The following is a 57,671-nucleotide window of genomic DNA, read 5'->3' as shown; positions in this document are numbered from 1 at the left end:
AGGAAAAGATTCATGGGGCATAAAGATATAAAAAAATATATTTTGCACTGCAGTATATTTATGATGGTATGCTTTCTATGCCTCTTTGGATATATTGTTTACTTGCAGGTTGTAGCGGCCCCGTCTCTGGCGGCAAATCCCATGAACCGTCGGGGAAATGCGGCACTGGATATAGTCCGGGGTGCTATTCTGGACATAAATGGCAAGGAGCTGGCAACAAGCTCGGCACCGGGGGAACGAAGCTATCCCTATGGTGATATTATGGCCCCGGTAACAGGATATCTGGGGGAGGCCATCGGCAGTGATGGCATTGAGTCTGTGGAGGGCAATGACCTTACGGGGCAATCACAGCAGTTACAGATGCTGGGGCCAATTGGCCAGGCCATGCAGACTGCCCAGGGGAATAATGTAAAGCTGACGGTGGATGCAGATATTCAGGAGCTGGCCTACAATGCCATGGGAAATAACCGTGGTGCCGTGGTGGTTATGAATGCGGAAACCGGAGCTATTATAGCCATGGTAAGCAAGCCGGCCATCGACCCTACGGATGTGGAGGCCAATTGGAAGAGCCTTACAGACAGGGAGGACAGCCCGCTTTTAAACAGGGCCACCCAGGGGCTATATCCGCCAGGCTCCACCATAAAGGTGTTGATAGCTGATGCGGCCCTTGATGAAAAGGTTACTGACTTAAATGAGAAGTTCAACTGCAGCGGCAAGCTGCAGGTTGGCAATGAATATATTGGTGAAAGCCACGGGGCAGTTCATGGGGATAATCTTACCCTGAAGGATGCTTTGACAGAATCCTGTAATGTTACCTTTGGTACATTGGCCATGCGGATGCACGGCAAGGGTTTGGAAAATGCCTTTGAAAGGTTTGGCTTCACTACTCCTATAAACAGTGAATTCAATGAAAGCAAGTGTCATCTTCCCCGGTTTTCTGAGCTGGGGGATGGGGATACTGCCCAGGTTGGCATAGGCCAGGGTGAAACTTTGGTAACACCTCTCCGCATGGCTATGCTGGCCAGCGCCTATGTAAATCAGGGCAGGATAATGACCCCATATCTGGTGGAGGAAGTGATTTCTCCGGTAGGACTGGTTATCAGAAAGGCCTCTCCATCAAAGTGGCTGGAGGTTACCTCCGACAAGCGGGCCAACATAATTGGCGGCTTTATGGAGAATGTTGTAAATAACGGTACTGGTGGGGCAGCGGCAGTTTCCGGTGTCCGGGTTATTGGCAAGACCGGTACTGCAGAAAATTCCCAGGGGAAGGACCACGGCTGGTTTATTGGTGCAGCTGAGCTTCCAAGGGGAAAGATAGCCTTTTGCATTATAGTTGAAAATAGTGGTGGCGGTGGAACTGTAGCAGCTCCTATCGCCCGTCAGATAATTACAGCTTTAAGAGACAGGTAGGAGGATATGGCATGATAGAACGCGTTTTAGCAAGACGTTATGAAATTCAGGAACATATCGGTGGCGGCGGCATGGCTGATGTATATCGGGCCCATGATAAACTGCTGGATCGTTCTGTTGCTGTAAAGATCCTTCATGCACAGTTTGCCAACGATGCGGAATTTATTGAGAAATTCCATCGTGAAGCCAAGGGTGCGGCCAAATTGACCCATCAGAATATTGTTAATATATATGATGTAGGCGAGGACGAGGGCAGTCACTTTATCGTTATGGAATACGTGGCTGGCCATACTCTGAAGGAATATATTCAGGAAAATGGTTGTCTGGAGCCGGTGGAGGCTGCCCGCATTGCCAGGGAGCTGGCCTGTGCTCTGGAGGCTGCCCACAAGAACAATCTTGTGCATTGTGATATCAAGCCTCATAATATACTGATTATGGATGATGGCCATATTAAGGTTACTGATTTTGGTATTGCCAGAGCGGTTTCCTCATCCACCATGACCTATGGGGGCAACGTAATGGGCTCCGTTCATTACTTTTCCCCGGAGCAGGCCAAGGGTACGGCCATTACCACCAAGTCCGATGTTTACTCCCTTGGTGTGGTACTCTACGAGATGCTGACGGGTACCCTGCCGTATAACGGTGAGACCTCTGTCAGCATTGCCTTGAAGCATCTGCAGGAGGAGCCTGTTCCTATTCGTCAGATAAAGCCATCTGTGCCGGCCGTATTGGAGGCCATTGTTCAGAAGGCCATGAACAAGGACCCTATGCTGCGTCCAACCAGTACTGATATGTATGTGGATTTGGACCAGGCATTGGCCATGATGCAGGGGAAATCCGGCAGTGTAGCAGTGAGCACTCCTGCTGCAGCGGATGATCCGTTTGCTACACAGGTTATTCCGCGGGTTACTCCGGAGATGCTGCAACAGAATCAGTCGGCACAGTCATATGGCGGTGCGGATTATGATTATGGATATGATGATGGCTACGACGAGGATTTGGAGGATGACGAGGGTTCACTGAAGAAGCTCATCAAAACCAAGAAATTTATCCTTGGTCTGGTGGCTATCCTGATTTTGGGCTTCTTTGCCGGCTCCTTCCTGTCCTTTGGTAACTTCTGGAGCTCCGTTGAGGTGGAGGTGCCTGATGTTGTAGGCCGTCAGGTGGAAATAGCCCGTGACATGCTGGAGGAAAAGAATCTGCGTGTTAAGGTTGCTGAGGCCTACGATGCCAATGTGCCGGCAGGACAGGTGGTGTCCCAGTATCCTGAGGCGGGTATCATGGTCAAGGAGCAGCGCCAGGTTACCATCTATATCAGCAAGGGCGGCGAGGAGCTGACCATGCCGGATTTGAAGGGCATGTCCCGTTCCAATGCGGAAGCCAAGCTGAATAAGATGGGACTGAAAATCGGGGCGGTTTATGAGGAAGAATCCAATGAGCCGGCCGGAACGGTGCTGAAACAGGATCCTGGCAACGGTTCCAAGGTGCACAAGGGACAGACCGTTGATTTCACCGTCAGCAAGGGACCAAAGAAAACAGGTGTGACCATTCCGGATTATTCCGGCATGTCTGTGGACAGCGTTAAGTCCAATCTGGCAGCCAATAAATTGACCTTGGGCACAGTAAAGGAACAGACCAGCTCACAGCCAAAGGGCACTGTCATCGGACAGTCTCCGGCAGCAGGCTCTGAGGTCAAGGAGGGCGGCGCTGTGAACATCATTGTTTCCAGCGGTCAGGCTGCCCAGGCTCCGGCCAAGCCAACTGACACGGGGAAGAAAGCACAGAAAACCTCCCCTGATGAAGTCGTAAAGCCGTAATAGTGAATTTGTAAAGGAAAAATACATGCCAACAGGTCAGGTTATAAAAACATATAATGGATTTTATTACGTGCTGGAGGAGGGACAGCTGCTGTCCCGGGACCCGGAGCTGTTGTCCTGCCGTTTGCGGGGGCGTATCAAGCGCATCAAGGGCTCGGTGGTAACCGGCGACAGGGTGGAGTACGAGCTATTGGGTGATGGCACCGGCGTTATTGAAAAGCGACTGCCGAGAAAGACCCTGCTTCACCGTCCTTCCGTGGCCAATATTGACCAGGTGATTATTACCTTTGCAGTCAGAGAGCCGGATATGAACAGCCTGCTGTTAAACCGTTTTTTGGTGCTGGCCGAATGGTCGGATATTCCGGAAATTGTAATCTGTCTTAACAAGACTGATTTATTGCCGGAGCAGGCGGATGAATTTATTAAGCCTTATGTGGATGCGGGCTACAAGGTAATTTTTGCCTCAGCCCGGGAACAGCAGGGGATAGAGGAGCTGAGAGAGCTTCTGAAGGGGAAGGTTACCGCTTTTGCGGGCCCATCCGGCGTGGGAAAGTCCTCTCTCTTGAATGCCATTGACAGCAATTTGTCACTGACCACAGGGGTTATCAGTGAAAAGATAAAGCGGGGCAAGCATACAACCCGGGCAGCCTGTCTGCTGCCAGTAGCCAGCGGCGGTATCGTGGTGGATACCCCGGGCTTTAGTGCGGCAGAGCTGGAGCATTTGGACAAGCAGTTGCTGGGCAACTACTTCCCGGAATTCAGACCCCTTATGGAAAAATGTTATTATAATACCTGTACCCATAGCCATGAGCCAAACTGCGGAATAAAGCAGGCACTGGCCGAGGGGCTTATAAGTCAGGAGCGCTACGATGCGTATTTGAATATATTGCAGAGTATATTGGAAAGAAAGAAGGCATATTAATGACTAAGGTTGCGCCATCAATTTTATCGGCGGATTTTGCCCATCTGGGGCAGGAGGTCGACAAGGTAATTACAGCAGGCGCTGACTATGTACATATAGATGTAATGGACGGTACCTTTGTTCCGGAGATTACTTTGGGAGCCTTGATAGTAAAGGCTATCCGCCCGGTTACCAAGGCGGTTTTCGATGTACACCTCATGGTGGAGCATCCGGAAACCCAGATTGAGTCCTTTGCCAAGGCGGGGGCAGATATCATCACCTTTCATGTGGAAGCAGCCAAGCATCCTCATCGGGTGCTGCAGGCCATCAAGGCAGCGGGCTGCAGGGCGGGTATCTGTCTTAATCCTGGTACTCCCCTTTCCATGGTGGAGGAGCTGCTGGATGATTTGGACATGGTGGTTATTATGTCCGTAAATCCGGGCTACGGCGGCCAGAAGTTTATTCCAAATTCCTTGGATAAAATTGCCCGTCTAAAGGCCATGCTGGTGAAGGCCGGCAGTAAAGCTGAGATTGAGGTGGACGGCGGTGTAACCGTGGATAACTGCAGGGCACTGGCAGAAGCCGGGGCTGATGTATTGGTGGCCGGTTCAGCGGTCTATAAGGCACAGGATATTCCTGAGGCCATTCGTAAGCTGCATTGCGTCGGGTAAGGAGGGCGTTGCATAATGGAAAAAGCAGTTGTTTTATTGTCTGGTGGTCTTGATTCCACAGTTTGTATGGCAGTGGCCAAGTCAAAGGGCATGGAGGTATATCCTATCAGCTTCAACTATCACCAGCGTCATAATATTGAGCTTGAGGGTGCCAAAAAGGTGGCCGAATTCTACGGCGTCAAGACGCACCTTATTATAGAAACAAATATGGAAGGAATTGGCGGTTCAGCCCTGACGGATGATAATATCGAGGTTCCGGATGGTGATTTTGAGCATGGGGCAGAGGATATTCCAATCACCTATGTTCCGGCCCGCAATATGATTTTCCTCAGCTATGCCATGGCTTATGCTGAGGTTATAGGGGCAGACCATGTATTTATCGGTGTGAATGCAGTTGATTATTCCGGCTATCCGGACTGCCGTCCGGAATTTATCGGCAGCTTCCAGAAAACAGCCAACCTTGCCACCAAGGCCGGCACTGCCGATGGACGCAATATTAAGATAGAAACCCCGTTGCAGGACCTTTCCAAGAAGGACATTGTTCAGCTGGGCAGCAAGCTGGGAGCTCCATTGCAGTTTACCCACAGCTGCTACAAGGGTGGCGAAAAGGCCTGTGGTGTGTGCGACAGCTGCAAGCTGCGCCTGCGGGGCTTCGAGGAAGCCGGTGTGGTTGACCCGGTTGAATATGAAAATATGTAAACAGGTGTATTTATGAAGGATGTACAAAATAGTTCCGACAACCGTGGCATAGCCATTCAGAAGGTAGGCATAAGGGATGCCCATCTTCCGTTGCTGATTAAAACCAAGGATGGAGACTATCAGCAGGTGCTGGCCAATATCAGCTTTACGGTTTCCCTGCCAATGGAATACAAGGGAACCCACATGAGCCGGTTTCAGGAAATCCTCAACAAGTGGACCAGCAAGCCTATTGCTGAGCCGGAAATGGCGGATATCTTAAAGGAAGCCATGGACAAGCTTCAGGCAGAGACGGCGGCTATCCGCATTGAATTTAAATATTTTGTGGACCGCTTTGCTCCTGTGAGCGGGCGTAAATCCGTGCTGGATGTGGACTGCTTCTTTGATGGGTTCATGGAACGGGAAAAGCCACTGCAGTTTACCCTTGGGGTTAAGGTTCCGTACACTTCCCTCTGTCCGTGCAGCAAGGAAATTTCCGAATACGGTGCCCATAACCAGCGTGGTGTTATGGATGTCAGGGTTGCCTTTGATGATGAGCATGAATGTATTCTCATTGAGGATTTGGTGGCCCTCATGGAGCAGCAGGCCTCCTGCCAGGTTTATCCTCTGCTAAAGAGAGAGGATGAGAAATACGTTACCGAAAAAGCCTACGATAATCCAAAATTCGTTGAGGATATTTTAAGAGACGGGGTTATTGCCCTGCGTCAGCTGAATGGTATCAAGTGGTTTGCCCTGGACTGTGACAATTTCGAGAGCATCCATAACCATAGTGCCTATGCCAGCCATGAGGAGTATGTGGATTAAAGGCTGAATATTGGCATGAAAGACAGCATTTATTTGTTGTGATATAATATAGCTGATTTCTTTTTAAGGAGTTGCTGAATGAATAAGGTTTATGGGCGTATATTATGCTTATTCCTATTGGTTCTGGTAATATCCAGTGCGGTAATTTACTTTACGGTGGATATAAACACTATAACCAATTTATATATGTTTCAGCCCTGGTCCGTGGGGATGGCCATTTTGGCCATGGCCATTGGTCTTGTGCTGGATGGAACCAGATTAATGCACATGGTGAAGATCTCCGGGGAAAATATTACCTTGAAACAGGCCGTGCAGGTGGTGTTTGGTAATTATTTTCTGGCCATGCTGGGGCCGGGAGCGGCGGCCGGGGCCATTGCCCAGGTCATGTTTTTGCGCCGTGCCGGGGTTCCAGGGGGGAAGGCTGCAGTGTTGGCCCTGGTCCGCACTGTGGTATCCATCTTTTTCCTGGCCTGCTGTCTGCCATTTATCTTTTTGCATGATGAAGGCATACTGCCGGGGGTTTCCAATGCCGTCATGGTTTATGTGGCCGGAACGGCAACGCTGCTGATGCTGATAGCAGCCTATGGCATTCGCAGAAATGCCTTTGATTATCTGGCTGTCAGGATAACCCGGAAGCTGCCGCGGAAATGGAGCCGGAAATTTATCGATATGTATCGGGACAGCAAGTCCGCAATTGTCCTGCTGGCTTCTTCCCCGAAATCCATGATTCGGGTGTTCTTTGAATCCGGTCTGAGCCTGATTTTTATTTATATGGTGGTTCCGTTCCTCATGCTGGGGCTGGGAGCCACGGTGGACTGGCTTACCGTCATGGGACGCATGATGTTCCTGAACATTTTGCTGTATTTTTCCCCGACACCGGGAGGCTCCGGCATTGCCGAGGGTGGCTTTGTCTATCTCTTCAGTGAAAGCGTGCCATCGGGTACTGTAGGCATTCTGGCGGTATCCTGGCGCTTTATAGCAGAATATCTGCCGTTCTTCGTGGGCTTGTATTATACCCTCACTGTATTTGGCAAGACAGTTCTGGACAAGGACTTGGATGAAGACGAGCCGAACTCCATTAATGTTATGGATAAATAATAAACCAGTCTATGACCATGTTATAGGCTGATTTATTTTTGAGGTGTGAAATATATGACAGGTTTAATCAACTTCACACTGATTTTGATAAATATAATGGTAGTTACCATTATGTGGCAGAAGGCCGGCGTTCCCTTTAATGGGGCATACACGGCAGTGGTGCTGAGCTCTCTGGTGGGCACACTGGTGGCAGCCTACTATCGGCTGGCGGTGGCAGTGGCGCCGGGCATAGTCATTAACAGTTATTTGTGCTATGATCTGGTCATCTGTCAGGGCTTCACCTGGCAGGAGGCCATGGCAGTGCCAATGGTGGCCGGCCTGCTGGTATTGCTGCTACGCCATAGAAATTGCTGCCAAAAAATATTGGAGGCTCTGCCCCCGTATCTTGGTGCAATTATTCCAGCCTCCATGGGAATCTTCCTTATATATAATGGACTTATAATGGGGCGGCTGGTCATTGGGGATCCCTTTCATGTAACCGGCATGGGAAGTCTTTATGACCCGCTGGTTATCATTACCCTGGTGAGCTTTTTGGCAGTGATGCTTTTTTTGAGTCACCATAAGGAGAAGGGGATGGCCGTAGGATTGCTGGTGGCAGTGGCCATGGCCCTGATAAATGGTCTGGTGACCCTTCCGGAATATCTTTTTTCTGTGCCGGAGGGCTTTACAGATACCGCATTTCAGTTGAATTTTTCCGGAATTTTTGAACTGATATGCTCTGTGGCAGTGGTATTTCTCATTTTAGTATTCGATGGACTGGCGGTGGCCGGGGCCATGAAGGAAAATGAAGGAAGACTGCTGGCTGCCAATGGCCTTGGTTCCCTTGTGGGGGGACTGCTGGCCGGGGGAGCCATGAGCGTGGCTGAGGTATCGGCTGCCTGTGGCAGTGGAAACAGGAATCCGGCCAAATCAGCAGGTGTTACCGCCATATTGTTGTTTTTACTGCTGTTTTGTGGCCCCATGATGATGGAGCTTAAGGATTATCCGGTTATTTTTGCCGCCTCGGTGATAGGAGCCGGGTGCAGTTTGCTGTTGGATTTGAAATTTTTGCCAATTAATGATAATATATCTGTCTTGGCAGGAGTTTTTACTTTGATGCTGGTTCCCCTGTGGGGGAGCTTGACGGCGGGAATAGGCTTTGGCCTGCTTTTATATGGGCTTCTGAAGCTGGTGAACCGCTGTTTTAAAAGGTAAGTTTTAGCTTATAAGCATTGGGAGGTCTGTTGGGGTGCTATTTAATAAGAAAAGTTTACGATTTTTGTGTGCTATTGGTGCAGTGGCTGTAATAAGCTGCGGCCAGACTACTGAGGCCAAGCAGACGGTTGGCCAGACTACAGTTTCTGAGGAAAGAACCTATAATACCGGCAAAACTACCGTTGCCACGGACAATGCAACCTGGGCGGAGAGAAGAAAGAGCTTTGCAGAAAGAATTGAAGCCATTCTTCATCCTGAGCCTGAAAAGGAGCCTGAGGTTGTTGTGCCAACCGATTCCAATGAAATGAATATCATGGGAGCTGCGGTGGCTACCCAGGAGCAGTGTGTAAGGTATCTTTTGAAGAACAACCCAAATCCATTGCTTAATACCACTCCGGAGGAGCTGGTAAATTTCTATTATGAAGAAGCCTCCCGTGAGGGCATCCGTCCTGATATCGCCTTTGCCCAGGCCTTGAAGGAAACCGGCTTTTTCAGCTACGGCGGTACTGTTATTCCTGCCCAGAACAATTACTGCGGGCTGGGTACTACCAGTGCAACCGTAAAGGGCGCTTTCTTTGATTCTCCACGGGTGGGTGTGCGAGCCCATATCCAGCATTTGCTGGCTTATGCCTCCACCAAGGACCCAGAAACCCCGGTGGTGGATCCACGTTATTCCCTTGTAAGAGGGGTTTATGGCGATAACACACTGGAGCAGTGGCAGGACCTTAATGGCCGCTGGGCAGTTCCCGGTGTTGGCTATGGCCAGAGTATTTTAGATTATTATCATGCAATTTTAAATTCATGATTAATATATAGTTATATTAAAAACAGTATAGAGAGGATTTTTTACTAATGATTTCAACAAGTGGTGTTACACTCCAGTTCGGTAAGCGCGTGCTCTTTAAGGACGTGTCCATCAAGTTTACTCCAGGAAACTGCTATGGCGTTATCGGTGCCAACGGTGCCGGTAAGTCCACCTTCCTGAAGCTGCTGTCCGGCGACATTGAGCCTACCAAGGGTTCCATTGACATTACCCCTGGTGAGCGCATGTCCGTACTGAAGCAGGATCACTTTGCTTTTGACCAGTACGATGTTATCCGTACAGTTATTATGGGTAACCAGCATCTGGTAGATATTATGGAGGAAAAGGATGCTATTTATGCAAAGCCTGATTTCTCCGATGAGGATGGTATCCGTGCCGGCGAGCTGGAAGCAGAATTTGCTGAGCTGAACGGCTGGGATGCAGAGGCAGACGCAGCCAAGCTGTTAAATGGTCTTGGTATCCATGAGGAGCATCACAACAAGATGATGTCCGAGATGGACCCTGATTTAAAGGTGCGTGTACTGCTGGCCCAGGCCCTTTTCGGCAACCCTGATATTCTTCTGCTGGACGAGCCTACCAACCATTTGGACCTTGAGTCCATCAAGTGGCTGGAGGACTTCCTGGCTGATTTCGAGAACACCGTTATTGTAGTATCCCATGACCGTCACTTCCTTAATCAGGTCTGCACCCATATTGCCGATGTAGATTTTGGCAAAATCCAGCTTTATGTTGGTAACTATGATTTCTGGTATCATTCCAGCCAGCTGGCCCTGCAGATGGCCAAGGATGCCAACAAGAAGAAGGAAGAGAAGATCAAGGAGCTCCAGACCTTTATTGCCCGCTTTGCGGCCAATGCTTCCAAGTCCAAGCAGGCAACCTCCCGTAAGAAGCTGCTGGAGAAGATTACCCTTGATGACATCAAGCCATCCTCCCGCCGTTATCCTTATGTTGCCTTTACTCCGGACCGCGAGGCCGGGGACCAGCTCCTTATCGTTGAAGGTATTTCCAAGACCATCGAGGGTGAGAAGGTTCTTGATAATGTAAGCTTTACCCTGAAGAAGGGCGACAAGGTTGCATTTACCGGCCCTAACAGTGCCGGCAAGACCGCCCTGTTCCAGATTCTCATGGGCGAAATGGAGCCTGATGAGGGTACCTTCAAGTGGGGCGTTACCACTACCCAGGCTTATCTGCCAAATGACAACAGTGAGTACTTCGAGGGCTGCGAGCTGACCTTGACTGACTGGCTCCGCCAGTATTCCAAGGACCCTGATGAGTCCTTTGTACGCGGCTTCCTGGGCCGTATGCTCTTCAGCGGTGAGGAGAGCTTGAAGAAGGCTTCCGTTATCTCCGGTGGTGAGAAGGTTCGTTGCATGCTGTCCAAGATGATGCTCAGCGGTGCCAACGTGCTGCTGATGGATGAGCCTACCAACCATCTGGATCTGGAATCCATTACTGCACTCAATGATGGTCTCATTGCCTTCAAGGGCACCCTGCTCTTTACATCTCATGACCATGAGTTTGTTCAAACCATTGCTGACCGTATTATTGAGCTTACTCCGGGCGGAGTATTCGATAAGTTTACCACCTACGATGATTTCCTTGCTGATGAGGAGCTCCAGCATCGTTTGGCGGAAAAGTACGCAAATAAATAAGAAGGCTTGGCTCCCCCATTTTGGGGGAGCTTCTGTATTACATAGAATGAGGTACAGCTTATGAAATTATTTGAAGAATTAAGCGTTTCACAGCCACTGTGTGACGCCTTGAAGAAAATTGGCATAAGAGAGGCTACCCCGGTGCAGGAGCAGGCTATTCCGGCCCTCAGAAACGGCCGTGATACCATTGTGCAGGCCCAGACCGGTACCGGCAAGACACTGGCCTTTTTGCTCCCTTTATATGATAAAATCAAGACCCAGGCTGACAACGTGCAGACCCTTATTATTACCCCTACACGGGAGCTGACCATCCAGATTTCCAAGGTGGCCGCCCTATTGGACAAGGCTGTGGGTGTCCGCTCAATGGCTATTTATGGCGGTCAGGATATCGAGCGCCAGAAGCGCAAGCTGGGCAGGGACCCTCATGTTATTATTGGTACTCCTGGCCGTATTCTGGACCATCTCCGTCGCCGTACCCTGAATTTCTCTACTACTAATAAGATAGTTTTGGACGAGGCCGATGAAATGCTTCGCCGCGGCTTTATTGAGGACGTGGAGACCATTTTGTCCACCATGGCCAAGGACAGGCAGATTATGCTGTTTTCCGCCACCATGCCGGACAGAATCAAGTCACTGGCCCACCGCTACATGGTGCAGGTGCAGCACATTGAGATAAAGGCGGAGCACATTACCCTTGATACCATCAAGCAGCGCATAGTGGACACCGTGGAAACCTCCAAGGTGGACAAGCTGTGTGAGCTCATTAATGAGGAGCAGCCATATCTGGCCATGGTATTCTGTTCTACCCGTTCACGGGTATCCCAGGTGGCCATGACCCTGGCCAAGCGGGGCTATCTGGCTGATGAGCTCCATGGTGAGCTGAGCCAGCTGCAGCGGACCAACGTGCTGAAGAAGTTCCGTCAGGCCAAGCTGCAGATCCTGGTTACCACGGATATTGCTGCCCGTGGTCTGGACATCGAGGGCGTAACCCACGTATTCAACTATGATATTCCTCAGGATACGGAAAGCTATATCCATCGTATCGGCCGTACAGGCCGTGCCGGCCAGAAGGGTGTGGCCATTACCTTTGTCAATGCCCGTCAGTACAGCATGCTGAGAAAAATCGAGGCCGGCATCAAGAATCATATTACCAAGGATATGTCCACCAGAAGTCTGGCATCCCGTTTAAAGAGAGAAAAGCGGGAAAAGGAGCTGGCGGCCAAAAAGCAGCAGGCTGAAAAGCAGCAGGCAAAGCAGGCCAAAAGCAAGTATGCCAACAGAAAGGGAAGTGCCCACAAAGGCCGTAATGACAGGTCCCGCCGCCTTCGTGACAGGGCAAAAAGAAAAAAATAAGAAATTTTTTAAAAAAGTGCTTTACAAACCCAAAATAAGATGGTAGTATATATACCTGTCAGCGGGAAACACAAAAGACACCCGGCAAGAGGTGTACAACAGTGAGAACCGCCACCGAGAGAAGATATCTGGGTAGGTGCCCGAGTGGTTAAAGGGAACGGACTGTAAATCCGTCGCCGTAGGCTACGATGGTTCGAATCCATCCCTGCCCACCATTTTATATCTTTCTAACATCGCGGGATGGAGCAGTCGGTAGCTCGTCGGGCTCATAACCCGAAGGTCAGAGGTTCAAGTCCTCTTCCCGCAACCAAAAGCTTGGTATGCTGATATAGCTCAGTCGGTAGAGCGCATCCTTGGTAAGGATGAGGTCACCAGTTCAAATCTGGTTATCAGCTCCATATATATGGCTGCGTAGCTCAGTTGGCTAGAGCATTCGGTTCATACCCGGAGTGTCAGGAGTTCAAATCTCTTCGCAGCCACCAACTAATAAATTAGCCCCTTTGTACAAGGGGTTTTATTTATGCCATGAATAAAATGTCCGTTATTTATTTTTAATCCTTATGTCTGTTGACACTAAGATTAGATTATGATAAATTATGTTAGTGACATTTTGTTAAGTGTACATAATTTTTAATAGTAAGGAGTGCATAAGATGCGCAATGCAGTTACGTTGGCCTGCACCGAGTGCAAGAGTCGCAACTATCAGACCAACAAGAACAAGAAGAACGATCCGGACAGAATCGAATTCAACAAGTATTGCAAGTTCTGCAAGAAGCACACACTGCACAAGGAAACCAAATAATTAGCAGTTGAGTGTAAGGGTTGCAATATTAGACAGGATGTGAATGCATTGACGAGTGAAAAAACGTCAGCGATTCAGACGAAGTCTTCAGGTTTTAACCCTATGCAGTTTTTGCGTGAAGTTTCGGCTGAAATGAAAAAGGTATCCTGGTCCACTAAGGAAGAGCTCGGCAGATACACTGTTGTGGTTTCCATAACAGTATTCATCGTATGCTCTCTGATTTGGATATGCGATACTTTCTTTACAAGGTTGTTTAATCTGATTTTACGTTAAGACTGGAGGGTAGGGATGCTGGGCATCCAAGTGTATGGACTCTGATAAGAAGCTTGAAAGACATTGGTATGCTGTACATACCTATTCTGGATACGAAAATAAGGTTAAGTCCAATCTTGAGAGAAAAGTTAGTTCTTTAGGATTGGAAGACAAGATCTTCAATGTGCTTGTTCCTGTGAAGGATGAGATTGAAAAGAAGAACGGCGTTGAAAAAGTAATCAAGCGGAAGCTTTTCCCTGGTTATGTATTCGTTGAGATGATTGTCAATGAAAAGACATGGTTCGATGTACGTAATACTGACGGCGTTACTGGATTTGTTGGTTCCGGTACAGATCCAACACCTATCGGTGAAGCTGAGATGGAGAACATCCTGAGCAAGATGGGCATGGGCGAAGCCAAGGTTATTGTCAACATTGATGTTGAGGTTGGCGAAGTCATCAAAATCAAATCCGGTTCATTTGAAAACTACGCAGCAAAGGTTGTTTCCGTGGACAACGAGAAGGGCAAGGTTAAGGCTCTTATCGATATGTTCGGCCGTGAAACTCCTGTTGAACTTGACTTTGATCAGGTAGAAAAAAGCTGATTTCCTTTTAAGGAGGTGTATATAAGATGGCAAAGAAAGTTGCAAAGATGGTAAAGTTGCAGGTTGAGGCTGCTAAGGCTACTCCGGCTCCTCCAGTAGGTCCTGCTCTTGGTCAGGCTGGTGTTAACATCATGGCTTTCGTTAAGGAATTTAACGAGAGAACTGCTAAGCAGGCTGGTCTTATCATTCCAGTAGAGATTACTGTATTTGAGGATAGATCCTTTACCTTTATCACTAAGACTCCTCCAGCTGCTGTACTTCTGAAGAAGGCTGCAGGTCTGGCAAAGGCTTCTGGTGAACCAAACAAGAACAAGGTTGCAAAGCTGCCTCGCGCAAAGGCTCAGGAGATTGCTGAGTCCAAGATGGCAGATTTGAACGCTGCAAGCATTGAGGCTGCTACTCGTATGATCGAGGGTACCGCACGCAGCATGGGTATTGAAATCGTTGACTAATATCTGATTTCATGCCGTGGGAGGAAAATCCGTTATTACCACGAAGGGAGAAATTTTTAATGGCAAAAGCAGGTAAGAAGTATCAGGACGCTGCAAAGCTTCTTGAGACTGGTAAAGTTTACTCTGTTGAAGAAGCTGTAGAGCTCGTAAAGAAGACTGCAACTGCAAAGTTCGACGAGACTATTGAGCTTCATGTACGCTTGGGTGTAGATCCTAAGTATGCAGATCAGCAGGTTCGTGGCGCTATCGTGCTGCCACATGGTACTGGTAAGTCCAAGCGCGTATTAGTATTTGCTAAGGGCGCAAAGGTTGAAGAGGCAGAGGCTGCAGGTGCAGACTTTGTTGGCTCCGACGAAATCGTAACTAAGATCCAGGGTGGCTGGACTGACTTTGATGTCGCTGTAGCTACTCCAGATATGATGGGTACTGTTGGTCGTCTTGGTAAAATCCTCGGTCCTAGAGGCTTGATGCCAAACCCTAAACTCGGTACTGTAACTATGGATCTTGGCAAGGCAATCAGCGAAATCAAGGCTGGTAAGGTTGAATACCGTACTGATAAGGCTGGTAATGTTCACTGCCCTATCGGCAAGGCTTCCTTCGATGCTAACAAGCTCGTAGAGAACCTCAATGCTTTGATGGATACATTAATTAGAGTAAAACCGGCTGCTGCAAAGGGTCAGTATATTCGCTCTGTGACCATCAGCTCTACTATGGGCCCTGGTGTTCCAGTAGTTCATGCTTGATTTTTTGTGGGCTGTATAATAAAATAGTCTATGGCTGTAGACAGCAGGTATGAAACCGTGAGTTTCATTTAAAGGGAAAACGCCTGCCGAGGCCGGATGCATACGCATGAATATGCGGCTTCCGGTAAATCAGCCGGAGGCCGTTTTTGCTCTTTAAATTTAAATAAAGGAGGTGTATTCATGGCTGTAACTGAACAGAAGAAGGCAATTGTTGCTAACTTAAAAGAAATTCTCACCAGCTCCAAGGGCGCTGTCATCACTTCTTACAAGGGACTGACCGTAGCTCAGGACACTGCACTCCGTGTAGAGCTCCGCAAGGCTGGTGTTACCTACCATGTAATTAAAAACACAATGACTCGTATTGCTGCTAAGGAAGCAGGTCTCGATGATATGATTCCATTCCTCGAGGGCACTACCGCTATGGCATACTCTGCTGAGGATGCTGTTGCTCCAGCAAAGGTTATCAGCGAGTTCATTAAGAAGAACAACTTGGCTGAAGAGGAAAAGCTCGTAGTCAAGGGTGGTATCGTTGAGGGTAAGGTAGTATCTGCTGACGAAGTTAAGGCTATCGCTTCTCTGCCATCCAGAGAGGTCCTCATCGGCAAGCTGCTGGGCAGCATGCAGGCTCCAGTATCCAACACTGTTGGTCTCATGGGCAACATGGTTCGCAGCATCGTCAATGTGCTTGACGCTATTCGCAAGCAGAAGGAAGAGCAGGCATCCGCTTAATCTATCCGCTGCTTAAATAATATTTAAAAAAGAAATTAATGATTAAAATTGGAGGAAATAAACATGACTAACGAAGAGATTTTAGAGGCAATTGGTAACTTGACTGTTCTTGAGCTTTCCGAGCTCGTAAAGGCTGCTGAGGAGAAGTTCGGCGTATCCGCTGCTGCTCCTGTTGCTGTAGCTGCTGCTGCTCCTGCTGAGGGTGGCGCTGCTGGCGAGAAGTCCGAGTTTGACGTAATCCTGAAGGATGCTGGCGCTGGCAAGATCAACGTAATCAAGGCTGTACGTGAGGCTACTGGTCTCGGCCTGAAGGAAGCAAAGGCTCTGGTTGACGGTGCTCCTGCTGCTGTTAAGGAAGGTCTGTCCAAGGCTGACGCTGAGGCTCTCAAGGGTACCCTCGAGGCTGCTGGCGCAGTTGTAGAGCTGAAGTAATTTTTGCTTCATAGCATCTAAACTTTAAAATCAAGGCTGTGGAAATGAGCAATCATTTCCGCAGTCTTTTTTTATGCTCCAAAGCAGGGATTATGGGTATGTACATAGAATTTCTAAGAATGGAAAGTGTGAGTTTATGCATATTATGTAAAAGTATGGATTCATTTCCGTTGCAATAAGAATTTGTTGATACAGGGGGTATATTGATATGGAATGGGATTTTGGCATTGTATTATTTTTGTATAAACCTAGTGTGGTAGCAAAAGCCGTTGAACGGAAGCTTACTGAATGTGGCTACAAGGTGATAACCGTTGTGGGGGAATATGAAAAGCTCAAGGAGATGGCAGATACGGCCCTGCTGTTCGTGGCCTACCTGCCAGGCGATATTGCTGATGACCCTGAGGACATGAAAATTCTGGACACCATTCAGGAGCAGATTTGGGACAGCACCACAAACATGCTGCTGATTGGTGAGAAGAAGGACCGTCCTCGTCTGATACAGCATAATCATCGTCTTGACCATTTTTCCTGGCTGGACCGTCCACTTAAGATGGATGAGCTGGAAAAGACAGTTTTGGATACCATTTACACTGGGGGAAAGAAAAAAATCCTCATTGTGGATGACAATCCAACCTTTGCCAAGATGGCTACCGAATGGATGAAGGATGATTATCAGGTATATAGTGTTAAATCGGGAATGGATGCAATTACATTTTTGCTGAAAACTCCGGTGGATTTAATATTGCTTGATTATGAGATGCCTGTAGTGGATGGACCACAGGTCTTCCAGATGCTGCGTCAGGAGCAGTCTACCAAGCATATCCCGGTTGTTTTCCTTACTGGCGTGGGCACCAGAGAAGGAGTGGAAAGGGTTATGGCCCTTAAGCCTGATGGCTACATTTTAAAATCCACTACCAAGAGCAGCTTGTTGGAATCCTTAAGGGGAGTTCTTGCAGATTAATGGAGAGGGGCAATCTCTATGTTTTATCTGGGTTTAATAGGACTACTGGCTATACTCATTCTTTTGCTTGTAAATTATGATATTTTATTTCAGTATGGCAAAACTCAAAATCTTCCTGCAGTAAAAATGTATAGGAGATTTCTGTTTGCTGTTTTGGCATACTATATTTCCGATACACTATGGGGCGTTTTTAGTGAGCTGAATTTATTTAACCTGCTCTTTGCCAATGTGGTTATATACTATATTGTCATGGCTGCGGGCATACTCACTTGGACGCAGTACGTGGTTACATATTTAGGGGAGGAACACAAATTTGGAAAGTTCCTTCTCTGGACGGGACGCATTTTTTTTGTAGTTATTACACTGGCATCTCTTGCCAGCATATCTACTCCTGTGCTGTTTTGGTTTGATGATGCCGGTGAATACCATGCATGTCCTGCCCGATACGCACAGCTTATATTCCAGATTGTACTGTTCCTATTGACCACAGCCTATACCTTTAGTGCTATGCTAAGGTTGGAAGGTACCATAAAGAAGCGTCATCGTACCATTTGCTTCTTTGGCCTTGTTATAGCAGTGGCCCTTATTTTACAACTGGAATTTCTATTCCTTCCTATGTACACCATTGGTTATATGCTGGGCACCTGTCTGCTGCATACCTTTGTTATTAGTGAACGCGTGGAGGAATACCGTCGGGCCAGTCTGGAATCCCTGCGCCGTGAAAAAGAGGCTGCCGAACAGGCATCCCAGGCCAAGAGCGAATTCCTTTCCAATATGTCCCATGAAATCCGTACACCAATTAATGCGGTATTGGGCATGAACGAGCTGATACTTCGTGAATGCGAAGATGAGAATATCCTTTCTTATGCGGAAAATGTACGCAGCTCTGGTAATACCCTCCTTGGGCTAATAAACGATATTTTGGATTTCTCGAAGATTGAGGCTGGTAAAATCGATATTATTCCTGTGGATTATGATCTTTCATCCACCCTTAATGATATGGTGGTAATGATTCACAACCGGGCTGACGACAAAGGATTGGCATTTAATGTTAATTTTGACTCAAATATACCGAAGCAGCTTTTTGGCGATGAGGTACGTATAAAGCAGGTTATCACAAATATTCTGACGAATGCGGTAAAATATACAGAAACAGGCAGTGTGACATTTTCTGTTGGATTTGATCGTTGTGAAGATGACCCTGATTGTATCATTCTTCATGTGAAGGTGAAGGATACGGGTATCGGTATAAAGCCGGAGGATATGGAAAAGCTATTCTCCAAATTTGAGCGCATAGAGGAAAAGCGCAATCGAAATATCGAGGGAACCGGCCTTGGAATGACCATTACCAAAAATCTGCTGGATATGATGGGAAGCTACTTGCAGGTAGAAAGCACCTATGGTGTTGGAAGCACCTTCTTCTTCGATTTGCGGCAGAAGGTTGGCAAGTGGGTGCCATTGGGAGACTATAGGACATCCGTTAATGTGCTTTTAAAGGAGCATAAAAAATATAAGGAGAAGTTCACGGCACCAGATGCTAATGTATTGGTGGTGGATGATAATTCGATGAATCTGACAGTATTCAAGAGTCTTCTGAAGCGTACCAAGATAAAAATTGATACAGCAGACAGTGGTGACGAGGCACTCCAGATGACCAAGAGCAAAATGTATGACATGATTTTCCTGGATCACATGATGCCTGGTAAGGATGGTATCGAAACCCTACATGAGATTAAAGAGCAAGCTGAGGGACTGAATGACTGCACCGTGTCTGTATGTCTTACAGCCAATGCCGTATCCGGTGCAAGAGAGCAGTACATTGCTGCTGGCTTTGATAATTACCTTACCAAGCCAATTCATCCTAGCAAGCTGGAGGATATGCTGATGGCTTATCTCCCAGGGGATAAACTAATAATTTCCGAGGAAGATGATGTTGATACCGATGATGAAGATGAGCAGGACAATGTTCCTGAGAGTTTGGCACCTTTGGTGGGACTGGAGTGGATTGACCTTTCTAAGGGTATAAAAAATAGCGGTGATGCGGAATCCTATTTGTCCTTGCTTAAGATTTTGTATGAGTCCATTGATGAGGAGTCAACGGTACTGGATGGCTTCTATAAAGATAGTAATTTAAATGATTACACCATACAGGTACACGCCATGAAAAGTTCTGTACGGCTTATTGGGGCATCGTCCATGGCTGATGAGGCCCAACTGCTGGAAAACGCCGGCAAGGATGGGGATGAGGATTATATAAATCAGCATCATGAGGGATTTATATCAGCCTACAAGAGCCTCAAGGAGCCACTTTCCCAGGTCTTCGCCGAAGAAAATGTGGAAGATGAAACGGAAAATAATGTGGAAGATGAAATGCCGGAAGCAGATGCAGAGCTAATGGACACCGTATATGAGGAAGTCAAGGCATCCGCTGAAGCCAATGATGCCGAAAGCATAGATGCTGTATTTGCTGAGATAGAGGGATATCGACTTCCGGATTCAGACGCTGAGCTTTGCCAGAAGATAAAGGCGGCGGCAGCGAACTCCAACTGTGAAGAAATATTGTCATTGTTGGAACAAAAATAATCATGACATAATAATACGAAAGCTACTGTGAAAGAAACATCTGGGGGACTATAAGCGGACCTTTTTTACTTTGGTACTTGACGAACACAAACGACAGCGAAGTGCGAGTTTAGTACCACTAGGTAAAATACAGAGCGCGAGCGTGCCGCGTTAGTCCTCCGGATGGTTATTTTTTGTATAATTCTTGACACTGTATGATAATCTTGGTAAAATAAGTTGCTACAGAATAAATAACTGTAGCAGCGGCTTATGTCGCACAAAATAAGTATAATAAGTTCGTGCAAGGGGTATTAAATGGATTCATCAGGTGTCTTCGGACATTTGGCAATGCGTCGTGTGGTTTTAGCCCATGAAGAGGTGTTGTGAATCTGTTTATTTTTCGTGTGCGGATTTTTTGTCATTTTTGTTATTTTTTTAGCTAAGGAGTGAAGTTCTTAATGTTTCATCCTGTGCCGGTAGGCAAACGAACCAGGTATAGCTATGCCAAGATCAAGGAAGTTATGGAGATGCCACACCTTCTTGACATTCAGAGGAAGTCCTATGAATGGTTTATTGGCGACGTGGAAAAGGGTACCAAGGGCGCTGGCCTTATGGAAATCTTTGAGGATATTTCCCCAATCACTGATTTCCAGAACAAGATTGAATTAAGACTGTTGGATTACTCTCTGGGCGAGCCAAAGTATGGCTTGGAGGAGAGCAAGGAAAGAGATGCTACCTATTCTGCACCTCTTCGCGTGAAAGTTCGTCGTATCAACAAGGAAAATGGTGAGTTCCATGACAGTGAAATCTTCATGGGTGACTTCCCTCTGATGACTGACTCCGGTACCTTTGTTATCAACGGTGCAGAGCGTGTTATCGTAAGCCAGCTGGTACGTTCCCCTGGTGCTTACTATGGTGTTACTGTTGACTCCTCCGGTAAGTCCCTGTTCAACGCCACTGTTATTCCTAACCGTGGTGCCTGGATTGAGCTTGAAACTGATACCAACGATGTAATTTCTGTTCGTATCGATAGAACCCGTAAGCTGCCTGTAACTGTTTTCCTGCGTGCCCTTGATTTCATCAACAAGGCAGAAATCGCAAGAAATCAGCAGATTGCCGATGGTACTGCCAGTGCTGCAGAGACTGGCCGCAATGAGGACCACATCGATGTTCTGACCTCTGATTTGTCCTTCGGTACCAAGGATGAAATTTTGGCACTCTTTAACAATGACCCTGCCATCGTAGCTACCCTGGAGCGTGACGCCACCGAGGGTGTAGAGGGCAGAACCATTGAAGAGGTTGCTCTTGATGAGATTTACAAGAGACTGCGCCAGGGCGAGCCATTCAACGTAGATAATGCCCGCTCCATGCTCCGCAGCCTGTTCTTTGATAAGAAGCGTTACGATCTGGCTACTGTTGGTCGTCACAAGATTACCAAGAAGCTGGGCTGGAAGCACCGTCTGGTAGGCCAGGTTCTGGCTGAGCCATTGGTAAACCAGGAGACCGGCGAGGTTGTTATTCCGGCTAATGAGCTGATTACCCAGGATTTGGTGGACGAGATTTCCGATGACCAGGAGAAGGGTATTTTCGGCGAGGACAAGGCAATCATTGTCCAGGTTAAGCTCAACGATGAGGGCGATATGCTGGATATGATCTGCTCCCCAACCCTGATTGACAAGAAGCGTACCATCGCTGTTAATGATATTATTGCTTCCATCAGCTATCTGCTGAACCTCATGCACGGTGTAGGCCGCACTGATGATATCGACCATCTGGGCAACCGTCGTGTACGTTCCGTAGGTGAGCTGCTGCAGAACCAGTTCCGTATCGGTCTTACCCGTATGGAGCGTGTTGTTCGTGAGCGTATGTCCACTCAGGAGGACATTTCCGCAGTACAGAACCTCATTAATATCCGCCCTGTAGTGGCTGCTATTAAGGAGTTCTTCGGTTCCTCCCAGCTGTCCCAGTTCATGGACCAGCACAACCCATTGGCAGAGCTGACCCATAAGCGTCGTCTGTCTGCCCTTGGTCCTGGTGGTTTGTCCAGAGAGCGTGCCGGCTTCGAGGTTCGAGACGTACATAACTCCCATTACGGTCGTATGTGTCCTATTGAGACCCCGGAAGGTCCTAACATCGGTCTGATCGGTTCTCTGTCCAACTACGCCCGTATCAACAAGTATGGCTTTATGGAGACCCCATATCGCCGTATTGACAAGGAAAACAAGCGCGTTACCAATGATGTTAAGTACATCACTGCAGACGCTGAGGATACTCTGGTTATTGCCCAGGCCAATGAGCCATTGGATGAGAATGACTGGTTCGTAAACGAGCGTGTAGTAGCCCGTGTTCACGAGGAGACCACTGAGGTTCGCCGTGAAAAGGTTGACTACATGGACGTATCCCCTAAGCAGGTGGTTTCCATTGCAACCGCAATGATTCCATTCCTTGAAAACGATGATGCCAACCGCGCACTGATGGGTGCCAACATGCAGCGTCAGGCCGTTCCACTTCTCCGTACCCAGGCTCCACTGGTTGGTACCGGTATGGAGTACAAGGCAGCCTGCGACTCCGGTGTTATGATTCTGGCCAAGCGTGCCGGTGTGGTTGATTCCGTAAGTGCAGACAAGATTGTTATCCGCACTGAGGACGGTGATCTGGACGAGTACAAGCTCCAGAAGTTCATGCGTTCCAACCAGGGTACCTGCATTAACCAGCTCCCTATCGTATTTAAGGGTGACGTGGTAGAGGCCAAGCAGCCTATCGCTGACGGTCCTGCTACTGACCACGGTGAGCTGGCACTTGGTTACAACATTATCGTTGCATACATGCCTTGGGAAGGCTATAACTACGAGGATGCTATTCTTCTTAGTGAAAACCTTGTCAAGAGAGATATTTATACTTCCATTCACATTGAGGAATATGACTGCGAGGCCCGTGATACCAAGCTGGGACCAGAGGAAATTACCCGCGACATTCCAAATGTTTCCGAGGAAAATCTGAAGGATTTGGATGAAAACGGTATTATCCGCATCGGTGCTGAAGTAAGAACCGGTGATATTCTGGTTGGTAAGGTTACTCCAAAGGGAGAAACCGAGCTGTCCGCAGAGGAGCGTCTCCTCCGTGCCATCTTTGGTGAGAAGGCCCGCGAGGTCCGCGATACTTCCCTGAGAGTTCCTCATGGTGAAGCTGGTAAGATTGTTGACGTTAAGGTATACAGCCGTGAGAACAACGACGAGCTGAACCCTGGCGTAAACAACATGGTTCGCGTATACATTGCCCAGAAGCGTAAGATTTCCGTGGGTGATAAGATGTCCGGTCGTCATGGTAACAAGGGTGTAGTTTCCCGTATCATGCGCGAGGAGGATATGCCATTCCTGCCAGACGGTACTCCAGTAGATGTAGTTCTGAACCCATTGGGCGTACCTTCCCGTATGAACATTGGTCAGATTCTGGAGACTCATCTGGGTATGGCTGTCAGAAATATCGGTACTCAGATCAAGAACGGCGACCCTACTGTTGAGAAGCGTCTCCGTGCAATTGGCTACGACTTTGACAAGTACGGTATGCCTAAGTCCGACAAGGCTGGTGTTCATATTGCAACTCCAGTATTCGACGGCGCCCGTGAGAAGGACGTATTTGATACTATTCGTGCTTCCGGCATGGATGAGGACGCCAAGACCGTTCTCTACGATGGCCGTACCGGTGAGCCTTTCAAGAACAAGGTTACCGTTGGCTGCGTATACATGCTGAAGCTGCATCATCTGGTAGATGACAAGATTCATGCCCGTTCCGTTGGTCCTTACTCCTTAGTTACCCAGCAGCCATTGGGTGGTAAGGCACAGTTCGGTGGTCAGCGTTTCGGTGAGATGGAGGTTTGGGCACTGGAGGCTTATGGTGCTGCTTACACCCTGCAGGAGATTCTGACTGTTAAGTCCGATGATGTTGTGGGCCGTGTTAAGACCTATGAGTCCATTGTTAAGGGTGAGAATATCCCTGAGCCGGGTGTACCAGAGTCCTTCAAGGTTCTCATCAAGGAGCTCCAGAGTATCGGTCTGGATATCAAGGTTCAGGATGAGAATGCCAACGAGATTATGGTTCAGGACGATGAGGAAGACATCAGAGATGCAGCCAATGAGCTGGATGTTGATGTAAATGGTGTAGATGATTCCGGCAATGCCCCAGCACCTTCCGATGATTATGTGGAGGATGATGGTGAAGCAGGGGATGACTATTCCGATACTGACTTGATCGTTGACGTTAATGCCGATAATTTTGACAATGAATAATGGAAGGGAGTGACACGCCCTTGTTGGATGTCAATAATTTTGATTCAATGCGTATAGGTCTGGCTTCCCCTGATAAGATCAGAGAGTGGTCTTATGGTGAGGTTACCAAGCCAGAAACTATTAACTACCGTACTTTAAAGCCAGAGACCGCCGGCCTGTTCTGTGAGCGTATCTTTGGACCAACCCGTGACTGGGAATGCCATTGCGGTAAATATAAGAGAATTCGTCATAAGGGAACTGTCTGCGAGCGTTGCGGCGTTGAGGTTACCCGTGCCAAGGTTCGTCGTGAGAGAATGGGCCACATTGAGCTGGCTGCTCCTGTATCTCACATCTGGTACTTTAAGGGTATCCCTAGCCGTTTGGGTCTTGTATTGGATATTGCTCCTAGAGCACTGGAGAAGGTTTTATACTTCGCTTCCTATATCGTAATCGACCCGGGCACCACTGAGCTCAGCAAGAAGCAGCTCTTGAGCGAGAAGGAGTACAGCGAGTATCGCAGCAAGTATTCCTCCGCCGCTTTCAAGGTTGGCATGGGTGCTGAGGCTATCAAGGAGCTGCTTGTGGAAATGGAAGCAGACCTGCCTGAGGACCAGCAGAAGCCGGAGGAAGGCATTATCAGCCGTCTCGACCTGCTGCATCAGGAGCTGACCAACGAGCTGAAGACTGTAACCAGCCAGCAGCGTCGTCTGAAGGCTATCCGTCGTCTGGAGGTTGTTGAGGCATTCCGTAAGTCCGGCAACAAGCCATCCTGGATGATTATGGATGTAGTTCCGGTTATTCCGCCAGAGCTGCGCCCAATGGTACAGCTGGATGGTGGCCGTTTTGCTACCTCCGACCTCAACGACCTTTATCGTCGTGTAATTAACAGAAATAACCGTCTGAAGCGCCTCTTGGAGCTTCATGCACCAGATATTATTGTCCGTAACGAGAAGCGTATGCTTCAGGAAGCCGTTGACGCCCTCATTGATAATGGTCGTCGTGGCCGTCCTGTTACCGGTCCTGGCAACCGCCCACTGAAGTCCTTGTCCGATATGCTCAAGGGTAAGCAGGGCCGTTTCCGTCAGAACCTCCTTGGTAAGCGTGTAGACTATTCCGGTCGTTCCGTTATCGTAGTAGGTCCTGAGCTGAAGCTCCATCAGTGCGGTCTCCCTAAGGAGATGGCTCTGGAGCTCTTTAAGCCATTCGTTATGAAGCGTCTGGTTTCCGATGGTATTGCCCACAACATCAAGTCCGCAAAGCGCATGGTTGAGCGTGCCAAGGACGAGGTTTGGGATGTACTGGAAGGCGTAATCAAGGAGCATCCAGTTCTTCTGAACCGTGCACCAACACTGCATCGTCTTGGTATTCAGGCCTTCGAGCCGGTTCTCACCGAGGGCCGTGCCCTGAAGCTGCATCCATTGGCATGTACTGCGTACAACGCCGACTTCGATGGTGACCAGATGGCTATCCATCTCCCACTGTCTGCTGAGGCACAGGCTGAGGCCCGTGTACTGATGCTGGCAGCCAACCACATCCTTGCTCCTAAGGATGGTGGCCCTATCATCGTTCCTTCCCAGGATATGGTTCTGGGCTCCTACTATCTGACCGCTGTAAGAAATTCCAGCCAGGGCAGACCTATCGTAGGCGAGGGCAAAATCTTCACTGGTATCAACGAGGCCCTGCTGGCTTACCAGCATCAGGAGCTGGATATCCAGGCTGAGATTAAGGTTCGCATGAAGGACGTGGACGAGGATGGTAACGTAGTCAAGGATTATGGCCTTGTTCGTACCTCCCTTGGCCGTATGATTTTCAATGAGACCCTGCCAAAGGCTGTACGTCAGTTCAGCCAGGACAAGAAGACCGGCGAGTGGTCCCTTGGTATGCTCATGAACAAGAAACAGCTGGGCAAGCTGGTAGACATCTGCTTCAAGACTCTTGGCGCCAGCGAGACTGCTGTTGTTATCGATAATGTTAAGAATCTGGGTTACCACTATGCTTGTATCGCAGGTATGACCGTTGCTATCTCTGATATCAAGGTTCCTGAGAAGAAGCAGTCCCTGCTGGATGAGGCAGAGGCTAAGGTTAAGAAGACCCAGCGTCAGTTCGAGCGCGGTCTCATCAGTGATGAGGAGCGTTACAAGAAGGTCTGCAAGGTTTGGGATGACGCCACCAACCTGGTTGCCGATGCAATGTATGACAACTATGCAGACAACGAGCCATTTAACCCAATCTACATGATGGCTGACTCCGGTGCCCGCGGTAACAAGTCCCAGATGCGTCAGCTTGCCGGTATGCGTGGTCTGATGGCTGATCCATCCGGTAAGACCATCGAAATTCCAATTACCGCAAACTTCCGTGAGGGTCTGTCCGTATCCGATTACTTCATTTCTTCCCATGGTGCCAGAAAGGGTTTGGCGGATACTGCACTTAGAACCGCTGACTCCGGTTACCTTACCCGTCGTCTGGTTGACGTTGCTCAGGACGTTATCGTTCGTGAGGAGGACTGCGACGTTGTAGGCATTAACCTCATCCGTGAGCGTGCTAAGCTGGCTGAGTCCGCAGCAGCAGCTGTTGAACAGCTTAAGGAGACTCTCGCGGGCCGTATTTTGGCCTCCGATGTCCTCAGCCCTGAAACTGCTGAGGTTATCGTGGAGAAGGGTGTAACCCTGGACGAGGAAATTCTCAAGACCATCGGCGAGGCCGGTGTGGCTGAGATTACTCTCCGTGGTTCTTCCTCCAACAGCGATGCAGCCATTACCAATGCTGCAGCTACTGACACCGTTAAGCTGGGTGCTCCTGATGAGAACATCAGAAAGTCCATCAAGTCCGCTATGGTAGCAGAGATGATGGGCAAGGATACCACTGCCGCTGTTGTTGATAGCAAGGGCAATGAGATTATCCCTGCCGGTGTACCTCTCACCGAGGAATACATTGAGGCAGTTCTCTCCAGCGATGCCAAGGAGGTTAAGGTTCGCAACAATAACATCCGTGGTATTGAGGTTGAAGCTATTGTTGAGGGCAGCGGCGTTATCGAGCCTCTCAAGGACCGTATCGTTGGCCGCGTACTGGCTGAGGATATTATCAACCCTGAGACCGGCGAGAAGATCGCTTCCATCAATGATGATATTGATGAGAAGCTGGCTGACGAGATCGTTAAGGTCCGCAACAAGGTTTCCATCCGCAGCGTACTGACCTGTAAGTCTCAGTACGGTGTCTGCATCAAGTGCTATGGCCGTGACCTGGCTAACGCAACCAAGGTTAACGTGGGTGAGGCAGTTGGTATTATCGCTGCCCAGTCCATCGGTGAGCCTGGTACCCAGCTGACCATGCGTACATTCCACTCCGGTGGTGTCGCAGGCGGCGACGATATTACCCAGGGTCTGCCACGTGTCGAGGAATTGTTCGAGGCACGTAAGCCTAAGCACAATGCAATCATTGCTGAAATCGAGGGTGACGTTTCTGTTACCGAGAAGGATAAAATCTTCACTGTTACCATCACTCCTAAGGAAGGCAAGGAGAAGGCCAAGGAATACGTTCTGCCGTTCAACTCCCGCCTTGCTACCAAGGATGGCGACCATATCATGCCTGGTGACAAGCTCACCGAGGGTTCCATCAACCCACATGATATTCTCCGTGTCTGCGGCCTGAAGGAAACTCAGAACTATCTGGTTTATGAGGTTCAGAAGGTTTACAAGCAGCAGGGTGTTGGTATCAACGATAAGCATATCGAGGTTATGGTTCGTCAGATGCTCCACAAGGTTCGTATCGAGGCTTATGGCGGCACCGACTTCCTGCCGGGCGAGTATGTTGACATCAACAGCTTCGAGGCAGCCAATACCAAGGCTATTGCCGAGGGCAAGGAGCCAGCAGTGGCCAAGCCAATTCTCCTTGGTATCACCAAGGCAGCACTGGCAACTGATTCCTTCCTGTCCGCTGCATCCTTCCAGGAGACTACCCGTGTCCTGACCGATGCTGCTATCAAGGGCAAGGTTGACCCTCTCCTCGGTCTGAAGGAAAATGTTATCATTGGTAAGCTGATTCCGGCTGGTACCGGCATGAGCTGCTATCGTAACATCAAGGTGGTTTACGAAGATGAACCAGAGCAGACTGTAGAGGCAGAAGCCGAAGCAGAAGCAGCTGCTGAGTAAGCATTGCTTTAGATAAAGACAAACTAAAAGAGTTGTGTGTCCGAAGCCCCCGTGGCTTCCTCTCACAGCTCTTTTTTTGTTTAAGAACATCCTTTTTGTATATTTGACTAAACTAAAAAAATAAAATATTTGACAGTAATTATTTAAAATAATAATATAATTTTAGAAAAATAATTAACGGTATTGGCATATAGATATTAATATATAAATTATATTATATGATGTTCACATATTTCATATGCTATAATCATAAGAAATGGGGTATTATTTTGGGTAACAAGGATTCCATTACAAAGAGCTACATGGGAAATCCGGCTCGTTTTGCCGACTTGTTTAATGGATATTGTTTTGCTGGTGAAGGGAGAATGTGCCAATGTTGAGCTTAAGCTTTCCGAAGGAAAGGAGAAGATTAATATGTGCAAAGCAATAGAAGATATGAAAAACGATGCCCGTAATGAAGGCCGTGCGGATGCACAATTGACCTCTATTCGCAATGTTATGACAAATTTAGGAGTATCCCTTCAGCGGGCCATGGAGATTCTGGGGATTCCCGCAGAGAGCAGGAAAAATACATATCAATGATATAACGTACTATATCCACTGCTGCCGCATATATTTATGCGGCAGTTTTTTTGTGTTTTGAACGCCTTCACAAAAATCTTTTTTAACTTTGCAGGATTTTCAGTTTTTTTGGCGAAGAGGTACACAAATAGGTATCTACAATTTTACCCCGAAAGGAGTGACAGGGCATGAAAGCGCAGAAGCTATTGACAACCAACGTGCAGGGCGGTTTTTTTGTGTCTAGAACTGTCCTTACGGGGGGGACAACTGTCCGTTAAATATAGATACTTATACACAAGTGAATAATAATGTAAATAAGCCTTCTCTCAGGAGGCTGGTGAGTCTTTGCGGCTTGCCGGCGGCCTGGGGGGAGGCTTTTTGTGTTTTTGAGCGGTAAATAGCCCAGGGAGGGGAGTAATATGAAAAACAAGAAAAGCAAGCAGGAATTGACCCGTCTTATATTGACGGCACTTATATTGGGCGGCGGGAGCCTTTTGGGGCCTGTGGCCGAGGCAGCGACTGATTCCGGCATTGATAATAATGGTAATTTTTATGGAAAAGCAGATAACGTGTCTACTCAAGGCAAGGATATTATTTATTATAATGGTACACCGAATGCGAATGATAGTATGACTTTCAATGTCACCAGTACCTCTGCTTTTAATGCCTATCGGACCTATATATTGACTGGTAAGTATGGCGTTAATAGTCCTTCAGGAATTAGTACTGAATTTACGGTAAATCACAAAAGTGGAACTGTAGGGAGTGTATGGGGTGCTTATTATTTTAAAACTCCTACTGCTGGCACTAGTTATGCCAGTGCTTCAAACCAACATGTTTATATTTCGGGGGGAAATTTAAACACCTCTAGTAGTTCATACGGTGATGTTGGTGGTGCCTATACAGTAGGCGGCAGTGCAAATAATAATACTGTTAATATTACCAGCGGCACAGGAATTTCTAATGTTTATGGGGGCTATTCCGGGGAAGGCGATGCCTGTGCTAACAGTGTAACTCTCGGGGGGACCACGACTGCACCAGTAATAATAGGAGGAAATGTGATTGGCGGCAGAGCTGGCAGTGGTCAGAATGCGTATAACAATAGTGTAACCCTTCAGGGAACAGCACAAATATCCGGCAACCTTTATGGTGGAATGCAAAATACTAATGTGACCAGTGGTGAAGCCGGTCATCCTAATATATTATATCTGGCTGGTAATGCCAAAGGTAATGATGTAAACGGTGTGATTGACGGCTTTGATGTGTTTGCCACAAAAAATAACTTTACTTTTAAAAACGGTGAAACGATACTTAGTGGTTCTGGTATAGAGTCACCAACACAATTAAATATTGCTGGTGAAAATAACAATAGTACTCTTTGGAATGACAAAATGAGTGCTGGTACCATGACACTTTTTAAAATCACCTCCGGAAATGGACGTTTTACAGATAATATAGTATTAACGTATAGAGATGACAGTGGTACTGTGAAATCAGGTGGTTATTTGACCACAGACCGTAAAACGATTAGAACAATAAATGCTACGGGAAATAATGCTGATTCTATTGATAATGGCGTGAAGTTGGGTCATATAAGTACCCATACCGTCAATCTTACTGAAGTCACTACTACCTACGGTACTTACAAGCAAAAAATTGATTACAATATCACTAATGAGCTTAAAACTGTTAATCTGTCGAACTGGAACGGCACCACAGATAGTACTACCCTTACCAACTGGACGAGAGGCTCGTCAGCTGTAACAGTTAGCGGCACTATTAGTGATGCAGCAAAAACTGCTGTGGGGACTGGCAAGGCCACTATTCTGACCGGAGACGCGGGGATTTTTGCTGGTGCAAGTATTCCTACCGAAATCGCGTATGGTGATAAAGGTGATTTTTCCGATGCCATAGGAACAACTGGCGTGACCCTTAGCGGCGATAAAATGGGTGGTGTTAAGGTGGAAGCCGACGACACCAAGGCGAACGCAAAGCTCACTTACTACGCCGAGACAAAGGAAGTAACCACGGCTAACCTTGGCACCATGACCTGGGGCACCACCGCCACACCTACTGGTTACAAGTTCGTCGGTGGTAATTCCGGAACCACCATCAATGACACAAACCTTGCCTTTGGTAAAACTGATACATTGATAGAGAACGGTACCAGAACACTGCTTAATGCAAGTGGCTTGAATAGCAATAATCCAATCACGACTAACACTAATAAAAACATTGCTATTGAAAATACCGATGCATACGGCATTAAATATAACGCCACAGCCACAGGAAAGGCTGTAGCGGCGACAAATGCTGTTAACTTCACGGTTTCAAGTGTGACACTGGATAGTGTTGATCTTTTAGGCTGGAATAAAAACACGAGTACTACTCCATTGCCATCAACCTGGCTGAAAAAAGATGGCGGTGTATCTGTGGAAGGAAACTTTTCCAAGCCTGGCCTTGACCCAGGACAGTACAAGGTTATTCTTACTTCAACGCAAGACCTGTTCAGTAATGCTAACATTGACGCTTCAATCAAATATACAGATGCTGGCACCTTCGATGATACGGTCAATGGGGTTACTCTGAGCGGCAACAGAGCTGGCGGTGTAAAGGCCGAGGACAGCGGCAAAAAGCTGACTTATTATGCTGAAAAATTTGATGTGAATACTGTTTCCTTGGGAGATATGAAATGGGATACCCCACGGAAAGACATCTCAGCCTATGACTTCGCTGGAGTAACAAATATCAACGCTTCTGGTCTGACCTTTACGGGGACAGCTGATGCACCGAATGATACCACCAATTTAATTACTGGTGCCAAGAATCTTTCTGACACCATCACCCCGCTAAACAATGCCAAGGTAGCTGCTGAGTTTACCGACAATAATATTGTCTATAAGGGCACTGGTACTGGTAATGTATCGTTGGAAAATACAGCTAACGGCACAAATGTAAAATATACCATTACTGGCGGTACCATTAGCAGCATGAACCTTAATGGCTGGACGGGTACGCAAAATATGAATCTTCCTACCAGCTGGACAGGCACCAACATAGCGGTGGAGACAGGGAATTTTGCTTCCCTGGCGGCAGATAAAACCCTCTTTAACAACTTGGGGGCAAACACTTTCGGCACCGTATCCGGGTCCAAGGCTTACAAAAGCGGTGAGCGGGTTACTGACGATACCCAAAATGGCGTAACTCTGGCTGGCAGCAAAACCGGCGGTATTAAGGCGGAAGACAGCGGTGCAACCCTGAAATATTATGCCGAGTCCATGGCTGTAGATGCCATCACCCTGGGTGAAATGAAATGGGGCACTGGCCGCAACATTACAGGCACAGGCTATACATTCAATAATGTCGGAAACAATGGCGTAGACGCATCGAAGTTGACGTTTACTTTTGATGGAGCTACTTCCGTCAATGATGTTACCGCTGGGGATCATTGGGGGCTGCTTACCAATGCCAATGGACTTGCAGCAAACCTTAAAGTAAAGGGCTCCCCAGTAAGCCAGAAGATTAGCCATGGCATAAATAATGCAGCAAACCTTACTGGTACATTGAAGGGTGACGTTACTACAGGTGACGGCATAGTTCAATATGCTGTAACCAGCAAGACTCTTGAAACTGTAGATATTTCCAAGTGGGACGGTTCCAGCACTGGTACTGTGAATAGCACTTGGGGAAAACTCGACAGCGGTATTATTGCCGTTACTGGCAGCGGCTTTAAAACTCCTACAGCTGTAGGCGATTATGATATTCTCACCCGTAATACAGCGGGCTTCTTTACTGGTGCCAAAATTGATGACAGCATAAAGTACCAGCCAAGTGCTGCCTACAGCGAAACCGAGAAAAATATCACCATATCCGGCAAGCAGGCCAAGGGCGTCCAGGCCAGCAATGACGGTACGGCTCTCCAGTATAGCGTAGGAGCGGCCTACATAGACACTATCGGGCTGGGTAAGGTCACCTATAACAAGGATGCAGTGCTGGTGGATAAAAGCTCTGCCATGTACAACTTCTCCAATGTAAAGACTCTGGATAAATCCGGCTTTGGTGTAACCATGACCGATGACCAGAAAAAGACGGCAGCTGCCAATGATTCCATGACACTGGTGAAGGCCAATAATACTTTGAATAATATTGGGGCCCAGGATACTGGCAAGCTGAATTACACCTACACAGCCAATCCGGGTCTGACCGTCAAGGGGGCAGTGACGGGCAATGTATCCGCCACCGGCGGCAATGTACTCTACACAGTATCCTCCAACAAGGCCTCTGACCTTAACGTTGGCAAGCTGGGCTGGAACAGCACCTATGCCCGTCCAAATACAGAAATCGCTTACAGTGATGCCTTTGTAAATGCAGAAAATGTATTCTTTACAGGGGTAAGCGCTCTCAACAAGGGTGATACCATGAAGCTGGTATCCAACTTTGGTGACAGCGTCAACAAGACCCGTGCGGGCATCTTTACCCTGGACAACGGCAAGACCGGCAAGGGCCATGCTTATTGGGACAGTGCTACGAAGAGCCTGATGTATGTGGTTGACCGCGGCGTTGATGAGCAGGTGGCACCTGTGGAGGCCGTGAAGGTTGAGACCACAATAGACGGCGAAAATCCTCATAAGGGCGATGTTCCGGGCGGCAAGGCCGAAGGTGACGGCGAGGCCAAGGATAATGAAACCAAGGTTAAAAACTCCCATATTCAGAAGAACGATGACGGCACCGGCGGTGATGCCAACGGTGGTACCAGTGAGAACGGCAATGCCAACAAGAACAAGCTGAATGTGGAAGACAGTGAAATAGACGGTGATGCCAACGGTGGCCAGAGCGATACCGGCAACACCGAGGAAAACGAGGTCATTATCAAGAGAGGTACAATCCACGGCACCGTAACCGGTGGTGAAACCCTCGGTGGCCATGGCGGCTCCAAGGGCAACACGACCACGGTGGAAGGCAGCACAGTGGATGGTGATGTAAACGGCGGCAAGACCGGTGGCAGCGGCAATACCGAAGAAAACCACGTGATCCTGACTGGCAGTAAGGTCGGCGGCGATGTGAACGGTGGCCACTCTGGTGGCAGCGGCGGCTCCAAGGGCAATGAGACCACGTTGGATGGCACTGAAGTCGGCGGCGATGTAAACGGCGGCAAGACTGATGGCGACGGCGAAACCAAGGAAAACAAGGTTGACATCAAGAACGGCAGCAAGATTGGCGGTAACGTAACTGGCGGCCGTTCCGGCGGCAACGGCGACTCCACAGACAATGAAACCACTGTAGAAGGCAAGAGCCAGGTAGATGGTGACGTAACCGGCGGCCAGAGTGAAAAGGGCAATGCCAACAAGAACGAAACCACCGTTACTGAAGGCAGCAAGGTGGGCGGTGATGTTACCGGTGGTAAGTCCAACGGTGACGGCACTTCCAACGAAAACAAGACTACTGTATCCGGCGGCAGCGAGATAGGCGGCAACGTAGTTGGCGGCCATAGCAAGAATGGCGATACCAACCAGAATGAAACCACTGTAACTGGCGGCAGCAAGGTAGAGAAGGATGTAATCGGCGGCCAGAACGAGGGCAAGGGCACTTCCAATGAAAACAAGGCAACTGTTGATGGAAGTACTGTAGGCGGTAATGTTACTGGCGGTCAGAGTGAAAGCGGCAATACCGGCAAGAACGAAACCAAGGTCAGTGGCAAGAGCAAGGTTACCGGTGATGTTACCGGTGGCAAGACCAACAGCGGCACTTCCTCCGAAAACAAGGCTACTGTAGAAGGCGGCAGCGAGGTTGGCGGTTCCGTAGTCGGCGGCCAGAGTACCAGCGGCAACACCAGCAAGAACGAGGCCACTGTAACTGGCGGAAGCAAGGTAGATAAGGATGTAATTGGCGGCAAGACCGGCAGCGGCACTTCCTCTGAAAACAAGGCAACTGTTGAGGGAAGTACTGTAGGCGGTTCCGTGGTCGGCGGCCAGAGTGAAAGCGGTACTTCTGTACAGAATACTGTTAATGTTACCAACAGCAATGTTGGTGGCAGCGTAATGGGTGGCTACAGCAAGGAAGGTGCTGTTTCCACCAATGAGGCATCTGTATCCGGCGGCAGTGTAGGCGGCAGCGTATACGGCGGCAAGACCGATGGCACCGGTGTGGCAGCTTCCAACAATGTAACCCTTGACGGTGATGTTAAAGTTAAGGGTGCAGTTTACGGCGGCTACAGTGAAAACGGCACTGCTGACGGCAACGTAGTTACCGTAAAGAAAGCTACTGTTGATGATTACGTCTACGGCGGCAAGAGCAAGATCCGTTCCTCCAACGATCTGGTTTACTTCCACGATGGTACCGTTCTTGGTATTATCGGCGGCGGCTGTGACGAGGCGGTAAGCAACAGTGTATCCCTGCTGAAGGGTGGCGTAACTGAGCACGTTATCGGCGGCTTTGCAACTTCTACTGCTACCAATAATACAGTTAATGTACTGGGAGGCGAAGTAAAGGGCAGCGTTATCGGTGGCTATGGCGGAACCTCCACTGCTGACAACAACACCGTAAATCTTGGCGGTGGCACCGTAACCGGCAATACCATTACTTCTGAAACCCTGGGCGTAACCATTGACGGCGGCGTATATGGTGGCTACAGTGTAAGCGGCACCACCCAGAACAATACAGTTAATCTCTTTGGTACCGCAGATGTTTCCAATACCGGCATCTTCGGCGGCAACCTGCAGTACAACGGCAATACCCTGAATATTGGCTACAGCGGTACTCCATGGACTGGCGGCGAACAGAAGGTAAAGAGCATCAAGAACTTTGAGGCCATGAACTTCACCGTGGTTCCTTGGAGCAAGTCCAAGGCAGCTGTTACCGTTACTGATGACACAAACAGTGACCTCTCCATGACCACTGTATCTGCCAAGAACGTGGAATTTACAGGCGTCAAGGTAGTGGCCAAGGACGATACCATGACTCTCCTTGACCAGAGTGCGGTAACCAACAAGGCTGTCAATGTCAATGAGGATTCTGACTTTACCATTGGCATAGCAGTAGAGGGTACTGGCAAGGTTGCCCTTGATGAAAATAACAATGTGGTTTACAACGTAAAGAGTGTAAGGGCCACTGAGCAGACCCACAACACCCTGATGGGTGCCGAGGCTACCATGACCACCTTGAATGTAGGTAATGACTACATCGGTTCTGCAGTTGATGGTCTGGCATTGCCGGAAAACACCGGCAAGGACGGTCTTGCGACCTTTGCCAAGCTGGGTGGCGGCAAGCTGACCCAGGAAACCGGCAGCCATATTGATGTAAGCACCTGGAATGCCATCCTGGCTCTGGGCCACAAGAACGTGAAGAAGCACTCCACCTTTGAGTATGGTGCCTTCTTCGAGTATGGAAACGGCAACTACACCACCTATAACGATGCAGCACAGCGTGGCGACGGAAGCACCCGTTATACCGGCGGCGGTCTCCTGGCCAAGTGGTATACTCCTAAGGGCCTCTATGTGGAGGGCAGCCTCCGTGCCGGTACTGTTCATGAGGATGCCAACGGTCTCCTTAGGGATAACATGGGCAATGCCTACAGCTACAACACCGACACCGGCTATTATGGCTTCCATGTTGGTGTGGGCCGTGAGCTGAAGCTTGACAGACACACCGTACTGGATGTCTATGCCAAGTATTTCTACAACCACAGAAATGGTACCGACTTTACGGTGGCTGGCGCTGACTACAGACTTGACGACATTACCAGCAGCCTGCTGCGGGTAGGGGCACGCTACACCGAAAAGAGGGACGATCAGTGGAGCTTCTACGGCGGTCTGGCCTATGAGTATGAGATGTGCGGCAGGGCCTATGGCACTGTAAACGGTCTCGACATCCGTGGTGCTGACATTGGCGGCGGCAGAATCCGCGGCGAAATCGGCGCATTTATCAAGCCAACTGCTGATACCCCATGGGGCGTAGACCTGAATCTCACCGCCTATGCGGGCAAGAAGCAGGGCGTCATGGGCAGCATAAGCACAGTTTATACCTTCTAAGAATATAAACACAAATAAAAAACTGTTGCATAAAAATTTATGCAACAGTTTTTTTATTGATTCAACTTATCCTTTTACCAGATTTACCACATTTTCCTGCAGGCCCTTTAGGAAGGCTGGGTTAGGGGTGTTCTGGATCTTCTGCTGGTCAAGGACGATTTCTACCTTGCAGTCCTTCAGTGCTTCTTCCACCTGTGGAATGCTCTGGCCGCCCCAGCCGTAGGAGCCGAAGGCAAAGCCCTTAAGGCCCTTTGGTGCCAGGCCCTTCATGTAGCAGAAGAAAGCGGCTACGGATGGCATCATCTGGTTGTTGATGGTAGGGGAGCCTACGGCGATGTATTTGGCATCCAGCAGCTCCGTCATTACATCGGAAATATGGTCACATCTAAGGTCAAAGAGCTTTGGCTCAATGCCGGCCTTGTGGAAGGCATCGGCCACGTTCTTGGCCATAATTTCTGTGGTGTGCCACATGGTATCAAAGACTACAACAGCCTTGTCGGTTTTCTTGAAGGTGCTCCAGTCCTTGTAGGCCTGGATGATTTCCGGAATATGCTTGCGCCAGGAAACACCGTGGCCGGTGGCTATCATGCTGATCTTGAGACCGCTGAGGGCTTCAATGGCCTTGGTGGCCTGCATGCCAAATGGCATGAGAATGTTGGCATAATACTTCTTGGCCTGATGCATAACCTCGTGCAGGTCGGTTTCATCATCGAAACGGGCTGTGGTGGCCAAATGCTGGCCAAAGGCATCATTGGCAAACAACAGCTCCTCCTCCGGACAGTAGGTAACCATGCTGTCTGGCCAGTGGAGCATAGGAGTAGGCACGAAGGTCAGGGTGCGCTTGCCCAGAGACAGGGTATCGCCGGCCTTTACGGCGATGTAATCCCGCTCACCATAGCGGCCGGTGAGTCCCTTGAGGCCGTTAGGGTCGCTGGTGACGATTTTGGCATTAGGGCAATGCTGCATCATAAATGGAATACCGCCGGAGTGGTCCGGCTCTACGTGGTTGGACACGATATAATCAATCTTGGCCGGGTCAATAACAGTTCTGAGGCGGCCAAACATTTCCATGCAGAATGGTGCCTTTACGGTATCAATAAGGGTTATTTTGTCATCAATAATGAGGTAGGCATTGTAGGTAGAGCCGCGGTCTGTGCTGTAGCCGTGGAAGCTGCGCATGGAATAGTCCATGGAACCAACCCAATAAATGCCCGGCTTAAATTCAACTGAAAACATTAATAAAAACCACCTTTCACTAATAAAATAATAGTCAAAAAAACATTTGTAGACTAAAATATAATGTATAAGTATATTATATCGCAGATATACTAAAAATTCTCTGAAAAATTAAAAATTTAAATATATTGCTGGTGTGGAGGTAGGTAATGCGCCACGATTGGTCAAAATTAAAGAAGGATAAAAAGTTTCGGGTGGCAGGAGCAGTGTGCCTGCTGCTGGTATTTATATTGGGCTATTTTGTGTTTGTAAAGGGCGGTGACAAGGGCAGAAAGCCGGAGCTGCCGCTGCCAAAAATCGCCACCTATCAGGTGAAGCGGGCTGATATGAAGCGACATATTGTATTGTCCGGCCATACCACGGCGGATGCCACTATTGTTCTGGCTCCGAAGTATGCCGGCCGGGTTACGGCGGTCAATGTCAAGCTGGGTGACCAGGTGGCAGAGGGAGATATTCTGGTGGCCCAGGACACTGTGGATCTGGATATTGCCATTTTGCAGGGTGAGGCAGCAGCTGAGGCTGCCCTGGCAGACAGTGAAACTGAGGAGGCTTCCTACAATGCCAAGTTTGCCAAGGCGGGTGCGGCCTACGAAATACAGAAAAGCCACTACGAGCGGCAGCAGTATCTGTATAATATCGGGGCCATTTCCCTTGACCAGCTGGAAAATGCCAGAAATGTCTATGTGACGGCCAAGGCAGAATACGATGCCCTGATGGACCAGAATACGGGAACCTCTCCGGCCAGTGTCCGCTCCAAGCTCTACAACGCCCGTAAGAACGCCTATAGTGTGGATGCTCTCCGCAAGCAGCGGGAGGATATGTTTATCCGGGCACCACGGGGTGGTGTCATTGGCTTCCGTGATGTGGAGGTGGGAAGCTATCTCACCGCCGGCAGCAAGGTGCTGACCCTGGTGGACAACAGCCATCTGTATGTGGACTGCTCTATTTCAGAGAATGATGCGGCACTGCTGACCACCGGCATGCCTGTGTCAGTGACCATTGATGCCATGGGCAATACCTATCAGGGCAAGGTGGTATATGTAAGCCCTGCCATGAGTGACGATACCAAGGCTTATTCTGTCCGCATATCCTTGGATGTTGCCAAAGGGGATATAAAGGCAGGCTTATTTGCCAGAACCTCTGTAGATATTTTGCAGCGCAGGGATACTCTCTTTGCACCTAAGGATGCCCTTTTGACGAAGAATGGCAGAACCACTGTATTTGTGTACAACGGGGACACGGAAACCGTGGAGGAACGGGAAATTACCATAGGACTTATCAATGATGCCGAGGTGGAAATCCTCTCCGGCATAAATGAAGGGGATATTGTGGCTGTTTCCAGCATTGACCGCTTGAAGCATGGTGGCAGGGTGACATTGGAATCATCGGACGAAGCAGGTGATGGAAATTGATGAACATTACAAGACTTTCCATTAAGCGGCCGGTGGGTATTTCCATGATCGTCTGCCTCTTTGTGGTGCTGGGGCTGTTCAGCTTTATCCGCATCGGGGTGGAGCTGCTGCCGGCGGTCAATACTCCTTATATCACGGTAATGGTGCGCTATCCGGGGGCCAGTGCGGAGTCCGTGGAGCAGCAGGTGGTAAAGCCGGTGGAGGAGGCTCTGTCCTCCCTGTCCAACGTGAAGAATATCCAGTCAACGGCCCAATATGAGCGGGCCCGGGTGACGGTGGAGCTGGAATTTGATGCCAATGCGGACAGTGCTGCCATAGATGCCACCAAGAAGGTGGAGGCCATACGCTATAATCTGCCGGATGAGGCGGATGAGCCGGTGGTCATCAAGCGTGATGACAATGACGAGCCAATAGTTGAGGTGGCGGTAACCTCGGAGCATTCCATGTCGGATATGTATTCCAAGGTGGACAAGGTCTTTGCCGATGAGCTCCAGCAGGCCGGCGGCGTGTCGGAGATAGAGGTTTTCGGCGGGCTGGACAAAGAGATTGCCGTCGAGGTGGACAAGGACAAGATGGCGGCCTACAAGCTGAATCTTAATGACATTGTAGCGGCCATCAGAAATGAAAATAAGCTGCTGCCATCCGGCACCATCTATACGGATAAATACAAGTCTGATGTGCGGGCAGTGGCCCAGTACGAGAAGGCATCAGATATTGAGCATATTTTTGTGCAGAATGCCGACAGGGCACAGATTCCCTTGACTTCTGTGGCTTCAGTACGCCATCAGAACGCACGGGTAAACCGTTATGGCGAATTCAACGGTGAGTCCTCGGTAATGATGCTTATCTACAAAAACAGTGATGCCAATGTGGTGGAAACTGCGGATAACATCGAAAGAAAGCTGGCAGTCATCAGGCGGGATAATCCGGATTATCAGTTTACGGTGACCAGCAATGATGCGGATTATGTCCGCAATTCCTTGAACAATACCTTGGGAACACTGGTGGAGGGTCTTATTACCACCGGTCTGGTGCTGTTTTTGTTCCTCAGGGGCTGGCGGTCCATGGCAGCGGTTATGGTGGCTATTCCAACCTCCTTGGTGGCTACCTTTTTTGTAATGTATTCGGCGGGTTTTACCTTCAACATGATGTCCCTTATGGGTATGACCCTGTGTATTGGTATTCTGGTGGATGACTCCGTGGTGGTACTGGAAAATATTATCCGCCACCTGAAAATGGGTGAGTCCCCTGATGATGCGGCGGAAAACGGCCGTATGGAAATTGGCATGGCGGCGGTGGCCATTACCCTGTGTGATGCGGTGACCTTCCTGCCTATTGCCTTTATGTCCGGCATGACGGGGCAGTTCTTCCGTCAGTTCGGTCTTACCATTGTGTTTGCAGGCATGTTTTCCCTGTTTGTGTCCTTTACGCTGACGCCGATGCTGGCCTCAAAGTTTTATCGCAAGGGCTATCACCCTTCCAAGAAAAGGCTTTGGGAATTTATGGACCGGCTGGAGGAAAGGGCGGTTGCCAAATATGAGGAGCTGCTGAAAAAGAGCTTTGCCAACCAGAAGAAGCTGCTGCTGGGGGCACTGGCCCTGTTTATCGGCTCTGTGTCACTGATTCCGTTGGGGGCAGTGGGTGCTGAATTTATGCCCCGCACCGATGAGGGCAGCTTCCAGATATTTGTGGAAATGCCGGTAAGCTATACTGCTGACGAGACCCACAAGGTCATTACCCGCATAGAGGAAAAGCTGAATACCATTCCCGAGGTTAAGCATTATCTGGCTAACGCCGGAGGAAGCAGCTCCAATGAAGGCCGTATCCGGGTGGAGCTGAAGGACCGGGGAGACCGCAGCCGCAGTGTATGGGAAGTGGCGGATGAAATGCGGGCCTTTTGTGGTGGTATAGATGACGCTACAATCCGTGTGTCCGAGACCCAGACCTCGGTAGCCGGTGTATCCGGTGGCGGTATCCGTGGCGGCGGTGCTGTGCGCATTGAGCTGCGCAGTATGGACAATGAAAAGCTGGTGGCGGCAGCTGACAAGGTGAAGGATGTATTGAATCACAAGGTGTCCGGCATCACCGATGTGGCTTCCTCCTATGTGGAGGGGGCACCGGAGCTGCGGCTGAACCTTGACCGTGAGAAGATTCGTGCCATGGGAGTTTCCGTGGGGGATGTGGATACAGCTATTTCCTCGGCAATTTCCGGCAAGAAGGCGGGCAATATCAGCAATGACCCACTGAACAATAATCAGGATACTGATATCAATGTGCGTTTTAAGGGGGCAGATGGCTTCAAGGCTTCCGATGTGGCATCTATTCCTATTGATGTCAACGGCCGCACCATGTTTATTGGTGATGTAACCGATATGAAATATGCTACGGGACCGGTGCGCATACGCCGTGTCAACAAGCAGCGTTCCATAACGTTGTTTGCCAACGCTGGTAACAGGCCTCTGAATGATGTGCTTCAGGATGTAAGGAAGGAATTGAAGAAGGTGGATCTGGGGGATGGTGTGTCCTATAGATTTACGGGCCAGTCCGACAAGATGGACGATTCCTTCCAGCAGCTGTTTATGGCCCTGATTATGGCCATGGTATTGATTTATATGCTGCTGGCGGTGCTGTATGAATCCCTTATTACGCCGTTTATAAGAATGTTTTCCTTGCCGTTGGGTATTATTGGTGCTATTCTCTTTTTGCTGTTTACCCACAATACCCTGAATTTGTATTCCATGATCGGTATTTTGGTAATGGACGGCGTGGTGGCCAAGAATGGTACCCTGCTGCTGGATTATACCATGACCCTGCAGAGCCGGGGCTACAGTGCCTACGAGGCCATTGTGGAGGCCGGCAAGGTGCGTTTGAAGCCGATTATGATGACTACCATCACCATGATAGTGGGCATGATGCCGACGGCACTGGCCATGTCCGAGGGTGCAGAAACCAGGGTAAGCATGGCCTGGGTTATCATTGGCGGTCTGCTGTCATCCACTATATTTACCCTGTTGATTATTCCGATTATCTTTATGTTCTTTGAGAATCATCCGGCCAGTACATGGCTTGACCGATTGCGCAAGAGGTAATTATGCAATATAAAAATATTATTGAGGGACGGTTTATTGACCGTCCCAATCGTTTTATCGCCCATGTGGAAATTGATGGGCAGGTGGAAACGGTTCATGTGAAAAATACCGGCCGCTGCAAGGAACTGCTCCTTCCGGGGGTGACGGTGGTGCTGGAAATAGCCGACAATCCCAACCGCAAGACCAAGTACGACATTATTGCGGTGTACAAGGAGGGGCTGGGACTGATTAACATGGACAGCCAGGCTCCCAATAAAGTGGTTTTGGAGTGGCTAAAACAACAAAATTTTGATATGATAAAGCCTGAGTTTTCTTTTGGAAGCTCCAGAATAGATTTTTACATGGAACGGGGCCAGGACAACTATCTGATGGAGGTTAAGGGCTGTACCCTGGAGGTGGATGGCATCGGTTATTTTCCCGATGCACCTACTGAGCGGGGTATAAAGCACCTTAACGAGCTGGCCGGGGCAGTGGCCGAGGGCTATAAATGTGCCATTGCCTATGTCATTCAGATGGAGGGCATTACTGAGGTGCGCCCCAATATTGCCACTCATCCCCAGTATGGTGAGGCACTGGCAGCGGCCAGGGCTGCGGGGGTAGAAGTGATTTTCTACTGTACGGAAATCAGACCGGATTCCATGATTATTGTTAAGGAGATACGAGCTTGAGTATTGTAAATGTTGAAAGAATGTCCCATGGCTTTGGGGCCAGGACTATTTTTGAGGATGTTAGCTTTCGCCTGCTGAAGGGGGAGCATGTGGCACTGGTAGGAGCCAACGGTGAGGGCAAGTCTACTTTTCTGTCCATTATTACCGGCCAGATGACCCCGGATGAGGGCAAGGTGGAGTGGGCCAAGCGGGTTACCGCCGGCTATCTGGACCAGCACGCTGTTCTGAAGGCTGGCATGACCATCCGTGATGTGCTGAAAACCGCCTTTGATGAAATGTACAAGCTGGAAGCAGAAATGCAGTCCTGCTACGATAAAATGGGTGAAGCCTCTCCGGAGGAAATGGACAAGCTCCTGAATGATGCGGGAGAAATTCAGGAAATCCTGGATGCCCACAGCTTTTACACCCTGGACAGCAAGATAGAGGAGGTGGCCGGAGGCCTGGGCCTGCGGGATATTGGCCTTGACCGCATGGTTGATGAATTGTCCGGCGGTCAGCGCACCAAGGTATTGCTGACGAAGCTGCTTTTGCAGAGCCCGGATATCCTTATTTTGGACGAGCCTACCAATTATCTTGATGTGGAGCATATTGAGTGGCTGAAGACCTATTTGCAGGGCTATGAGAATGCCTTTATTCTGGTGTCCCATGATGTGCCGTTCCTGAATGCGGTGACCAATGTTATTTATCATGTGGAGAATGCCAGCCTGACCCGTTATACCGGCAGCTATGAGAAGTTCCAGGAGATGTATGCCATCAAGCGTCGTCAGGAGGATGCGGCCTATGAGCGCCAGCAGGCAGAAATTGCCCGGGAGAAGGACTTTATTCAGCGAAACAAGGCCCGGGTGGCTACCCGTGGCATGGCCAATTCACGTCAGAAGAAGCTGGATAAGATGGAAGTGCTGGAAAAGCGCACGGAAAAGCCAAAGCCTCACTTCAATTTTCAGATGGACCGTACTCCAAGCCGGTTTGTTATTGAGGCCAAGCGGCTGATTTTAGGTTATGATACCCCGCTGACCAACCCGGTGGATTTACAGCTGGAGCGGGGCAAGAAGGTGGCTCTGCGGGGCGTGAACGGTCTGGGTAAGACCACCCTGTTAAAGACTTTGCTGGGCATGATTAAGCCGATTTCCGGCAAGATAGAGCTGGGTGAGTTTGTGACCCCTGGTTATTTTGAGCAGGAGTCCACCAAGGGCAACGACAACACTGCCATTGAGGAAATTTGGCAGGAATATCCGGGCATGAGCGAGTTTGAGGTTCGGGCAGCTCTGGCAGCCTGTGGCCTTACCAACGAGCATATTACCAGCAAGATGATGGTTCTCTCCGGCGGTGAGGCGGCCAAGGTGCGTCTGTGCAAGATTATGCAGAAGCCGGTTAATCTGCTGGTACTGGACGAGCCAACCAACCATCTGGATGTGGATGCCAAGGCTGAATTGAAGCGGGCCCTTAAGGAATACAAGGGTACCATTTTGCTGGTTTCCCATGAGCCGGATTTCTATGAGGACTGGGTGGATTCTGTATGGAATATTGAGGGCTGGACCACCAAAATTATCTAATTAAAATTTAATGAGCAGGATTATTGCCTGTAGCACGGATTTTTCGCTAAAAACATTTTTTACATATCAAAAAATAGTGATAAAAATTATAACTCGCTTTGCTCAAACAAATAATTTTTATCACTAATGCAGGTTTATAAAAAAAGTTTTTTGACGCTCAAAATCCTATTGCTCCAGTCATTAATCCTGCTATTTTTTAATTGAATTTTAAGTAGCAAAATTCTTCTCATTCATATATTATTGAGTCAAGGTAAGCACAATATTTATTGTGAATGGAGGGATTATTATGTGGAAAAAAATGCTGGTAGCAGGGGTTGCTGTGGCAGCACTGGGTATTTGGGCACCTGTAACTACAGATTACAGTTATACCGGAGTGGCCATGGCTTGTGAGGAACCGGGGGATTTTGCAACACCGGGCGGTATTCCTTACAGTACTCCATTGGCGTACAACACCAGCGTGCAGAGGTCGGAGCTGGTCTATTATGGCAGAAAGCTGATGGAATCCAGCACCTATGAGGTTACTTTGGCTCCTGACTTTGCAGAGGCTTATCCAAAATTACAGGATTCTCTCGATAAGCTTTCTGCTGAAAACTGGAGCTATATGCGGCGGATGATGAACAGCTGGTCCCCTGATTTGATTGCACTGTATGAGGAGGGCAAGGCCGGTGGCTGGTATCAGGGTGACAGCAATGATCCTATATACAGCTATGAGCTGAGCTACAGCGGGCTGCGGGCTGATTCCACGGTATTCAGCTGTGTAGGCGGTGAGTTTGTTTATCTTGGCGGTGCTCATCCTGTTTATTATTACAAGGCCCACGTTTTTGATTCCAAGACCGGCAAGGAGCTGAAGCTCAACGATATTTTCAAGACTACCGATGGTTTGGCAGAGATAATCGTGGAAGAAGCAGCCAACCAGATTGAGCCGCGTTCTGCAATGCCGGACAGAACTGAAGCTCTCAAGGCAGTTAAGGCACTGATTGAGGACGGCAACCTGCAATTCGGTTTGAGCGAGGATGATTGCATCATATACTTCGGCAACTATGAAATCGGCTGCTATGCTATGGGAACCTTGGAGGTTAAGCTGCCATACCACAAGTATTTTAAGCTCTTCAACAACAAGTATGTTTTCTACGGTGCAAGGGCAAAAGGCTGATTAATTCAGGAATTATTCAAGTTATAGCAAATATTAAAAAGTTGTGGCATCCTTTCGGGGAGTGCCACAGCTTTTTTGATGGTGATAATTAAAAAAGTAACTTAATTTGTAATGGTTTTCCATTTGGTTCGTATGTTCAAACAGAGATGTTTTTGAATCGAAGAAAAAGGGGGAAAATCATTATGGAAAAAGTATTATGCAGCAAGGCATTGAAGATAGTGGCAAGTGCTACCCCCGGGGGTGCTTTGAGCCGTATTACACCGGCTATACCTAATATCATCAAATTTAATGCAAAGAAAATTACCAAGCCTGTACCACGGTTTAACCGCCTTAAGGCTGTACATGTGCCGGTTTGGCCATCAAATATCTAGTCTACCCACAGTGTGTCCTTTTATTGTATAATTGCCTCAGAACGTTGTACTCTAGATAAGCATGCAGTGGGGAGTGTGATTTTGTGTCTGAGGAAGTTATCAAGTACGAGAGGGAAGACCGGGTTGCCATTTTAACCTTGAATAGGCCCAAGAGCTTAAATTCCATGAGTTTGGAGCTTATAAATGGCTGGATAGAGAAATTACATCAGGCGGAGCATGACCCGGAGGTGCGGGTTGTGGTATTGACCGGGGAAGGCCGTGGATTTTGTGCGGGGGGCGATTTGGCTTCCCTGGACAATTTGAAAACTACGGAGGAACGTAGGCGGTTTGTGGCCCAGGCGGGTATGGTAGTAAAACTCATTCATAGTATGTCAAAGCCGGTAATTGCCATGGTAAACGGAGTGGCAGCCGGAGCTGGCTTTAATATCGCCATTGCCTGTGATCTTTGCTATGCCGCTCAGGGTGTGAAGTTCATTCAGAGCTTTGCCAATATTGGTTTGGCACCGGACTGTGGCGGATATTATTTCCTTGCCAAGGCAGTGGGCTTGGCCAAGGCCAAAGAGTTAATGTTTACTGCCCGGCCGGTGGAGGCTGCTGAAGCCCATACATTGGGGCTGGTCAATGATGTATTCCCGGCAGAGGAATTGCGGGAAAAGACCTTGGCGGTGGCCAAGCAAATAGCCGGGGCGGCTCCATTGGCACTGGCCATGATGAAGAAGGAAATCAATAATTTTGGTGCTTCCCTGGATGAAACCCTGACCTACGAGTCCATGGCTATGGCAATGCTGCTGGGCACCGAGGATTTCCGGGAAGGCATACAGGCCTTTGCTGAAAAGCGTCCACCAGTGTTTAATGGAAAATAAATAACATAAGTATATATACGAAAAGACGTGCCAATTTATATGGCACGCCTTTTTGATTTTTGGTTATGTTTAAATTTTAGCCGATAATTTGCACCCTTTCCCGCTATACTTTTATATTTCTCCTTTGTCCATTATACCAAGCTTGCGCTTCCAGTATCTGGAGTAAATAGCTCCCAAAGGATTATGGGCCAGCAGTCTGTCCTTTACCACCAGGGTAGTGACAGGACCTGGGCAGCTGCCGTTAAAGATGGCATCGTGACCCACGCACAGGCCACAGGAGATGAACAGCTCCGTTCCCTTTTCTGCCAACAATTTGGCCTGAAATTTGGGGTTGCACATGGCTTCATGCTCCAGCTCCGGCTTGACCTGTTTAAGGCCAAGCTCTTTTTTATTGAAGCTGCAATTTTTACAGCATACACTGTAAAATTCAAAGCCCTGCTGCTCATAGTAGCGGGCAATATAGCGGGCCTCCGTATTCAGACCAATACAGAAGGCCATGCCCAGCTTCTTGTAGCCCATGGCTTTGGCGAATTCCGCTGTTTCCTGAAGACGGGTAATATTGCTGTAAAAGGTGCCTTCCACATAGGCTGCAGCTTCCATAATACGACGTTCATCGTCATTGTATGCTTCCAGAATAGTTTCCCTATCTATCCCCGTGCAGTTCACGCCCTTGGTGTAACAGGCATGGGTCTTACAGTTGGCGCAGTCAGCTTTCATAGTGAAGCCCTCCATTATTAGATGCTATTTCTTTTCCGCAGCCAGCAGCTTTTCTACTGCGTCCTGCAAAAATTCCGCTTCTACAGTTTCAATCTGCCCGGCATCACATTTGGCGGCCAGGGATGGCTGAATTGGGATACGGCCCAGAATATCCAGATTATATTCCTTGGCAATTTCCTCAAGATGGCTTTCACCATATATTTTATGCTGCTTGCCACAATCCGGACATTCAAAGTAGCTCATGTTTTCTACTACGCCTAAAATAGGTACCTTCATAACAGAAGCCATCTTTACGGCCTTTTCAACTATCATGGAAACCAGCTCCTGAGGGCTGGTAACGATAACAATGCCATCCAGCTTAATGGACTGCATTACTGTTAATGGTACGTCACCGGTTCCCGGTGGCATATCAATGAACAAATAATCTATATCATTCCAGATAACATCCTGCCAAAACTGCTTTACGACGCCGCTGATAACAGGGCCCCGCCATACTACCGGGTCAGAGGTGTTTTCCAGAAATAAATTCATGCTGACAATATCAATACCGCCGGCAGAGCTGACAGGATATGCACCAGCCTGATTACCAATTATTTCTCCGGATATGCCAAACATCTTCGGCACAGATGGACCAGTAATATCCGCATCCATGATACCTACATGGCGTCCCTTTCTGGACATTAACACGGATAACAGACCGGTTACCAGAGATTTTCCTACACCGCCTTTGCCGCTGACTACTGCAATGGCATGGCGGATTTTACTTAACTCATTTGGCTCCTCGTAAAAAGATTTCCTGCGGGTGTCCTCACCGCAGGTAGTACCGCAGGAGCTACAGTCGTGATTACATTCTTCTGCCATGAAGTTGGCCTCCTAACTAAAATAATACAAACACAAAAATATAATATTAAAAAGTATTAGTGTTGGCAACCATGATCGCCACAGGTTTGACGTTCACCATGTCCATGATGGTTGCAGTGAACAGCTGGATTATAGGCAAGATTACCCGCCAAAAGTGCTTCAACTGCAGCATCAGCAGAACCGGAAACACCACCATAAAGGGCAATCCCGGCGGATGCCAAGGCATTCTGGGCACCACCACCGATACCACCGCAAATCAAGGTATCAATGTGCAGATCCTGAAGAATACCAGCCAATGCACCATGGCCCTGACCATTGGTACCAATAACCTCAGATTTGACTACCTTGTTATCCTGAATATCATATACCTTAAACTCGCTGGTTTTTCCAAAATGCTGGAAAATTTCACCATTATCATAAGTTACTGCCAATTTCATAATACGACTTCCTTTCTGTTCATAGGGACAATGATTTTTACGGCGGCGGATACTGCCACATAACTGGTCTTCGCCGCAGACCTCATAATCACCGCCAATTATTTTTAGAGGCTTTCCTTCCACCAAACACACAGCCATGCGCCTGCGGGCAGCCACGTATAGGGCCTGTACTGTTGTTCTGGCAACATTCATTTGCTCAGCACATTCCAGCTGGGTTAACCCGTTGTAATCCATGAGGCGGATGGTTTCATATTCTTCCACCGGCATGAACACCACCGGCATATCCTTGTTGCCATCCTTGGGAACAAATTCCGGAAAAGCAGGCAATGAGCATATTTTTTTCTTTTTCACCGGTCTGGCCATAGATACCCTCCTTTAATGACTTATGTCATTAACTATATTATATTTCGTTTATGACTTATGTCAATATCCGTTGTGTTAAGGATTTAAAATAGCTATTGACAGCAAACTGTAGAATAGGTAAAATTACTTATTCGATAAAATAGTGAAGTTTAACAAGTGAAGGAGATGATAACATGAGTATCGGCAGTGTAATGAGCGGAGTTAATCATTCCCTTAACAACTTAAATCGTGCCCAATCTGCACAATCAAGCAGTATTCAGCGTATATCAACCGGTTCCAAGTATTATAGTGCGGCCAATGGTGCCTCCGAATATGCCATTGTCCAGCGCATGTATAATAATATCGGCAGTGTAGCTCAATCCAACAGCAATACTCAGACTGCTAATTCCATGTTGAATGTAGCGGCCGGCGCCGTAGGCAATACAGTAAGTTCCCTGTCTTCCTTAAAGGAGACATTGATTAGTGCCGCAAACGGTACCAATGGTAAATCTGATATTGCAGCATTGCAGAAGTCAGTAAATCAGACTTTAGCACAGATTAATTCCAATGCACAGGTTACCTACAATGGCCAGAAGCTGCTGGATGGCAGTCAGTCTGTACAGGTGGCAAGCTATAACGGTTATGAAACCGTTAATCTTGGTGATATGAGTACCGCAGGCCTGGGCCTTACTGACAGTGATGGCAACAGCAACATCAAGCTGGGTGATCTCTCAGATTTGGGTAGTGCCATTGAAACAGTTGACAATGCCTTAAATACTGCCCTTGATCAGGCAACAAGTATCGGCGCTTCCCAGCAGGGCTTGGACTATCAGTCCAGCAACTACACTGTTATGGAAGAAAACCTCTATGATGCAGTATCCACCATAGATGATACCGATATTGCCGCTGAGTCTGTAAATAATGCCAGTGCCAATGCACAGAGCCAGGTTGCAATGTGGGCCGTAAAGCAGGGCTTGCAGTCTCTCAGCCAGGAAGTGGGGGCCCTTGGTGGTCTCAATAATCACAGCCGTGGCGCAGCCTTTGGCATGTTGTACTAAGAGAATATATTAACCTAAGCATAAAGAATCCCTGACTTCCAGTGAAGTCAGGGATTTTTTGTATTAAAATAAAAGTCTAAAACTATGGCCGCAGTTATGTGGCCATTTTATTATTTGTGATAAAATGAAAGAAACGTTTTCGGGAGGTAGGGTAATGGCAGAGAAGCAGCTGAACCAAAAAGAGAAAATGCTCAACGGAGAATGGTTTCAGGATAATGAGCCTTGGATGGTAAAAAAGCGGGCACTGGCAGGAAATACCAGTACCATATACAACCAGACTATGGTGGAGGAAAAGGAAAAAAGACGCAAATTATTGACTGATCTTTTGGGGCATATTGGGGAAAATTCCTTTATAGCCAACGGCGTGCAGTTCGATTACGGCTGTAATATATACATCGGGGACGATGTATATATTAACTTTAATGCTGTATTTCTTGATGGCAATGAAATACATATCGGCGACAGATGCTTAATCGGTCCGGGAGCCTTGTTTGCAACTCCTTCCCATCCATTGGTGGCTGATGAGCGTGCCAAGCATTTTAATGAGTATGGCGCGTATTTCCCGGAAAAGGTGAAGAAGATTATTTTGGAGGAAGATGTCTGGGTTGGTGGTCATGTTACCATTATGCCGGGGGTAAGAATAGGCAGGGGAGCAGTAATCGGTGGCGGCAGTGTTGTCACCAAGGATATTCCAGCTAATTCCCTGGCAGTGGGAAATCCCTGCAGAGTAATCAGGAAGATTACTGACGAAGACCGTGTGGGTATATAACGAGCTTTAAGATGTTTTAGGTGGGGGGAAACAAACTACAACAGCTGGTGAGCATATCTCCCAGCTCGTTGAAACGCTAATTGGAAGATTTTTCTTCTAAAAAAGAAAAATTTGAACAATGGCGTTATAATAATACTCTCGCTATTGGAAGTGTAAACTTGGTATAATGGATGAGGGCGAAGTATAAGTACAATATGGAAAGGAATGGATAATATGCTTAACAAGAACCACATGGCCGGAAATGTTCATCTTAGTTCAGAGGCAGCAGATCCTTTTGATGTGCGCATAAAAAAGGAAAAGCCGGAAATGGCTGATGGTGTAGACAAATTAAAGGATCTCATTCCTGAAGACATTTTTAATCGTGCCTTCAAAAAAATCCAAACCTTCAATAAACGGGGAGATACCCTTCTCATTGTCAGCGGTGGCATACTGGAACGGTCCTTTTTGGAGCGTGACTGTATCCCAGCCCTGAAGGAAGCCTTTGGTGTTTCCAAGGTGCAGATTATAGGATAGCGAGGAAGAGCTTTATCTAGCCAAATTTATCGCTCAGCTATGGCAAATCCACGTGTTTGGTGAAGGAAATACCAGAACAACAGCAGTATTTCTTATAAAATATCTGCGGAGTTTAGGCTTTAATGCCACTAATGACTTGTTTGCAGATAATTCTTGGTATTTTCGTAATGCTTTGGTCCGGGCCAACTACAGCAATCTGCAAAATGGCATACATGAAACACCTGTTTATTTGGAAAATTTCCTGAGGAATTTGTTGCTGGGTGAGGATAATGAGCTGAAAAATCGGTATTTGCATATTGATTGGCAACTAAAAAACAGGACATTCCGGGAGGGAATACAGGCCTTTGCGGAAAAGCGTCCCCCTGTATTTAATGGGAAATAGAAAAGATATCTGATTTTTGGAGAAATATGTTGACAAAGATTTTTGGTTAGTCTATATTATTACTGACCTAAGTCAGTAAGGAGATGAACCAGATGACAAGAATTAGAAAATCCCCGGAGGAGCGGCGGCAGGAAATAATGGAAGCTGCCTTTAAAATGTTTGCCTCCAAGGGTTATGATAAAACTGATGTAAGCAGTATCTGCAGGGAAATTGGCATTGCCAAAAGTACCTATTTTTATCATTTTTCCACCAAGGAAACTGTAATGGAAAGTATCCTGCAAAAGTTCGCCAATGACTTTGTGGCGGCATTGCGGGAAAAATGTGACGGCAAGACAGCCCTGGAGCAGCTGCAGCTGTTTCTTGATGCCATAAATCAGGAGCTGCCGGTGGAATGTATGCTGGACCAGATAGAAACACCATCAGACTACAAATACTTTGAATATATGTGGGAAAAAATGCTGGTGGAGGATCTGGAGCCAGTGCTTCAGGCTATGTTTTCCTTGGGAATTGAAGAAGGCTCCCTGCACTTTTCTGCTGAGGAAATACCGGAACGGCTGAGGTTTTTATGGTCTTTGGCAGATTATCTGTGGCAGGTGCCTGAGAATATGACTTCAGATGATATTTCTGATAAGGAAATGGATATACGCTATAAAATTGTTTCCAGCCAGCTGAATACATTGCTGGGCATCAAACCAGGGCTTTTACGGCTTTCTATGCCATGATTATTAAAGGATAGGTGCATTTTAGATGCACTTTCTTTTTTGCGACACTACTGACCGTAGTCAGTAATTAGGACGAAGGGACAGGACATGATTAAGACTTTTTTAAGGAAAAAAATATACTTGATAATATTGCTGGTTATGGTGGTGGCCCTGGGGGCATCCAGGTTTATATCGGCAGAGGATAATCCGGGAATGCAGGATTCACTGGCGGTGTCTGTTACCAAGGCAAAGCTCATGGACAAGCCATCTCTGGTACCGGTGCCGGGCAGTATTGAGGGATTGACCTCCAATATTATCAGCAGCCGGTTTAATGGCAAGGTAACCAATGTGCTGGTAGAGGATGGTGAATATGTTCATAAGGGGCAGGTGCTGTTTACCATTGATATGGAGGAGCTTAATAATAGCCTGCAGGTTGCCCAAAACAGCTTAAGACAGGCTCAGGCCAAGTATGATAAGGCCAATGCCGATTATGCCCGCACTGAGAAGCTGGGCAGCATCGGGGCAATATCCATACAGCAGCTGGAGAGTGCCAGAACCAACCTGCTTTCAGCTCAGGCGGATATGGCCTCAGCCCAGGCCCAGGTCAACAGTGCCCAAAAGCAGGTCAATGATGCTTCTGTGGTAAGCCCCGTTGATGGGGTGGTGGCCAATAAAAATGTAACTGCGGGTCAGTTTGTTTCCGCAGGAACACAGCTGATGACTGTGGAGCAGATGGGGGAAGTGTACGCAGTAATTAATGTGGAGCAGAAATACATGGGAGTGTTAAACCGGGAGGTTCCTCTTGATGTGAAGGTGGATACTTATCCAGACCAGATATTCAAGGGCCTTATTACAGTAGTAAATCCTGTGGCAGGCAACGAAAACCGCATGTTCCGGGTGAAGGTGAAGATGAACAACACAGACAATAAGCTGAAGCCGGGTATGTTTGTGGAGGTCGGTCTGATTACTGGTCAACCATCCAAAACCTTGGCGGTGCCACGGCAGGCGGTACTTGGTAAGAAGGGAATCCAGTATGTATTCACCGTGGAGAAGGGCAAAGCCAAGCGGGTACGGGTGGAAACCGGTGCTATTATTGGTGATTATATTGAAATTGTAAGCGGTGTACAGGGGGAGACCCGGATATTAACCAATGCTTTGGATAAGGTGAAGGATGGGGATACCCTGACTATAAATGAGGTGGATGAATGAATCTGTCGGAAATCAGCATAAAGCGTCCCGTATTTGCTACTGTTACGCTGGTTGCATTGGTTATATTGGGAATCGTAGGTTATTTTCAGATGAGTATCAATGAAAATCCTGAGACTAATACTCCCTTTGTCAATGTGTCAGTAACCTATGACGGAGCCCAGCCGGAGCAGGTGGATGCCCAGGTTACCAAAAGAATTGAGGAGGCCATTGGCGAGGCCCGTGGAGTGAAGCATATTACCTCCGTATCCCGGGCCGGCAGTGCCGAGATAAATGTGGAATTTAATATAGGTGTTGATGCAGCCACGGCGACTCAGGAGATTCGGGACAAGGTGGGAGCCGTCCGTGAGGAGCTGCCCACTGGAGTCAAGGAGCCTGTTATTTCACGCTATGATGAAAATGCGGCGGCAGTGGTTTCCTATGCCATTACCATGGATGAAGGCGTCAGTCGGCGGGAAGCCAGTATCTTTATTGAGGATGTGCTGAAGCCTCGCCTCCAGAAAATTAATGGCGTGGGCAAATTCACTGTTACGGGTGAGGAAAAGCGGGAAATAAAGCTGCTGCTGGATCAGGACAAGTTGAACATGTTTGGCTTGTCCATCAGCGATATAAACAACAGGCTGACCCAGGCCAATAATGATATTCCAGCCGGCAAGATTAAAACGGACCAGCAGGAGCTGTCAGTCCGTACCGCCGGCAATTTTACCAATATTAATGAGTTTAATCAGGTGGTGCTGGGAAAAAGAAATAATGTTCCCATATATTTTCACCAGGTGGGTATTGTAAAGGATTATATAAAGGAGGCAGATACCACTGCCCGTTATGACGGCGAGCAGGCCCTGGGTATTGAAATCGGCAAGCAGTCCGGGGCCAATGCCGTTCAGGTGGCCACTGCCGTCAAAAAGGAAATGGAAGCCATTCAGGACCAGATTCCCAAGGGGATGAAGATAAATCTGGTGCGGGATGATGCAGCCCGTATTTCCGACTCTATCCATGAGGTATGGTTTGATTTGCTGGTGGGTGGTATCTTTGCGGTTATTATCGTTTTGTGGTTTTTGGGAGACTGGCAAAGCACCCTTATTTCCGCTCTGGCTATCCCGGTGTCCATAGTGTCCACCTTTTTCTTTATGAAGCTGGCGGGATTTTCCATAAATACCATGTCGCTGTTGGGCCTGTCCCTGTCAGTAGGCTTGTTGATAGATGATGCCATAGTGGTCATTGAGAATATTATCCGTCACCGTCGTATGGGCAAGGATCCCCTGACCGCAGCGGCAGAGGGCACCAAGGAAATCAGCCTGGCGGTTATGGCTACCACCTTTACTGTGGTGGCAGTTTTTGTTCCGGTGGGGATAATGTCCGGCATGACTGGCGAATACGTAAAGGAATTTGGATTGTCCATTGCCTTCGCCATGCTGGTATCCCTGTTTGTTTCCTTTACGCTGACGCCTATGATGGCAGCCCATTATCTGCCGGTAGGTGAGGCGAAAATGCCTGCTCTTATCCGTACCAGGTGGCGGGGCTGGCAGATATGGTTTGCCCGCATGACCAACGTCTATGGTGAGTTTCTCGCCAGGGTGCTGGCAAAATACAAGAAACGTACTTTGGCGGCGGCAGGGGGAGTTTTGTTATTGAGCTTGCTGTTGATTCCATTTTTGGGTTCTACCTTTATGCCATCAACTGATCAGGCCCAGTTTACGGCCACGGTGCAAAGTGCCGGCAGCGACAGCCCCCAGGCCGTAGATGAGCAGACCCGCCAGCTTACGGCGGCGATACAGGATATCCCTGAAATTGCCCATATCTATGTCAGCAGCTCCAACCATCAGCAGAATTATTTTATTAAGCTGAAGCCGAAAAAGGAGCGCAGCCGCAGCCAGAAGGATGTAATTGCCGAGGTCCGCAGCCGTTGGAATAAAATTCCGGGGGTTAAGGCAGATTTTATCGAGGATTATGAAAAGCCGGTGGCCGTGTCCATAACTGGTGAAAATATGGAGGATATGGCCAAGGCAGCGGAGAAAATCCAAAAATATATGGAGGAAAAGCCGGAGCTTATGGATGTAAGCTCTACCTATAATGCCGGTCTGCCAAATCTGAATCTGACCATGCGGGAAGCACAGGCCGGTGATCTGGGAGTATCCACAGAAAAGGTGGGCAGCACCATTCAGACCATGCTGGAGGGCAAGGTTATAGGAAAATTCAGTGATGGTGATGACCGGGTGGATATTCGGCTGCAGCTTAATGATGCCAGCCGCAGTCGGACGGATATGCTCCATAAGATATTTGTTCCCAGCGAAAAAATGGTGGGAGACCGCAATATGCTGGTGCCCCTGTCCCAGGTGGCCAAGTGGGATTACACCACCACTGCCAGTGATATTAGGCGCTATGACCGTATGAAGGAAATTCGTCTCTCTGCCAATATCAATGGTTCGTCCTTGGGTGATGTCAATGATGAAATTTATAACAGCCCAATTGTAACCGAACTGCCGGCAGGGGTATCCCTGGGCGGGGCAGGAGCAACTGCTGATATGGATGAATCCTTCAGCAGCTTCCGGACAGCTATTCTTCTGGCTGTGGCCTTTATATTTATGATTATGGCTGCCCAGTTCGAAAGCTATTTGGAGCCTTTTGCCATTATGTTTTCTCTGCCTTTGGCAGTTATTGGTGCATTGGTGGCCCTATTTGTTACCGGCAGTGAGCTGAGCCTGATTTCCTTTATCGGTATTATGATGCTCATGGGCCTGGTTACCAAAAACGCTATTCTTCTTATTGATTTTGCCAAGCAGCAGATGGCTCAAGGCGTAGCCTGCAATGAGGCACTGGTAATGGCTGGCAAGACCCGTCTGCGGCCAATTTTGATGACCAGCATGGCCATGATATTCGGTATGCTGCCAATAGCCCTGGGGCTGGGCCCGGGTGCTGAAATGCGCAGTCCCATGGCTTATGTGGTTATCGGTGGTATTATTACCTCAACTATATTGACCCTTATTGTGGTGCCGGTGGTGTATGCCTTTATTACCAGCCGTAAAGCAAAGAGGGTCCCGTTGGCCGAATAATATTAATACACCCACGAATGCAGTGTTTCCATAAGCTGGATTAGACAATCCGGCTTATGTTTTTTTATTTCGGCAGGAAAAAGGGCTGCTTATATCGAAGTAAAATACATGCATTTATGAAAATGAGGCAGTAAAAAATGTTATAAGGAGGTCCTTTTATGAGAAGATTTGTGTCAATATTGTTGTCTTTAGCAGTGCTGCTCAGCTGTTCAATGGCCTTTGCCCAAAATCCCATGGCCCCGATGAACAGGTTTTACGCAGCTGTCAAGGGCGTCTGGTGTGACCAGGATGGACATCGTAAGGTTGTTTTTGGGGATGACAATATTATGAATG

44 protein-coding genes, 4 tRNA genes and 1 other annotated feature (2 of these 49 cut by a window edge) are annotated in these 57,671 nt (G+C 48.3%); of the genes, 44 read left to right on the top strand and 4 right to left on the bottom strand.

Annotated features, from left to right (window positions below; all coding sequences use genetic code 11):
- The 29 genes from D081_RS09065 to D081_RS08925 all read left to right on the top strand — a co-directional run.
- On the top strand, positions 1-23 hold the end of the coding sequence (locus D081_RS09065; protein ID WP_085023871.1) for an FtsW/RodA/SpoVE family cell cycle protein. The gene continues 1,237 nt to the left of window position 1, outside the view; 23 of the gene's 1,260 nt are visible here — the last part of the coding sequence; its start codon lies off the left edge, out of view; it ends in the stop codon at positions 21-23.
- 79 nt (positions 24-102) lie between these two features.
- Positions 103-1,410 carry a penicillin-binding protein 2 gene (locus D081_RS09060; RefSeq protein ID WP_233127468.1) on the top strand — a complete coding sequence of 436 codons (1,308 nt, stop codon included), beginning with the start codon at positions 103-105 and terminating at the stop codon, positions 1,408-1,410.
- An 11-nt stretch (positions 1,411-1,421) separates the two neighbouring features.
- Entirely contained in the window at positions 1,422-3,227 is a 1,806-nt protein-coding gene (pknB, locus tag D081_RS09055; RefSeq protein ID WP_085023869.1) for a Stk1 family PASTA domain-containing Ser/Thr kinase, read from the top strand.
- 25 nt (positions 3,228-3,252) lie between these two features.
- The gene (rsgA, locus tag D081_RS09050; RefSeq protein ID WP_085023868.1) at positions 3,253-4,149 is read left to right on the top strand and encodes a ribosome small subunit-dependent GTPase A; all 897 of its coding nucleotides are present in this window, start codon (positions 3,253-3,255) and stop codon (positions 4,147-4,149) included.
- Positions 4,149-4,799: a ribulose-phosphate 3-epimerase gene (gene rpe / locus D081_RS09045; protein ID WP_085023867.1), complete on the top strand. Its 651-nt coding sequence runs from the start codon at positions 4,149-4,151 to the stop codon at positions 4,797-4,799. The genes rsgA and rpe overlap by 1 nt, the downstream gene beginning before the upstream one ends.
- A gap of 15 nt (positions 4,800-4,814) precedes the next feature.
- Positions 4,815-5,498, top strand: a complete 684-nt coding sequence (gene queC, locus D081_RS09040) for a 7-cyano-7-deazaguanine synthase QueC (RefSeq protein WP_085023866.1) — start codon at positions 4,815-4,817, stop codon at positions 5,496-5,498.
- A gap of 12 nt (positions 5,499-5,510) precedes the next feature.
- Positions 5,511-6,299, top strand: coding sequence for a GTP cyclohydrolase FolE2 (gene folE2 / locus D081_RS09035; RefSeq protein WP_085023865.1), 789 nt, complete (start codon positions 5,511-5,513; stop codon positions 6,297-6,299).
- Positions 6,300-6,377: 78 nt separating this feature from the next.
- Positions 6,378-7,397, top strand: a complete 1,020-nt coding sequence (locus D081_RS09030; RefSeq protein ID WP_085023864.1) for a lysylphosphatidylglycerol synthase transmembrane domain-containing protein — start codon at positions 6,378-6,380, stop codon at positions 7,395-7,397.
- Positions 7,398-7,451: 54 nt separating this feature from the next.
- Positions 7,452-8,591: a hypothetical protein gene (locus tag D081_RS09025; RefSeq protein WP_085023863.1), complete on the top strand. Its 1,140-nt coding sequence runs from the start codon at positions 7,452-7,454 to the stop codon at positions 8,589-8,591.
- 34 nt (positions 8,592-8,625) lie between these two features.
- Positions 8,626-9,396, top strand: a complete 771-nt coding sequence (locus D081_RS12945; RefSeq protein ID WP_233127467.1) for a glucosaminidase domain-containing protein — start codon at positions 8,626-8,628, stop codon at positions 9,394-9,396.
- A gap of 47 nt (positions 9,397-9,443) precedes the next feature.
- Complete coding sequence (locus D081_RS09015; RefSeq protein WP_085023862.1) at positions 9,444-11,066, top strand: ABC-F family ATP-binding cassette domain-containing protein; 1,623 nt, start codon at positions 9,444-9,446, stop codon at positions 11,064-11,066.
- 60 nt (positions 11,067-11,126) lie between these two features.
- Positions 11,127-12,419 carry a DEAD/DEAH box helicase gene (locus D081_RS09010; protein ID WP_085023861.1) on the top strand — a complete coding sequence of 431 codons (1,293 nt, stop codon included), beginning with the start codon at positions 11,127-11,129 and terminating at the stop codon, positions 12,417-12,419.
- 130 nt (positions 12,420-12,549) lie between these two features.
- Positions 12,550-12,634, top strand: a tRNA-Tyr gene (locus D081_RS09005).
- A gap of 19 nt (positions 12,635-12,653) precedes the next feature.
- A tRNA-Met gene (locus D081_RS09000) sits at positions 12,654-12,729 on the top strand.
- A 12-nt stretch (positions 12,730-12,741) separates the two neighbouring features.
- Positions 12,742-12,817: transfer RNA gene (locus D081_RS08995), tRNA-Thr, on the top strand.
- 7 nt (positions 12,818-12,824) lie between these two features.
- Positions 12,825-12,901, top strand: a tRNA-Met gene (locus tag D081_RS08990).
- Positions 12,902-13,071: 170 nt separating this feature from the next.
- On the top strand, positions 13,072-13,221 hold the full coding sequence (rpmG, locus tag D081_RS08985) for a 50S ribosomal protein L33 (RefSeq protein ID WP_027398039.1): 150 nt from the start codon (positions 13,072-13,074) through the stop codon (positions 13,219-13,221).
- Between the two features lie 102 nt (positions 13,222-13,323).
- A complete protein-coding gene (secE, locus tag D081_RS08980) occupies positions 13,324-13,494 on the top strand; it encodes a preprotein translocase subunit SecE (protein WP_071997220.1) in 171 nt (56 codons plus the stop codon).
- A gap of 34 nt (positions 13,495-13,528) precedes the next feature.
- Positions 13,529-14,077, top strand: a complete 549-nt coding sequence (gene nusG / locus D081_RS08975; RefSeq protein WP_085023860.1) for a transcription termination/antitermination protein NusG — start codon at positions 13,529-13,531, stop codon at positions 14,075-14,077.
- A gap of 26 nt (positions 14,078-14,103) precedes the next feature.
- On the top strand, positions 14,104-14,529 hold the full coding sequence (gene rplK / locus D081_RS08970; RefSeq protein WP_027398041.1) for a 50S ribosomal protein L11: 426 nt from the start codon (positions 14,104-14,106) through the stop codon (positions 14,527-14,529).
- A gap of 59 nt (positions 14,530-14,588) precedes the next feature.
- Positions 14,589-15,272: a 50S ribosomal protein L1 gene (rplA, locus tag D081_RS08965; RefSeq protein WP_085023859.1), complete on the top strand. Its 684-nt coding sequence runs from the start codon at positions 14,589-14,591 to the stop codon at positions 15,270-15,272.
- Positions 15,273-15,288: 16 nt separating this feature from the next.
- Positions 15,289-15,430, top strand: a sequence feature (ribosomal protein L10 leader region).
- Positions 15,431-15,452: 22 nt separating this feature from the next.
- Positions 15,453-16,001, top strand: a complete 549-nt coding sequence (rplJ, locus tag D081_RS08960) for a 50S ribosomal protein L10 (protein WP_085023858.1) — start codon at positions 15,453-15,455, stop codon at positions 15,999-16,001.
- A 63-nt stretch (positions 16,002-16,064) separates the two neighbouring features.
- Entirely contained in the window at positions 16,065-16,433 is a 369-nt protein-coding gene (rplL, locus tag D081_RS08955) for a 50S ribosomal protein L7/L12 (RefSeq protein WP_085023857.1), read from the top strand.
- A gap of 208 nt (positions 16,434-16,641) precedes the next feature.
- Positions 16,642-17,394, top strand: a complete 753-nt coding sequence (locus D081_RS08950) for a response regulator (protein WP_085023856.1) — start codon at positions 16,642-16,644, stop codon at positions 17,392-17,394.
- An 18-nt stretch (positions 17,395-17,412) separates the two neighbouring features.
- Positions 17,413-19,977: an ATP-binding protein gene (locus D081_RS08945; RefSeq protein WP_233127466.1), complete on the top strand. Its 2,565-nt coding sequence runs from the start codon at positions 17,413-17,415 to the stop codon at positions 19,975-19,977.
- A 437-nt stretch (positions 19,978-20,414) separates the two neighbouring features.
- Positions 20,415-24,242, top strand: coding sequence for a DNA-directed RNA polymerase subunit beta (locus tag D081_RS08940; protein WP_085023855.1), 3,828 nt, complete (start codon positions 20,415-20,417; stop codon positions 24,240-24,242).
- A gap of 20 nt (positions 24,243-24,262) precedes the next feature.
- Complete coding sequence (gene rpoC, locus D081_RS08935) at positions 24,263-28,369, top strand: DNA-directed RNA polymerase subunit beta' (protein ID WP_085023854.1); 4,107 nt, start codon at positions 24,263-24,265, stop codon at positions 28,367-28,369.
- A gap of 336 nt (positions 28,370-28,705) precedes the next feature.
- Positions 28,706-28,951 carry a hypothetical protein gene (locus D081_RS08930; RefSeq protein WP_085023853.1) on the top strand — a complete coding sequence of 82 codons (246 nt, stop codon included), beginning with the start codon at positions 28,706-28,708 and terminating at the stop codon, positions 28,949-28,951.
- 398 nt (positions 28,952-29,349) lie between these two features.
- Positions 29,350-36,957, top strand: coding sequence for an autotransporter outer membrane beta-barrel domain-containing protein (locus D081_RS08925; protein ID WP_085023852.1), 7,608 nt, complete (start codon positions 29,350-29,352; stop codon positions 36,955-36,957).
- A 66-nt stretch (positions 36,958-37,023) separates the two neighbouring features.
- Here D081_RS08925 and D081_RS08920 read toward each other — a convergent pair whose 3' ends face one another.
- Entirely contained in the window at positions 37,024-38,193 is a 1,170-nt protein-coding gene (locus tag D081_RS08920; protein ID WP_085023851.1) for an FprA family A-type flavoprotein, read from the bottom strand.
- Positions 38,194-38,342: 149 nt separating this feature from the next.
- Here D081_RS08920 and D081_RS08915 point away from each other — a divergent pair, with 149 nt between their 5' ends.
- The 7 genes from D081_RS08915 (at position 38,343) to D081_RS08885 (ending at position 47,302) form a co-directional block, all read left to right on the top strand.
- Complete coding sequence (locus D081_RS08915) at positions 38,343-39,605, top strand: efflux RND transporter periplasmic adaptor subunit (protein ID WP_085023850.1); 1,263 nt, start codon at positions 38,343-38,345, stop codon at positions 39,603-39,605.
- Positions 39,605-42,694 carry an efflux RND transporter permease subunit gene (locus tag D081_RS08910; protein WP_085023849.1) on the top strand — a complete coding sequence of 1,030 codons (3,090 nt, stop codon included), beginning with the start codon at positions 39,605-39,607 and terminating at the stop codon, positions 42,692-42,694. The genes D081_RS08915 and D081_RS08910 overlap by 1 nt, the downstream gene beginning before the upstream one ends.
- Positions 42,695-42,696: 2 nt before the next feature.
- A complete protein-coding gene (gene sfsA, locus D081_RS08905; RefSeq protein ID WP_085023848.1) occupies positions 42,697-43,362 on the top strand; it encodes a DNA/RNA nuclease SfsA in 666 nt (221 codons plus the stop codon).
- Positions 43,359-44,915, top strand: coding sequence for an ABC-F family ATP-binding cassette domain-containing protein (locus D081_RS08900; RefSeq protein ID WP_085023847.1), 1,557 nt, complete (start codon positions 43,359-43,361; stop codon positions 44,913-44,915). Before sfsA ends, D081_RS08900 begins: the two co-directional genes overlap by 4 nt.
- A gap of 286 nt (positions 44,916-45,201) precedes the next feature.
- Positions 45,202-46,068 carry an RsiV family protein gene (locus D081_RS08895; RefSeq protein ID WP_085023846.1) on the top strand — a complete coding sequence of 289 codons (867 nt, stop codon included), beginning with the start codon at positions 45,202-45,204 and terminating at the stop codon, positions 46,066-46,068.
- Between the two features lie 182 nt (positions 46,069-46,250).
- The gene (locus D081_RS08890; RefSeq protein ID WP_085023845.1) at positions 46,251-46,439 is read left to right on the top strand and encodes a hypothetical protein; all 189 of its coding nucleotides are present in this window, start codon (positions 46,251-46,253) and stop codon (positions 46,437-46,439) included.
- A gap of 83 nt (positions 46,440-46,522) precedes the next feature.
- Positions 46,523-47,302, top strand: a complete 780-nt coding sequence (locus D081_RS08885) for an enoyl-CoA hydratase/isomerase family protein (protein ID WP_085023844.1) — start codon at positions 46,523-46,525, stop codon at positions 47,300-47,302.
- Between the two features lie 111 nt (positions 47,303-47,413).
- On the opposite strand, the gene D081_RS08880 is transcribed toward D081_RS08885, so the two are convergent.
- The 3 genes from D081_RS08880 to D081_RS08870 are packed head-to-tail and all read right to left on the bottom strand — an operon-like array spanning position 47,414 to position 49,680.
- Entirely contained in the window at positions 47,414-48,019 is a 606-nt protein-coding gene (locus D081_RS08880; RefSeq protein WP_085023843.1) for a DUF1847 domain-containing protein, read from the bottom strand.
- A 24-nt stretch (positions 48,020-48,043) separates the two neighbouring features.
- A complete protein-coding gene (locus tag D081_RS08875) occupies positions 48,044-48,880 on the bottom strand; it encodes an Mrp/NBP35 family ATP-binding protein (RefSeq protein ID WP_085023842.1) in 837 nt (278 codons plus the stop codon).
- 56 nt (positions 48,881-48,936) lie between these two features.
- Complete coding sequence (locus tag D081_RS08870) at positions 48,937-49,680, bottom strand: NifB/NifX family molybdenum-iron cluster-binding protein (protein ID WP_085023841.1); 744 nt, start codon at positions 49,678-49,680, stop codon at positions 48,937-48,939.
- Between the two features lie 173 nt (positions 49,681-49,853).
- Here D081_RS08870 and D081_RS08865 point away from each other — a divergent pair, with 173 nt between their 5' ends.
- From D081_RS08865 to D081_RS08830, 8 genes are all read left to right on the top strand, one after another.
- Positions 49,854-50,717, top strand: coding sequence for a flagellin (locus D081_RS08865; RefSeq protein WP_085023840.1), 864 nt, complete (start codon positions 49,854-49,856; stop codon positions 50,715-50,717).
- A 154-nt stretch (positions 50,718-50,871) separates the two neighbouring features.
- The gene (locus D081_RS08860) at positions 50,872-51,486 is read left to right on the top strand and encodes a sugar O-acetyltransferase (protein ID WP_158087619.1); all 615 of its coding nucleotides are present in this window, start codon (positions 50,872-50,874) and stop codon (positions 51,484-51,486) included.
- 213 nt (positions 51,487-51,699) lie between these two features.
- Positions 51,700-51,999 carry a hypothetical protein gene (locus D081_RS08855; RefSeq protein ID WP_143272181.1) on the top strand — a complete coding sequence of 100 codons (300 nt, stop codon included), beginning with the start codon at positions 51,700-51,702 and terminating at the stop codon, positions 51,997-51,999.
- A 52-nt stretch (positions 52,000-52,051) separates the two neighbouring features.
- Entirely contained in the window at positions 52,052-52,381 is a 330-nt protein-coding gene (locus D081_RS08850) for a hypothetical protein (protein WP_198941983.1), read from the top strand.
- 92 nt (positions 52,382-52,473) lie between these two features.
- Positions 52,474-53,103 (top strand): TetR/AcrR family transcriptional regulator, encoded by a 630-nt coding sequence (locus tag D081_RS08845; protein ID WP_158087618.1) that lies wholly within the window; start codon positions 52,474-52,476, stop codon positions 53,101-53,103.
- 87 nt (positions 53,104-53,190) lie between these two features.
- Positions 53,191-54,291 (top strand): efflux RND transporter periplasmic adaptor subunit, encoded by a 1,101-nt coding sequence (locus D081_RS08840; RefSeq protein WP_085023836.1) that lies wholly within the window; start codon positions 53,191-53,193, stop codon positions 54,289-54,291.
- Positions 54,288-57,338 (top strand): efflux RND transporter permease subunit, encoded by a 3,051-nt coding sequence (locus tag D081_RS08835; RefSeq protein WP_085023835.1) that lies wholly within the window; start codon positions 54,288-54,290, stop codon positions 57,336-57,338. The genes D081_RS08840 and D081_RS08835 overlap by 4 nt, the downstream gene beginning before the upstream one ends.
- Before the next feature lie 158 nt (positions 57,339-57,496).
- Positions 57,497-57,671, top strand: the start of a protein-coding gene (locus D081_RS08830) for a hypothetical protein (RefSeq protein WP_085023834.1). Its footprint extends 572 nt past the window's final position; only the first 175 of its 747 coding nucleotides appear in the window; the start codon lies at positions 57,497-57,499; its stop codon lies beyond the right edge, outside the window.

Origin of the sequence: Anaerovibrio sp. JC8, from assembly GCF_002100115.1 — a bacterium.
Classification (GTDB): Bacteria; Bacillota; Negativicutes; order Selenomonadales; family Selenomonadaceae; genus Anaerovibrio.
This window is presented reverse-complemented; position numbering and strand designations above follow the sequence as displayed.

Bases quoted from the DNA above. Each gene is read 5' to 3' on its own strand.
- pknB (WP_085023869.1), top strand. From the start codon at position 1,422: ATGATAGAACGCGTTTTAGCAAGACGTTATGAAATTCAGGAACATATC.
- rsgA (WP_085023868.1), top strand. From the start codon at position 3,253: ATGCCAACAGGTCAGGTTATAAAAACATATAATGGATTTTATTACGTG.
- rpe (WP_085023867.1), top strand. From the start codon at position 4,149: ATGACTAAGGTTGCGCCATCAATTTTATCGGCGGATTTTGCCCATCTG.
- queC (WP_085023866.1), top strand. From the start codon at position 4,815: ATGGAAAAAGCAGTTGTTTTATTGTCTGGTGGTCTTGATTCCACAGTT.
- folE2 (WP_085023865.1), top strand. From the start codon at position 5,511: ATGAAGGATGTACAAAATAGTTCCGACAACCGTGGCATAGCCATTCAG.
- D081_RS09030 (WP_085023864.1), top strand. From the start codon at position 6,378: ATGAATAAGGTTTATGGGCGTATATTATGCTTATTCCTATTGGTTCTG.
- D081_RS09025 (WP_085023863.1), top strand. From the start codon at position 7,452: ATGACAGGTTTAATCAACTTCACACTGATTTTGATAAATATAATGGTA.
- D081_RS09015 (WP_085023862.1), top strand. From the start codon at position 9,444: ATGATTTCAACAAGTGGTGTTACACTCCAGTTCGGTAAGCGCGTGCTC.
- D081_RS09010 (WP_085023861.1), top strand. From the start codon at position 11,127: ATGAAATTATTTGAAGAATTAAGCGTTTCACAGCCACTGTGTGACGCC.
- rpmG (WP_027398039.1), top strand. From the start codon at position 13,072: ATGCGCAATGCAGTTACGTTGGCCTGCACCGAGTGCAAGAGTCGCAAC.
- secE (WP_071997220.1), top strand. From the start codon at position 13,324: ATGCAGTTTTTGCGTGAAGTTTCGGCTGAAATGAAAAAGGTATCCTGG.
- nusG (WP_085023860.1), top strand. From the start codon at position 13,529: ATGGACTCTGATAAGAAGCTTGAAAGACATTGGTATGCTGTACATACC.
- rplK (WP_027398041.1), top strand. From the start codon at position 14,104: ATGGCAAAGAAAGTTGCAAAGATGGTAAAGTTGCAGGTTGAGGCTGCT.
- rplA (WP_085023859.1), top strand. From the start codon at position 14,589: ATGGCAAAAGCAGGTAAGAAGTATCAGGACGCTGCAAAGCTTCTTGAG.
- rplJ (WP_085023858.1), top strand. From the start codon at position 15,453: ATGGCTGTAACTGAACAGAAGAAGGCAATTGTTGCTAACTTAAAAGAA.
- rplL (WP_085023857.1), top strand. From the start codon at position 16,065: ATGACTAACGAAGAGATTTTAGAGGCAATTGGTAACTTGACTGTTCTT.
- D081_RS08950 (WP_085023856.1), top strand. From the start codon at position 16,642: ATGGAATGGGATTTTGGCATTGTATTATTTTTGTATAAACCTAGTGTG.
- D081_RS08945 (WP_233127466.1), top strand. From the start codon at position 17,413: ATGTTTTATCTGGGTTTAATAGGACTACTGGCTATACTCATTCTTTTG.
- D081_RS08940 (WP_085023855.1), top strand. From the start codon at position 20,415: ATGTTTCATCCTGTGCCGGTAGGCAAACGAACCAGGTATAGCTATGCC.
- D081_RS08930 (WP_085023853.1), top strand. From the start codon at position 28,706: ATGGATATTGTTTTGCTGGTGAAGGGAGAATGTGCCAATGTTGAGCTT.
- D081_RS08925 (WP_085023852.1), top strand. From the start codon at position 29,350: ATGAAAAACAAGAAAAGCAAGCAGGAATTGACCCGTCTTATATTGACG.
- D081_RS08920 (WP_085023851.1), bottom strand. From the start codon at position 38,193: ATGTTTTCAGTTGAATTTAAGCCGGGCATTTATTGGGTTGGTTCCATG.
- D081_RS08915 (WP_085023850.1), top strand. From the start codon at position 38,343: ATGCGCCACGATTGGTCAAAATTAAAGAAGGATAAAAAGTTTCGGGTG.
- D081_RS08910 (WP_085023849.1), top strand. From the start codon at position 39,605: ATGAACATTACAAGACTTTCCATTAAGCGGCCGGTGGGTATTTCCATG.
- sfsA (WP_085023848.1), top strand. From the start codon at position 42,697: ATGCAATATAAAAATATTATTGAGGGACGGTTTATTGACCGTCCCAAT.
- D081_RS08895 (WP_085023846.1), top strand. From the start codon at position 45,202: ATGTGGAAAAAAATGCTGGTAGCAGGGGTTGCTGTGGCAGCACTGGGT.
- D081_RS08890 (WP_085023845.1), top strand. From the start codon at position 46,251: ATGGAAAAAGTATTATGCAGCAAGGCATTGAAGATAGTGGCAAGTGCT.
- D081_RS08880 (WP_085023843.1), bottom strand. From the start codon at position 48,019: ATGAAAGCTGACTGCGCCAACTGTAAGACCCATGCCTGTTACACCAAG.
- D081_RS08875 (WP_085023842.1), bottom strand. From the start codon at position 48,880: ATGGCAGAAGAATGTAATCACGACTGTAGCTCCTGCGGTACTACCTGC.
- D081_RS08870 (WP_085023841.1), bottom strand. From the start codon at position 49,680: ATGGCCAGACCGGTGAAAAAGAAAAAAATATGCTCATTGCCTGCTTTT.
- D081_RS08865 (WP_085023840.1), top strand. From the start codon at position 49,854: ATGAGTATCGGCAGTGTAATGAGCGGAGTTAATCATTCCCTTAACAAC.
- D081_RS08860 (WP_158087619.1), top strand. From the start codon at position 50,872: ATGGCAGAGAAGCAGCTGAACCAAAAAGAGAAAATGCTCAACGGAGAA.
- D081_RS08855 (WP_143272181.1), top strand. From the start codon at position 51,700: ATGCTTAACAAGAACCACATGGCCGGAAATGTTCATCTTAGTTCAGAG.
- D081_RS08845 (WP_158087618.1), top strand. From the start codon at position 52,474: ATGACAAGAATTAGAAAATCCCCGGAGGAGCGGCGGCAGGAAATAATG.
- D081_RS08840 (WP_085023836.1), top strand. From the start codon at position 53,191: ATGATTAAGACTTTTTTAAGGAAAAAAATATACTTGATAATATTGCTG.
- D081_RS08835 (WP_085023835.1), top strand. From the start codon at position 54,288: ATGAATCTGTCGGAAATCAGCATAAAGCGTCCCGTATTTGCTACTGTT.